This window comes from Kurthia sp. FSL E2-0154 (assembly GCF_038003625.1).
GTDB classification, from domain to species: Bacteria; Bacillota; Bacilli; order Bacillales_A; family Planococcaceae; genus Kurthia; species Kurthia gibsonii.
The window spans coordinates 2,695,001-2,752,671 of record NZ_JBBOPO010000001.1; the positions used below are offsets into that span (position 1 = coordinate 2,695,001).

A 57,671-nucleotide genomic window follows, 5' to 3' on the forward strand; every position below is an offset into this window, starting at 1 on the left:
GAAAATAGTTTTATGTATCCATTCAATAACGGAAGAATTGAAGGCATCCACAATAAAATCAAAGTCTTAAATCGTGTTGCCTATGGGTATCGTAATTTCACGAACTACCGTCAGCGGATCTTCATTCATTTCAAATTGAAAAGAGCGAGCTGCGTTTCATAAATGAAACACAACTCGCTCGAAAAAATCGACTCTTTTATTCCATTAGATATTCTCACCAACGTCATTTGACAAAGAGCCACAAAGACTCCGACATTTTATATGCCAGAGTCTTTGTTTAGTTTGTATTTAGTTTATGCTTTCTATTTTCTAGAAGAGTCGGTAACGTCATCCCAACTAATACAAGAATAATCCCGACAATTTGTAAAGCAGATAAGTTCTCATTTAAAACAATAACAGAAGCCATAATCGCTACAGGTAGTTCGGTTGCACTTAGTATAGATGCAGTCCCACCACCGACTTTTGGTACAGCAATTGTAAATAGAATAATCGGTAAGATAATCCCGAAAAATCCAAGTGCTAATCCAAAATATAATAAGCTCGATGTGAATAATGTGCCACTCCACATAACTTCCGGTGCTTGGAAAAATGATACGACAATCAACGCAATTAAAGACATAATCGTCATACGTGAAATGGTTGTAACACCTTCTACATGTTTGGAATTGAATTGCATAAAGCAAGCAAAGCTAAATGCAGCTGCAAAACCAAATAGCCAACCTTTCCAACTAAGTCCAGATAAATCAACATCTAAAACACCAGCTGCTAATATTGTGCCTCCAATTAAAAAGACTAGACTAAATAATTCAATGCGCTTTGGTAAACGCTTATGAATTAGACAATCTAAAAATAAGCCAATCCATGTAAATTGGAATAACATAACTACAGCAAGGGAAGCAGGTAGATAATGAATGGATTTACCATATACAATCCCTGTAACCCCTGTGAAAAGACCTGCACAGCATATAATGAGCAATCCCTTTGCGGATAGCTTAGGGAGAGAACGTTGCGTTATAATAAAGAGAATAAACGCTAATAAAAAACCGATCGCATATTGACTCTGTACAGCTTCTGCTGTTGTGAATCCATGTGCCATCGCGACCTTAATAATTGTAGATAAAATACCATAACTGCTAGAAGCAATTACAATTAGTAAGGGGAATAATAACTTCTTATTCATCATGCCAACTCCTATTTAATTCTTTTAATAGTGTATCAAGAGAAAAAATAATAATATAGGACATATGTCCAGAAAAAGAGGTTTTGTATGAAATTAATTGAAGACCCTCAAATTTTAGAACAATATATTCGATTACATCGATTTGAACAAATATTTACGAACATCGAGAGTATACCATTTAAAATATTTGAAGTAGCAGAAGGGGAAAGTTTAATGAGTGAAGGAGAGGAATTAACCTCTTTGTATTATCTTGTAGCAGGACGCGTAAAGGTTACTTCTAGTTTACATACGGGGAAGTTTCTTTTACTTCGTTTTAACCATCCTTTGACCGTTTTAGGTGACTTAGAATTAATTCGTCAGGTTCCAGTACAGTCACAAGTCACAGCTGTTATTGACAGTATTATTATGACATTGCCTTTTGACTATATAAAACAGTATGAAATGCAAAACCCTTTATTTTTACAACAGTTATTACAGCATATTAGTTATAAGTTACAAACGAATACAGTTGCGACACGTGTGAATTTATTAGAGTCTGTAGAAAGTCGTTTTGCAAGCTTTCTATTATCGACTGTTAGCTCAGATCCGGATAATAACTTCGGACAGGAACTACAGACCATGCGGATTGCAGAGATTGCAGATTTATTAGGTACTTCACACCGACATTTGAATCGAGTTGTTAAAAAATTGGTTGAAGAAGGTGTTATTAAACGTGAAAAACGACATCTTATTATTTTAGATGAGCGTCGATTAAGTGATTTATCACAAGGTATTCGATTTGAATAAATAAAAAGAGGAAACACATATCAGTGTCTCCTCTTTTAAAATTATTGAACTACTTTTACCATATGGTCGAACTCTTCACCAATAATCATCCAAGGTCCTGAATACACATAACCTATTTTTTCATATAAGTGACGTGCACGTTTTTTCTGTAACTCGACACTTAATGATAATTTTGGGTAACCCTGTTCTTTACATAACGTTTCCGCATATTTTAATAAGATTGTGCCAATTCCTTGACCTCTAAACTGAGGATCGACACAAACAGTATCAATATAAAATTCATCTGGGTTTGCTTCTACTTCGATTGTCTGAACAGATGCATTTTTAGCAGCTAACCACTTTTCAAGTTGCGCATCGAGTGATACGGCTTGATCACCACCATAAACGACCATCACACCTGCCACTTCACCATTACACTCGGCAACGTATGTGTTGAGGTAAGAGTTTCGGTTATCCTCACGCTCAAACAGTTCAATCAGCCCTTCAATGACTGCTTCAGGTGTCTCCTCTCCTGTGATACGATTAGCAATCTCGCCAATAGCATCTACAATAAGTGGCGCAACCTTTGAACCATCTTTTATCTGGGCTTGTCTAACTTGGATCTCCATTGTTATCAAACTCCTTTGTACACTCGCCATTATAACAGATTTGTTTCATAAAGTATAAAATAAGGGTATTTCGAAATAAATAAGTCTCAAAAGATACTTTTGTGTTGTCAGACTTCATGGTACGATAGAAGGAAGATATTTTATGAAGGAGCTTAATACATGTTACAACCAACTAGAGATTTCGTCTTGATTTATGGGGATGCTTTTGTAGACTATATTGCAAATGATATAACGAATACAACGTTTACAAAATATTTGGGGGGTACAACAATTAATGTCGCAGCTGGAGTTAGTCGAATTGGTGCACCTTCTGCAATTATTACAGTAACAGGAGACGATGAAACTTCTCAATTTGTACGCAATGAGTTAAAAAATGAAGGGGTTAACACAGAGTATGCGCAAATTATTCCAGAAAAGCGTGTAACAGGTGTAGAAGTACATCTGACAGAAGATTATGATCGCATTTTTACGAATTATTCAGATGAGACACCAGACATTCAAGTCGATTCAACTCATTTAGATGACCGTGCTTTTGAACGTGCTTCAGTTTTTAGTTTTTGCTCAAATACGATGTTTCAAGAGACAGCGCTTGAAACGACACGTGTAGCAGTAAAAAAAGCAATCGAGAAAAATTGTTTAATTGCGATGGATGCGAATATTCGTCCATTACGTTGGGAAAGTCCTGAAAAGTGTTTACAAACGATTAGTGAGTTTTTACCGTATGTAAATGTAATGAAATTAGCGGATGAAGAACTATTTTTCATTACACAAACTAAAACGATTGAAGACGGAATTAAAGCATTAGCAAAATATGATTTAAAAATGTTAATGATTACAGTTGGCGAAAAAGGAACATATGTTGTATTCAACGGAAATGTACAACATGTACCTTCAATTGAGATAAATTGTGTGGATACGACTGGTGCAGGTGATGCCTTCATGTCAGGTATTTTACGTTCGATTCACTTATATGGTTTACCGAAAACGGAAAAAGAAGCATATGATTATGTTTTCTTTTCAAATCAATTAGGTGCTTTAACTGCTACAAGAGCAGGTGCAATTACTGCAATTCCGCACTTAAATGAAATTGATCGATTAATTAAGCCATAAATAATGGAGGAGGGAGCTCAATATGGGCTTCCTCCTTTATTACTTATATATTTAATTCTTTAATAATACGTTCATCATGTATATAACCATCATCTACTTCAATTTCATACGTTTTACCTTTGTACATAAATTTAAAGCGACCGTTATCAAAATCTGTACTTAGCTCTTTATAAAAAAGCCCTTCACAGATGAACTTATCAGGTAAATCGAAATAAATACGATAGACACCTTCATCGTCTACTAGATAAGCCCGAATCGCTTTCTCATAAAGGTGATCTTCTACGTGAATTTGTCGATCAACAGATATAACATGGATGTCAACGAAAGGTAATGCTTTTAGCAATTGATTAATAAATGAGCCTTTCGTAATTTCTTCCCAGCGACTTTGCGCAGTTTGTCCGATAATTACTTGGGTAATATTGAGATCATTACAAACTTCTGCAATAACTTGTTGAATAGGGCGATCTTCATTTGTTTTTAAAATTAAATCATCAATCTCAAATTCTACAGCTAGATTTTGCCAATGTAAAAGGTCAGCTTCTTGTGAGGAGTCAAATTCTTCGCGAGATTGACGACTAATGTTCAGTACATATAAAGGGCAATCAAGCATTGTAGCAATTTTATGTCCACGACGAATTAAACGTTCGCCATTTGGTCCGTAATATACACATACTAGTATGCTTTCGTCCATACGTCCATGGAATTTCAAATAAAATCACCTGTCCTTTTAAGTCATAAATTTTTAGTAGTAGATAACGCTTCATACATGAAAGAAATGCTTACTTCATGTATAATTTACATATAAATGTGTTTAAAATAGAATTTTTCCTTACTATTTCATTTATAACACATTATACAGTTAATTCCAAAAAGACGAAACGTTTTTTTATTTGCTGATTCAACTCCTTATTATGGTGAATCTGCAACCAATAATCAAGTAATTCAAAAAAAACAGTATACATTAGCGATGGAGGGATTTTTATTTGATTACAAAATGGGCTATTTTATTACCCTTCTTCATGGCAATCCTCATTCCTATTTTCCACACAAGAATTCGTAAGTTTCATTTAGGTTGGGTTGCTTTAGTAGTACCTTTTATACTTTTTATTGCGTTACTACGCTTTCTTCCACAAATCGCATCAGGCGATACAATCTCTCATTCATGGCGATGGATTCCGTCTTACAATTTGACGTTTACTACATATTTAGACGGTTTGAGTATGCTTTTTGCATTACTCATCACAGGGATTGGTGCACTCGTTATTTTATACTCCATATTTTATCTTTCAAAAAAAGAAGCATTACACAAGTTTTATTGCTACTTACTATTATTTATGACCGCCATGTTAGGCGTTGTCTTTTCAGATCATCTTATTATGTTGTACTTCTTTTGGGAGCTTACAAGCATTGCCTCATTCTTACTAATCGCTTTTTGGCATCATCGAAAAGCTTCACGTCGTGGCGCACAAAAATCTATGTTGATTACAGTCACAGGCGGCATCATCATGCTGATGGGTTTTTTAATTCTCGCACATGAAATGGACAGCTATAGTATCCGCACAATCATCTCTACGATTTCAATCGAAAATTTAAATAGATCACTATACTTAGCTATGCTTTTTGTATTACTTGGCGCATTTACAAAATCTGCTCAGTTTCCATTCCACATTTGGTTACCTGATGCGATGGAAGCACCTACGCCTGTCAGTGCTTATCTACATTCAGCTACGATGGTGAAAGCCGGTATTTATATTGTGGCGCGCTTTACGCCAATTTTTGCATACAATCTTTCATGGTTTTGGATTGTGAGTATTGTTGGACTTATTACATTATTCTGGGGTTCTTTTAATGCAATTAAACAGAACGATTTAAAAGCACTTCTCGCTTTTTCAACGGTTAGCCAACTGGGGTTAATTATGAGTTTGCTTGGAATGGGTTCCGTTGTATATGCCACAACAGGAGAAATAACGGACGTTATTTATACACAAGCAACGTTTGCTGCACTCTTTCATCTAGTCAATCATTCCACATTTAAGGGTGCTTTATTTATGATGGTTGGTATTTTAGATCATGAGGTCGGAACACGTGATTTACGACGATTAGGTGGTCTCATAACGATTATGCCCATTACGTTTTCAATTGCTTTAATTGGTGGGTTCTCAATGGCAGGTTTACCATTATTTAATGGTTTCCTCAGTAAAGAGATGTTTTTTGAAGCGACACTTGCTATTCAAGAGATGAATGTGCATAGTTGGATTGTTTTATTCCCTGTAATCGCTTGGGTTGCAAGTGTTTTCACATTCGTTTATTGCTTTATTTTAGTCTTTAAAACATTCTTCGGTTCAGCAGACAAGCTACCGACAGATCGTAAAATTCATGAAGCGCCGATTGGCATGCTGATGTCACCTGTTATTTTAGCCGTATCGATTATCTTTATTTTCTTCTTCCCAAATATCCTTGGGAAATTCGTAATTGGTAGTGCGATGCAAAGTGTTTACCCAACAGTACAGCCATTTGAGCAGATGACGCCTACAATTGCTGCATGGCATGGATTCAATACAGCGCTCTTTATGACGATAGGTGTTATCGTATTCGGGATTATCCTGTATTTGTCATGGCCAAAATGGAATCGCATTTATAATCGTCTTCCTGAAAAATGGACGCTTAATTATTTATATAATCAGTTGCTTGAAGAAGCAGAGATTGTCGGAAAATTCGTAACAGATTTATATATGACGGGGTCAGTTCGTCATTATTTAATGTATATTTACGTATTTTTTATTTTCATTGTGGGTGGTTACTTTATTCAAAGTCACATTTTCGCAATTGATTTAGAAGACCAAGCACCTGTGGAATGGTTTGAGATTTTATTGATGTTTGTTATGGCAGGAGCCGCCATCTTCTTGCTCTTCGCGAAATCAAGACTGACAGCAGTTGTGTCAAATGGTGTCCTTGGTTTAGGTGTCGCGATGTTATTTGTTGTCTTTAGAGCACCTGATTTGGCACTTACACAACTTGTTGTTGAATCAGTGACAACGGTATTGTTTTTATTAAGTTTTGCTTATTTACCTGAATGGTCGAAGGAACAAAAGTCAAAAGCAACAAAGTCGATGAATTTGCTGATTTCTCTTACAGCTGGTGCGCTTGTTATGGTCATCTCATTTACTGTATTGAATTATAGTGAGTTCAAAACCATTTCAGGATTTTTTGAAAATGCCTATGAATTAGCTGGTGGTGCAAATATTGTTAATACAATTTTAGGTGATTTCCGAGCATTTGATACGATGTTAGAGGTTGTCGTGCTTCTCGTTGCAGGCTTAGGTGTGTATACACTTATTAAGTTTAGAGCAAGAAAGGGGCAGAAGAAATATGAAGATTAATGATGTTATTTTAAAAACGGTTGTACAATTTGTTGTCTTTATTATTTTAACGATTGCTATCTATCTATTCTTTGCAGGTCACTATACACCAGGCGGCGGCTTTGTAGCAGGTTTAGTGTTAGCTTCTGCTGCCATACTACTGTATATCACGTATGATACTGAAAAAGTTAAAAATGGGTTGCCGATTGATTTTAAAGTCGTTGCAGCAATTGGTGTGGTATTAGCTATAACAACAGGAGTTGTCCCAACCTTATTCGGTAAACCATTTTTAGATATGAGCTCTACGTCTGTACACTTCCCTTTAATTGGAGAAAAGGAAATTGCGACAGTCATGTTGTTTGAACTCGGTGTTGCACTAACAGTCGTAGGTGTTGTAATGACAATTATTTTAAGTATTAGTGAGGGGAGAGATGATTAATTTATGGAGACACTCATGGTTTGTTTAATCGGTATTTTTGTAGTAGTAGCTACCTATCTTCTCCTTTCAAAAAATCTAATTCGTATTATTTTAGGAACTGCTTTATTATCACATGCTGTTCATTTATTAATTTTAACAATTGGGGAAGTGAAGAAGGGTGATGTCCCTTTATTAAAAGAAACACCAGGGCCTTATACAGATGCGCTACCCCAAGCATTAATTCTAACCGCAATTGTGATTAGCTTTGCTGTAACTGCATTCTTATTAGTACTAGCTTACCGTGTTTATGCGACGAATAAGACGGATAATGTAGAAAAGTTAAGGGGCGATGAATATGAATAATTTAGTTGTCATGCCCATGCTTATTCCGTTATGTGTAGCAGTCATTTTAATTTTTTTCCGTACGTATATTAAATTACAAAAAATTGGTGTCTTACTTGCGATGCTGTTGCTCATTGTTACGAATATTTTTCTTCTCGTGACGGTAAAAGAACAAGGTATTCAAACATTATACTTTGGTGGTTGGGAAGCACCCTTTGGTATCACATTCGTGGCGGATTCATTTGCGATGTTGCTCGTTTTAACCGCAAGTATTGTGGCATTATGTTGCTTTCTATATGCTTTTTCAACTTTAACAGAGGATTATGCGAAAAACTTTGCCTATCCATTAATGCTGTTCATGATTGCCGGAGTGAATGGTTCATTTTTAACAGGAGATTTATTTAACTTATTTGTCTGTTTTGAAGTAATGTTATTAGCTTCATATGTATTGATTACACTTGGTGGTGGGAAAGAGCGTTTAAGAGAGTCCTTAAAGTATGTCATCATTAATATTTTTGCTTCATGGCTCTTTTTAGTAGGACTTGCGATGATCTACGGTACGCTTGGTACATTGAATATGGCACATCTAGCTGAGCGTGTACATCAAATCCATCAAGGACCTGTTTTAACAACGGTTGCACTTATTTTCTTAATTGTATTTGCATTAAAAGCAGGACTCTTCCTATTTTATTGGTTACCAGGATCGTATCGTGTTCCTGAAACAGCCATTGCAGCATTGTTCGGTGCCTTATTAACGAAGGTAGGCATCTACGCATTATTCCGCACATTCACATTAATTTTTACTGTTCAAGAAAATATCACGCATACATTAATCGGTATATTAGCTTGTGCAACCATTATACTTGGAAGCTTTGGTGCGATAGGTTACCGCGATTTACGTCAAATTGTTGGCTATAACGTGGTCATCGGTGTAGGCTTTGTCTTACTCGGTTTGTATGCGAATCAAACAGAGGCACTTGAGGGCGCAATTTATTATTTTATGCATGATTTTATTGTGAAAGCTCTCTTATTTTTAATGATTGGTACGATGATTTATATAACAGGACGTATTCGTTTTGATGAAATTAAAGGATTGATTCATCACTTTCCACTCTTTGGTTGGCTTTTTTTCCTGATGATGTTATCACTTGCTGGAATTCCTCCATTTAGTGGTTTTATCGGTAAGATGCTACTGGGTATTGGATTAGTTGACGAAGGTATGTACGTTACTTTATTACTCGGTTTTTTATCAAGTATTGTGGTGTTGTATTCACTACTACGCGTCTTTTTAAAATCAATTTTTGGTGAGTCTATGGCAAGTCATCAAATGAAAAAGCGTATTCCATTTAGTATGATGTTGGCGATGATTTTGCTTATGATTTGCACCATTGGTTTAGGGGTAGGTGCAGAAGTAGCAGCACCATTTGTGAAAGATGCTGCACATGTATTAACAAATCCATCGGTTTATATTCAAGCCGTCTTATATCCAGAGGGGGGCTAACGTGTTATTTCAATTATTTTTAAACATGGTGATAGCGGTCCTATGGATGCTTTTAAAAGATGAGGATCGCGTGAATTTGACGACATTTTTTACAGGGTATTTGATTGGAATACTCGTAATGTATTTAATGCATCGATTTTTTGGACAGCCTTTTTACATAAAAAAAGTCTGGTCTATTATAAAATTATTATTCTTATTTTTAAAAGAACTGATTGTTTCAAGTGCGGTTGTTTTAAAGCAAATTTGCAGTCCTAAAATGAATATTACACCGGGGATTTTCACTTATGAAACAGCACTTCAAAGCGATTTAGAGATTACAGCACTTGCTTTGTTATTAACACTAACACCTGGCTCTGTCGTCATGGAAATTACAGAAGATGGACATACTTTTTATATTCATGCGATGGATATAGAACAATCAAAAGTAGATGTACTTCGTTCTATGAGTCGATTTGAACAGGCAATTATGGAGGTGACACGTACGTGATTACACTCATTTTGAAAGTGGCGCTCGTCTTTTTTGCGCTAACCATCGTTATTTCGTTTTATCGTGTAGTAAAAGGACCTTCGATGCCAGATCGCATTGTTGCCTTAGATACAATTGGGGTTAATCTGCTATCAATGATAGCTATCGTCTCCATTGTATTTGAAACAAAAGCTTATTTAGAAGTAATCTTAATCTTAGGAATTCTTTCTTTCATTGGTACGATTGCTTTTAGTAAGTTTTTAGAGAGGGGAGTCATCATTGAACATAAATCAGATCGGTGAATGGATTGCTGCTTTCGTCCTTTTATTTGCTAGTATGATGAGCTTGGTGAGTGCTTTTGGTTTACTTCGAATGCCTGATGTTTATACACGTTCACATGCGGCAACAAAGAGTTCAACACTTGCCGTTATGTTAGCTCTGGTAGGAGCCTTCCTTTACTTTTTTGCACATGAAGGTGAAGTGAGCGTTCGTTTATTACTTGGAATTGTCTTTGTCTTTTTAACAGCACCTGTAGCAGGACATCTCATTTGTCGTGCTGCTTATCGATCAGGTGTACCGCTTGCAGAACAGTCAGGTGAAGATGCTTTAAAAGAACTCATACCAAAACAGCAGGAGGAGAAAAAATGAAAATAGCTATATTCGGTGCGACAGGGCGAGTAGGTTCTATTTTTATGCAACATGCCTTAGATGAAGGATATGAAGTACAAGCACTCATTCGTAAAGGGCGAGATGTAACACCTCATGAGAATTTAACAATTATACGTGGGGATGTAACAAATATAGAGGATGTAAATCAAACAATTGATGGGTGTGACGCGGTATTCTCGGGCTTAAATACAGATGGTACAACAACGCTTTCACAATCAATTGCACATATTATTGAGGTAATGGAGAACAAAATGATTGATCGTATCGTCACTATAGGGACGGCTGGTATTGTAGAAAGTCGAGTGGAACCAGGGAAGCTACGCTATTTATCAAGTGAATCACGCCAGCGAGTTAAGTTCGCTGCAGGTGAACATGAGAAAGTGTATCGTGCTTTGGCAGAAAGTGGGCTTGATTGGACGATTATTTGTCCGACTGCATTAGTGAGTGAACCGCGTGTAGGCGTATATCGATATGAAAAAGATTATTTGCCGCTCGATGGACGCCGAATTTCTATTTATGACACAGCAGACTTAGCTTTTGAAGCTTTACGTGAACATTTATTCACATATAAACGAGTAGGAATTGCTTATTAGTAAGGGGGCGTGATGCAAATGGGTAAGCAAGGATTTGTATCATTTATTAAACAGTCAATTAGTGGTGCTTTTATGAGTGCAAGTGCAAAAGAACCGCAGCCAGAAACAGAAAAAGAACGTTGGTTTCGTGCAGTACAAGAAAGTGACATCTATGCATTAAAGCACTTATTGAAATTAGAGTTCCCAATTAATCAAGTGAATGAACGTGGGCGTACAGCGCTCATGATTGCCACATACAATCGAGATGAAAAAACAACTGCTTTTTTAATTGAACAGGGGGCAGATGTGAACAAACGAGACAATCGTTTAAATTCACCTTTTCTTTACGCCGCGGCAGAAGGCTATTTAGAAATTTTAAAGCTGATGGGTTCAAAAGGCGATGTGAAAGTCGTGAATCGTGATGGTGGTATTGGGATTATTCTTGCGAGTGAGAGAGCACACTTGGAAACATTGGAATGGTTATTAAAAAATACATCGAGTGATGTGAACCATGTGAATAATCTTGGTTGGACAGCTCTTTTAGAAGCGATTATTTTAGGGGATGGCACAGATAAATATGTCAAAACGGTACAATTGCTTTTACGTTACGGTGCAAGTCCGGATATCGCAGATCGTGATGGTGTAACCCCGATTGAACATGCTGAAAAATTAGGTTACACGAAAATTTTAAAACTGTTAGAGGCATAAAAACATCCTATACAAGGGGAAAGGGGATACCTTTTGTATAGGGTGTTTTTTGCATCATGCTATAATTTTAGACGAAGATGAAAAAGAAGGGTGATACGATGAAAAAAAGAAAATTCGGTTCATGCACAACGATGCTAGTTGGGAAAAAAGCGAGTATGGATGGTTCTACAATGATTGCACGTAATGAGGATAGTGGGACAGCTAATAAAAATCCACAACGATTTATTGTCATGAATCCAGAGGACCAACCGACGTACTATACATCGGTTCAAAGTGCGTTTGAAATGCAATTACCAGAAAACCCATTACGTTATACTGCAACACCTGATGCGATGGAAGGGTTCGGTATTTGGGGAGAGTCAGGTATTAATAGCGAGAATGTTGCGATGACAGCAACCGAAACCATTACAACGAATTCACGTGTATTAGGAGCCGATCCACTCGTAGAAGATGGAATTGGTGAAGAAGATATGCTGACAATCGTATTGCCTTATATTTATTCTGCAAGAGAAGGTGTCGAACGTTTAGGTGCTATTTTAGAAGAATATGGCACATATGAATCGAATGGAATTGCTTTTTCAGATGCAGATGAGATTTGGTATATGGAGACAATTGGGGGACATCACTGGGCGGCTATTCGTATTCCAGATGATGCCTATGTTATCGCTCCAAACCGTTTTAATATTACGCATTTTGACTTTGCGTCAGATGATACACTTTGTTCAACAGGATTGAAGGAATTCATTGAAAAACATCATTTGAATCCTGATTTTGAAGGAACGAATTTACGTCATATTTTTGGAAGTGCGACGGTAAAAGATACGCGCTACAATAATCCGCGCGCTTGGTATATTCAAAAATATTTTAATCCTGAACTAGAATATGAACCAACGGAACAAAATTTACCGTTTATCTGTTATGCAAATCGTAAAATTTCAGTAGAAGATGTGAAGTGGGCACTAAGTTCGCATTTTGAAAATACACCGTATGATCCGTATGGTGAAGGCGAAACGAAAGACCGCGAATTGTTCCGTACAATTGGTTTGAATCGTAATCAAGAGAGCCATATTCTTCAAATTCGCAATGATGTACCAGCGCATATCGCAGGAATTCATTGGCTTGCATTTGGTCCAAATACATTCAATGCGATGGTGCCGTTCTATGCGAATGTGACGGGTACACCTTCCTGTTATCGTGATACAGAGGAAGATTTTGATATTACAAAGATGCACTGGTTAAGTCATACAATCGCGTTACTTGGTGATACGAATTTCGGATTGTACCATGACATGCACAGTGCATATGAACAAAAGGTCGTTGCTGCTTGTCGTAATTTACAACAAAATGCAGATGAAGAAGTGGAATTACAAGATGATTTACACAGCTATTTAGAAGCAGTGAATGAGCGCTATGCAAAAATCGCTTTTGATGAGACGAATAAATTACTTGGTAATATGGTGCTAGCAGGAACGAAGAAGATGAAATTGAGCTATAGTTTATCTGATTAACACGATCATAAAATAGAAAAGAGACTAAGACAAGCGTATTTTCAACAGAGCAAATCCCGTATGGTTTAGACATCATACGGGATTATTCATTTGCACCCATTCCCGCTTCGAAAAACGAATAGAGGTAGGCAAGAAAAGACCGCAACGTCCTGTTACAAATCTTGCCCCATTACTTAAAATAATTTATGATTTAATCTTTGAATAAAAAATCGAGTCTTTTTAATAATAAGGCTGAAGGGATGAATGGGAATACAGCATCACGACTTTTCGTAAGTAATGGATTCCCCCATTGAGCTGCCCAGCCAATCTTACGAGATAAAGTTGTTACTTTTTTTGTTTTAGCGTGTCGTTTTTGATTGTAGTACGTCGCGGCTTGTTGAAAGTCCTTAAAGTCATGTAGTGCTTGTGAGAATACGAGTGCATCTTCAATCGCCTGTCCAGCGCCTTGTCCCATATTTGGCGTAGTCGCATGTGCAGCATCTCCAAGCAAAATACAGCGATTAAAATGATAGGTCTGAAGCGGTTTTAAATCATATAGATCATGCGTTAAAATGAGCTCTTGGTCCGTTTGACGAATGAGTTCAGCTACACGCTGTGGAAAGTCTTTGAATAAATAAGCAATCTGTTCTTTTTCGAGATGGTGTAAAAAAGGATCTTGTTCACGTGCATTGACGCACGCAAACCAATACACCTGTCCATCTTTAATTGGTGCATAGCCAAATCGTCCGATTCGATCCCATATCTCCACAGATGTATGTGGTTGTACAAGCTCATCTGCTTTTGCGACACCACGCCAGCACATGTAACCAGCATAGCGTGGTTTACTATTTGGTACATATTGTTGACGAATGGACGAATGAAGTCCATCTGCTGCAATGACATAATCACATGTAGCGGTTGTTCCATCTTCAAAATGAACGTTACAACCATCTTCTAGCTGCTCTACTTGGATGCAGCGCTTGTGCAGATGAAGTGTATGTGGAAGCAATTGATTATAGAGTGCTTGATGTAAGTCGGCACGTTGAATTGTGATATTCGATTGTCCAAAACGTTTTTGGAATGAACTAAAGTCGATGGAATTTAAAATGGTTCCTTTTTTATTTAAAAATAATTGTGTTTTTAAAATCGTTCCATTTTGTTGAATGGCTTCACCAATACCTAATTTAACAAGAGCTTGCATCGCATTTGAACCAATCCCAATTCCAGCACCAATCGGTTTAAAAGATGAAGCTGCATCATATACGTGAACATCTAAGCCTTGTTGTTGAAGTGCGTAGGCAGTACATAAACCACCAATTCCTCCACCAATAACGATGAGATTCATAGAAAAAGCCACCTTTTTAAAGTAATATAGTTAGTATAAAGGGAAAAATAGAAACTTGCTTGTACGATGCTTTAGTTTCTTTATGGGAGGAAGGACAATGATATGGAAGATCAACATGCACAAGTTTGTCAGATAAAAAGTGAAAAGATTGAACAGATGAAAGCGCACTACATACAAGATGCAAAGAATCGATTACCACAGTATTTCTCACCTGAAAAAAGAATGTCTACGAGTCAAGGTTCGATTGAACAGCTCCAACAAAATGGCTTACCAAAAGAAATCTTTTGGAAGATGGTTGAATACAATGTGAGTGCAAAAGAAGGATTATCTTTATCAAATTTGGATGAAATTTCAGAATATATTGATTTTCTAGCTTCTGAATATGTTGTGTATCATGAACGTGTGAAGCGTGATTATGTAGGTGAAGAACGCACACAGCAAATTGAAGAACTAGAAACGATTTTTAGACGTTGTTTTGAGCGTATGGCAGCGGTTTATACGCGCTCAGTTGGTAAATTTTTTGAACGTAACGATATACCAGATGAATCACAAGTCATGCAAAAATCGATTGCAGAATTATTTTTACGTAAAGTACATCAATATAATGAGTTTATTCAAATGGAACCAGATTACGCAGAAATTCAAGGTACAAATGAAGAATGGTTATTACGCGATTCCTATTTTATGGGGGATGTTCTTCGGTTAATGGTGTCTAAGCTTTATACACAGTGTACAATCATGCCAACTGATTTATACAGTGAAGCAGATTTGCGGGTAGCAGCGACGATTTATCAATCTGCTCAAAAATGGCTCATTCCACAAAAATCAACAGCTGTTAGTGAAGAACAGTTAGGAATAGAACTCGGTTTATTTGCGATTAAATTTCAAGTGGCATTGACAAAAGAAGATTTATCGCTTCATTTTAAAGAAAAGCTCGCAACAATTTTCGATTCTTTTTATGCGTACAAAATAGAAGATTTAAATCAACGACATAAAGAAGCACAAGAGCATCTATATAATCGTGAACATGCACGGTATGCACCGTTAGATGAAGAAGTTGTGCGCTATTGGACGCGTACGATGTGTGAAACGCTCGATCATAAAGGCATTTCAGCTATTTTTGAAGAAGTGATTCCATATGCTTTTGAAGAATTTAAAAAGAAAGTTCAACAAGGAAGTAAATTAGAACGTTATCAAAAAAATAATGAATGGGATCATTTTTACGCAGGTTCAGAACAAGTAAACTACCGACAATCAGCCGCATTCACTTATAAATTACGTTTAAATGACTGGCATTATTTTTTGGATAAAATGAATATGGATTTTAATTGGTATTATTTAAAATAATATGTAAATATAATGTCGAAAGAGGTTTAAAACATTATAATGTGGGTAATTGTATAAATGGCTGTTAATAAATGTAAAAATTAGTTTATTACTTGGAGAGACGTCAAAAAGTAATGCATTTGTTAATGGGGAAATCACTGCTTATGTAACTCCAATGCTGTGTGCGGTGATCGTTCGAATATATTGAGAGCACCCTCCCATAATATTGGTCTTGTTCAGCCAATTGGTGTTTTCAAACTCTATATATTGTTTGTTAGAGTCATACCTAAAAAATGCTTGGCTATTTATTAACTGAGCATTAGTAGGAATCGTTTCATTGAGCGATTCCTACTTTTCTTTAGCGCGTGACTTTACTAATTGAAAAATTACGCTATCATTAACATAGATGAAACATTGAAGGAGCGAACTAGATTGAATATTTTATCTTATATGATGGAAGAAATTTTAGACCCAACCAATATTATTGAAGGTGAACGTTACGAATTTCTATTAGAATTAGATATTGATGAAGAAGATGAATTATTCCAAGAAGGCGGAATTGATGCGCGCGTCATCGTTTCTAAAAAAGAGGATGCATATGCGATTGTGACGTATTTTTTAATTGCTAAACGTGATCAAAGCTACTTAGAGTTTGCGCTTGAAGAAGATGAAGAAGAAGAAATTCTAGCATTTTGTAAAGAGCATATTCTAGCGGGAGAATAATAAATTAGATTATATGAGAAACAGTAGAATGTGGCTGTTTCTCATTTTTATTCGAAGAGATTTGATTTTTTCTAAATAAAAAAGGGAAAGCAACTTCAGAGAAGAAGAAAGCGTTTGAAAGAAAGGGGAGGGATGTCAAATGATGGCATATTCTATGCCCATCTTAACAGCAGTGATTGTTTTTGGGATTGTAGCAGTAGCAATCTGGATTCCGTGGTTAATCTATACGTATCGAAAATATGGATATTTACCACTATCTGTTCTAGTTATTTCGTTCTCATTTATATTTTATAGTTTAGCCGCATTTTTTTTAGTGATTTTACCACTACCAGCAACACGCGATACATGTGCGATGCAAGCACCTAATACACAGCACTATTCATTAATTCCTTTTAAATTTATAGAGGATACACTAAAAGGGAATTGGTTAGATATTAAAAATCCAGCAACGTATGTCTTATTATTTAAACAGCCGGCATTTTATCAAACCTTCTTCAATTTCTTATTGTTGTTACCTTTAGGTGTGTATTTACGCTATTACTTAGTTGAAAAAGCATACTGGTGGAAAGCAACAATCGTATTATTTTGTACAACATTATTCTTTGAAATCACGCAATTAACAGGTATTTATGGTATTTATAATTGTGCGTATCGTTTATTCGATGTGGATGATTTAATGATGAATACATTTGGTGGTGTGATTGGTTACTTTATCGCGCCAGCTGTTCTTGCTGTATTCCCATCTAAGAAAACAATTGAGGAAAGAGCCGCTTATTTAGTCAAAAAAGATGAAGTGAAGCCGATGTCTGTATTACTTGCCATTTTGATTGATTTATTCTTAGTAGATTTATCACGCCAATGGATTATGGTGTTCACAAAGCATAATGAAGTAACAAGTTTTATCGTGACGACCATATTACTGATTGTCTTTCTCGTATTGATTCCAATCATTTGGAACGGTCGAACACTGGGGACGGCTGTTATGCGCTTCCGTTATTCAAGTAAGTTATCGAAAAAGACGACGATTTCACGCTTAATTAAGCGTTTTATTGCCATCTATGTTGCTTATTTTGTAGGAGTTATTGCGGGAACACTTGATAATATTCATGTGACGATGAACTCGCCATACTATGAGGCATCTGTGCTTTTAGCACTTGGTTCCACAATAATCTTCTTCATTTTGACGATTGTAATCTTCATTCATATCATGCTTGTGATTTTTGGAAAAGGAAAACGTCGTTTCTTCTTTGATGAAGCAGCGAATCTATTTACGACAAGAAAATAAGGAGAAAGCAGTTGGTTTTATACCAGCTGTTTTTTTATTGTAAGGATTTCGTAAGGTTGTGCTTCATTTATTGTAAGGATGGGAAGGTATAGTGAAAGTAACAAAAAGAAAGAGGTGTAAGACATGAATCCAATCTTACAAATCCAAGATGTACAAAAGATATTTGGAAAGGGAGTAAATCAGTTTACAGCACTTCGTGATATTAATTTTACAATCCAACGAGGTGAAATGGTTGGTATTATGGGACCAAGTGGTGCGGGTAAATCAACTCTTTTAAATATATTAGCAACAATTGATACACCAACGAATGGCAAAATATTTATGAATAATCAAAAGTTACATGAGTTAAAAGAGAAACAATTAGCTGATTTTCGTCGTGAAAATTTAGGCTTTATTTTTCAAGACTATAACTTACTTGATTCTCTAACAGTTCGTGAAAATATTTTATTACCTTTAGCCATTTCAAAAGTGCCTGCAGCAGATATTCGTAAACGTGTGGATGAGATTGCGCGCTTGTTTGGTATTGAAACTTTATTTGAGAAGTATCCGTATCAAATATCAGGTGGGCAAAAGCAACGTACAGCAGCAGCTCGTGCATTAATTACACAACCAGCACTGATTTTGGCAGATGAACCAACGGGTGCGCTTGATTCGAAATCAGCAATCGATTTACTTGAAAGTTTAAGTCGTTTGAACGAAGAGAAAGGTTCGACGATTATGATGGTGACACATGATGCATTTGCAGCGAGTTTTTGTCAGCGTATTCTCTTTATTAAAGATGGTCGATTATCGCATGAGTTACATCGTGAACAACAGACGCGTAAACAATTTTTCCAGCAGATTTTAGCATCTGTTGGCAGTATGGGCGGTGAGATGGATGACATTATTTAGTCTCGCACGTAAAAATATTCGTCGTAATCTATCGCAATATAGTTTATATATTGCTTCTATGGTTTTTAGTATTGCCATTTACTTTACGTTTGTGACGATGAAGTATAACGAGACCATTACAGGAGAAGTAGAAGCTTCTAAGAAAATTGCATCCATCATGTCAAGTTCGTCTGTCGTACTACTCGTATTTGTGACGATTTTTATATTCTATTCAAATGCTTTTTTCATGAAAAAAAGAAAAAAAGAAGTAGGATTATACGCACTACTGGGTGTGCGTAAAAGACAAATTGGCTTTTTACTCTTTTTCGAAAATTTATTATTAGGAATCATATCCCTTATTTTCGGTATTTTCTTTGGTTTTTTAGCTTCTAAATTATTTTTATGGATGTTATTAAAAATGATGGATTATCAAGCTATAGCGCATTTTACCTTATCAATAGACGCCGTTATCAATACAGTTTGTGTTTTTCTTATCTTATTTTTAATCACATCTATTCAAGGCTATCGTGTGGTATATCGATTCCAATTGATTGAATTATTTCATGCAGAAAAACAGGGAGAAAAAGTACCTAAGCCGAATGTTTGGTTGGCATTACTTGGAGCTAGTTTAGTAGGTATTGGTTATTATATCGCACTAGCTAATATGATCACATCACCAGTGTGGAAGTATCTGAGTGCTGCAGCACCGCTTATTATTTTAGCTTGCGTTATTATTGGGACATATTTAATCTTCCATTCTTTCATTGGGTACTGTTTAAAGATGATTAAAAAATCAGAAGGATTCATCTGGCAAAATTTAAGACTTTTAACTGTTTCGCAGCTACTCTATCGTATTCGAGGTAATGCACAAACCTTAACTGTTATTGCAGTATTAAGTGCTACAACGATTACAGCAGGGGGCGCTGTTTTCGGTCTATACTACAATACAAAATCGACAGTTCAACAAGCAGATCCCTTCACGTATATGTATGTTGAAACAAAAGACACACCAAAACTCAATCAAAAAAGCGAGTCATTTCATATTCTTTATACAGAATTTGATGCGAAAGAGTTATCAGATGCTTTTGGTCCTTATGGAAAAAGAAATTATACAGTGATGGCAGTAGATACGTACAATCAATTGGCGCGTTTATTAGATAAGCCAACTATTGAAGTGGTAGGAAAAGAAGCAGTTATCATTGATCCAAGTTACGATGAGCGCTATTCACCTGACTATAAAGAGAAACAATTAGATGCTATGAAAGTGAAGCAATCATTACGTTTAAAAGATGTTACAAAAGAAAATGTATTAAACAGTTCTATTGCCTATACGACATTAATTGTGACACCAGACGTATTTAAACAGTTGCAAAATACAAGTGAGAAAATGACAGTTCATGCAGTAATTGAACCGAATTTGACAGTAGTAGAGGCAAAGAAAATTCAAGATAAAATGCCAGAAGATGCACGTTTTTCTAGCTATCCGATTGATGTGAAACAGAACATGGAGAGTGTCGGCATTATCTTATTTGTAGGTAGTTTCTTAGGTTTTGTATTTTTACTTGCAACAGGCAGTATTATCTACTTTAAGATTTTAACAGAGGCAGAAGCAGATAAAGGTCAGTTTATGATTCTTCATAAGATGGGTATCAGTATGAAGAGCATGAAACATTCGATTGCCGCACAAGTGGGTGTGATTTTCTGTGTCCCATTACTTGTAGGTATGATTCATAGTGCGGTTGCTTTAAAAGCGATTTCAAGTGTGCTTAATATGAATATTTTTGTACCTGTATGTATTTGGATAGGTATTTATAGTGCGATTTATGCCGTTTATTATGCATTCACTGTGAGAGCCTATACCACTATCATGAAAAGAACAATTCGAAACGAGGGATGAATGTGAAAAAAGGTTGGTTTATTTTTTTAGTGATTGTCGTGGTCTTAGCAGGGGCAAGTTATGCCGTCTTAACACTTGATTTTAACCGTTTTAATAAAGAGCGTTACTATATTCAAATTACACAAGATGGTGAAAAAATAGAGGACCGTCTAGATAATGGCGAAACAATGATTCGCTACGGTTATAAAGGTGATGCGGTAAATGATGAAGGAAAGCATAAAGAGCTTGAGTTTTCAGCGAATAAACAATTAAGAAAAGGTGCCTATTTAATGCTCTATGTAAATAAAGAGGGCGAAGTGACCTCTTATGATGAAGTGAGTAAAAAAGATATGCCAAAAGAAGCTTCTTAATTTTAGTACTACCATTCCATAAGAAATGAGGGAGATTTATGTTAATTACAGCTGTGATTTTTATTACATCCGCCTTAGTTTTTTACACAATTGGTGTATGGTCTGAAAAAATTCAAAAAATCTTAAAGCCTTGGCATGTAGTTGTTTTCTGGTTGGGGTTAGTGTGTGATACAGTCGGAACTACTTTAATGGGGCGTATGGCATCAAGTGGCTTCATCTTTAGCTTCCATGGTATTACAGGTACAATTGCGATTTTGTTAATGTTATTCCATGCGATTTGGGCAACAGTCGTTCTTGTTAAGAAAAATGAAGACATGATGGCGAAATTCCATAAATTTAGTATCGTTGTGTGGGTTATTTGGTTAATCCCTTATATTTCAGGTATGATTTATGGAATGACAACAGAATTATAAGAAGAAGAGTGAGGATATAGTATGGTACCTGTAGTTAGGACACTCGATAAAAAGAGTGTTTTAATCACAGGTATTTTTTTATATACTTTACATTCAAGCTATAGGAAGAAGGCGACGTCATGAGTAAAATCATATTTACAAAGCAAGAGATCGAAACACTTCAAAATAATACGAATGTAGCACGTGTTAGTGAGCGTGCTATCACTTATACAGATGCTTTTAAACATACATTTTTAGATGCTTATTTAGCGGGGAAACTGCCACGTCATATCTTTGAAGAAAATGGTTTTGATGTAGAGGTAATCGGAATGAAGCGTATTGAACAATCTGCTTATAGATGGAAGAAAGCTTATGAAAAGGATGGGTCAATCGGACTTACAGATTCAAGGAAAAGTAATTCGGGTCGACCTTTAATCCGTGAACTGACATCAACTGAAATCATTGAAAGACAAGAGGCTCGAATTAAACTATTAGAAGGTCAAGTAGCGTTATTAAAAAAGCTCGAAGTGACCGAAAGGAGGCTGCTAAACGCCAGAGAAAGCCTAAATCCAAGTAGTATCTATCTATTGATTTATGAAACGGTGGAACAGAATCAATTGAAGCGAATGACGGCTTATTTCTGTGCCCTTTTAGACGTCTCACGCTCTGGATATTACAGTTACCTAAAAGCCCGTTCTAGCCGTCAAGCCAGAGAGCAACGCGACGTAGAAGCGAAAGAAATCATATTAAAAGCCTTTGAGCGACGTGGTTATAAGAAAGGGTCTCGTTCCATTAAAATGATTCTGGAGAATGACTTTCATCTTATCTTTAGTCGTAAAAAAATCCAAAGAATTATGAAGAAATACGGCATCATTTGCCCTCATCGAAAGCCGAATCCTTATAAAAAAATGGCGAAAGCTACACAGGAACATCAAGTGGTTTCAAACCAATTAAACCGAAAATTTAAGCAAGGTGTTCCCGGAAAAGTATTATTAACCGACATTACTTACTTGCCATATAACGGTAATTGTATGGCGTATTTGTCGACCGTAAAAGATGCCTCTACCAATGAAATTCTAGCCTATCATGTTTCAGATCGAATCACTTTAGACATCGCAACGCAAACCATCCATAAGTTAGTCAACAACAAGAAAGTCACTCTCCATAAAGATGCCTTCATCCACTCAGATCAAGGAAGCCATTATACAAGTCCTCGATATCAAAAGTTATTAAAGCAATATGGTTTAGGTCAATCGATGTCTAGAAGAGGTAACTGTTGGGATAATGCGCCTCAAGAATCGTTCTTTGGACATTTAAAGGACGAAGTAGATTATCAATCGAGTAAAACATTACAAGAATTAAAGACAAAAATAAATCATTACATGGTTTATTACAACAACTATCGTTATCAGTGGAACTTAAAAAAGATGACTCCTATTCAATATAGGAATCACCTTCAAGTTGCTTAATCTCTTTTTTTATTGTGTCCTTGACATAGGTGCCAGTTTAGATACCAATTCTCACTCTTTTTTATATGGAGGTATTTTTATGGATGAAAAAACATGGCTAGAAGTACAACAAGCAATTGATGAAGGACAGGAATTGAGTTTTGATTATAGAGGAGAGGAATGGTGGATTAGTCGAATAGATGATGAAAGAAGTTTTCTATTAACACGTTCTTCAGATGGTCTTACGCAATATTTCAAAACTGCAGAAGAACTATATGAAAAAGGAATGATTGATGGAAGACCATTCATTGAACGCATTGCAGAATTATAAAGAGGAATTAAAAAACACCGAAGCATAAGTTTCGGTGTTTTTTATGTTATTGAAGCGGGAGGATAATTGAAATCGTCGTACCTTCGCCTTCTTTACTCTTAATATAGACGACACCATCATGTGCTTGAATAATATCTTGAGCAATTGCCATGCCGAGACCAGAACCTTGTGTATCTTTTGTGTTCGTTCCACGATAATAGCGATTGAATAAAAATGGCTGCTCATCTACAGGAATACCTTTTCCAAAATCAATAATCTGAATTGTTGCAAAATCTGTGGATAACCTTTCAGAAAAATAGTTTTCGTGTTCTTGTGGATAACCTGTGGATAAGTTGATTTGGATATCTGTATTTTCTGAATTGTGGATAAGTGCATTGTAGATGAAATTTAATAGTGCACGTTTAAATAAATTCCAATCCAAGGTTGCAGATAATGTTTCAGATTCAGCTTCAAATGTAATAGAACGTGTTTGATAAATCGGATCGTTTAAGACATCAATTACACATTCGCGAACGAAAGAAGAAAGTAATACTTTTTCTTTTTGAAGTGGGAATGTACCGCTCTGTAGCTTAGTTGTGAGGTTTAAATCATTTAGTAAATCGCGCATGTAAAGTGATTTTTGCTCAATAATTTGTGTATAGATCAGGCGTTCCTCATCTGTTACATCTTCCTGTAATAATTCTGCGTAACCTTGAATCGAAGCGAGCGGTGTTTTTAAATCATGTGATACATTTCCAATCCATTCATTTCGCATTTGATCGAGCTTTTTTCGTTCTGTTTCAACACTCTTTAACGTTGTGGATAAATCATTCATATTCTCAAAAACTTCTCGATAAGGTCCACCCTTAACGGAAATTTTTTCATAGTCTTGATGTTTTAAACGATGAATTCCTTCAATGAGTGTATACATCGGCTTCGTTAAGCGACTTCCGAATAAGAAACCGACTAGTGTAGCGATTAATAAATCCACAACTAGGAATACTAAAAATAGTTTTGTAAAAATATACGAGATTTGATCAAAATTAAAGTTGTAAACAACACGCGTTAATCTAGGATCTTCAACCCCAAAAAAATAACTCAAATTTTCGGCTTCGCCGACAAAAACAGTTGTCTGCCCATTCACTTCTTTATACTTATACATCTGAACAATTTCCACAGGACTATAACTTGTAGGTAAGGAAGCAGGTGTTTGATAGGCAGCAACCTCTTTTCCTTCCTTATTTAAAATTTGGACCCATGCATGATTTTCTTCTAATATTTTTTGCCCGCGATTCGTAATGGTGGGTTTCCCATTCTTCACGATAATTTCATCTGAAAAACGTGTTGCAGTCACCTCTACAGCTTCAGGTGAAGTCGCAGTTTTTTTATAAGATTGAATAAATAAAAGTGCAATCAGTAAAAGTGTGTTCATTACAACAATCAAACCGACAATTAATACGATGGATACAAGAAAACGTCTAGTTAAACGCCATTTCATGATTGCACCAACTTATAACCTAAACCTTTAACTGTTATTAAGTAAGTTGGCTTGGAAGGTGTATCCTCAATTTTTTCACGTAGGCGGCGAATATGAACCATAACGGTATTGTCTGAACCGTAAAAATCTTCACCCCAAACGCGTTTAAAAAGTGTCTCTTTACTTAAAATTTGGTTCGGATGGTGCATAAATTCACGCATTAACCTAACCTCTTTTGCAGTAAGCGGAAGTACTTCGCCATTTTTAGCAATCTCGGATTCCTCAGATTGAAATGAAAAAGGACCTACTTGTATTTTAGGAAGCTGTTGCTCTGCATAACTTGATCTTCTAAGTTGCGCTTTGACGCGGTAGGCTACTTCTTTTGGTGAAAAAGGTTTTGTAATATAGTCATCTCCACCAATTGCGAGCCCAAGTAATTTATCAATTTCTTCATCTTTTGCTGAAACAAATAAAATTGGAATGGTTGAAACCTCTCTAATTTTTTTACAAAAATCATACCCGTCACCGTCCGGTAACATAAGATCTAATAAAATTAAATCGGGCTGGAATTCTTGAAAAACCGTCCAAGCATCTTGTAAAGTATGTGCTTTTTGAATTGCTGAAAACCCTTCTTTTACGAGGACATGCTCTATTAATTGTGCTAAATCTTCTTCATCATCAACAATTAAAATTTTATCGTGCGCCATTTGGACACCTCCACTCAATATAATAGCAGTAAAAAAAGTATAAAAATAAAATTGTTTCAAAGGAAATTTTGCGTTAAAGTATTCAATAGTAAATTTAGGAGGAAGGAAATGAATTATTTTAAAAAAATGAAGGGCGACGCAAAAAGCCCACTACAAGTAAATGTAAAAGACTTATTTACAGCATTCGTCGGGAGCTTCTTAACTATTATTTTATTATTAGAATTAACAGAGATGACGGATACACCGTGGTTTATGGCATCATTCGGTTCAAGCTGTATTTTAGTATTTGCGAGTTGGAATGCACCACTGGCACAACCAAGAAATATCGTCGGTGGACATGTCATATCTGGTTTTGTCGGTTGGGCAGTAGCAGGATTAGTTGGCACAACACCTATGACGCTTGCACTAGCAGTAGCGGTTGCAGTTGTCTTTACCATGGCATTACGTGTAACACATCCACCAGCGATTGCGAATGCACTCATTGTTATGATTAGTGGTTATCACTTTGAATATCTCTTTACCCCAATTCTACTCGGTTCATCTCTTGTGGTAGTAATGGGTTTACTCATTAATAATATGCGTAGAACACGCAGATATCCTGTATTTTGGTAACTATTCTACAACCATTGCATTAATATGTGTAAAGTTCAGTACCAGTATTTGATGTAGGGCATAGACTTGTTGTTTCATATTTTGAAGCGTAGAATCATCTAAACTTATAGACTCCATTCTAAGTAAGTCATAGAGATAACGTTCATAAGCATGGAAAAAGCTATGTGCAAAATCATCTATTGGACAAGAGATGATTAAATCTTGCTCATCTAAAATGATGAGTGTTTTTTGTATAATTACACAATAATAGGCTGTTTGTTCTGTAGATATGTCAAAGTGGTGTACATCATTTTTGTAATGGTTTAATAAACCATCACCCAGTGATAGTAAAAGAGAATGGCCATTTTTTGCATGTAAAATAATTTTATGTTGACCATCTTGTAGATATGAAATCGCAAAATTACTGTGTAAATCATTAAATAAATGGAATTCTAATCGTAATTTCATCTAAAAACTCCTTTACTGAAAATTGTTACGTATAACAATAACAGGTGTTGGTAAAAAGTAACATCGTACTTTGTCACTAGATGACATGAATTTCGCATATGTTATGCTACGAAGTAAGAAACTTTTATGTAAGTCATACGTTTAAAATTAGACTTTAAAATTAAGGAGAGGAATATGAATTTAGTTAAACAAAGAAAATCTTCTAAATCAATTCAAAAGGGAGCTTTGGTTGTATTACTTATATTGTCAGTAATCAGTTCGCTATTTTTTGTGAATCATAATGCTTCATTCTATGACGAAACAATTGCAGAAGTGACACAGACGAAACTCCTGCAAAAAGAACAAGTAACAGATGAGTTTCAAAATCGAGATACTATTTATCATCAAGAACTGACAGCGAAAATTTTAAATGGTAATGAAAAAGGAAGAATCATTCAGTTACAACATACATATACTGCTTCAGGTGGCTTCGATGATGCCTACCATGAAGGAAATAAGCTTTTCGTGAAGAAGAATGCAGAAAACCAATTTGATATTACAGGTATGAAACGCGACCATCTCCTTCTAGGAGTGGTCTGGTTACTCATCTTGATACTCATCTTTGTTGGACGAAAACAGGGTGTTCTTTCATTGCTTAGTTTAGTCATTAATATGGGGATCATCGCATGGGTTATTCAAAGCTATACAAATTGGGACGATTATTTAATCCCACTTTGCATGCTTGGTTGTGTTCTATTTACAGTGATTTCATTAACGCTCGTCAATGGATGGAATGAGAAGACATTTACAGCGATTCTCGCTACGCTCGTCGGTACATTTATATCCTTTGGTATTGCCGTATTCGTATTATGGCTCACAAAAGAAAATGGCATGCGTTATGAGGAACTACAATTCATTACAAGACCTTATAAAACATTGTTCTTTGCAGGACTTCTTGTCGCATCACTCGGTGCAGTCATGGATATTGCGATTACGATGTCATCTTCTTTATTTGGACTATACGAAAAAAATCCGCATATCTCAATCAAACAGTTAGCAAAATCAGGACGAGAGATTGGGAAAGATATTATGGGACCTATGACGAATATTCTATTCTTTGTCTATGTGAGCGGTTCTATTCCAATGATGATGTTGTTCTTTAAAAATCATGCAACATTTACCTATACACTTTCAACCAACCTCACATTGGAGATTGTTCGAGCACTTGTGGGCGGCCTCGGGATTGTTTTAACGATTCCCATCTCTTTATTCATCGTTCTATTCTTCATTAAGAGAAAGCAGGTGAAGCAATGAACAGTTTAGTCGTCCTCGCGATGTTACTCGCGATTCTAATGATTGGGCTTGGGGGTAAAAAAGGACTGCGCTCATTCATCACGCTGTTTATAAATTTTGCTTTGTTCATTGTCTTACTATTCTTTATGAATATTCCAGAAGTGAATCCTGTCATTTTAACGATGATTATCTGTATCATCATTAGTTTTATTAATTTATTTTATATTAACGGAACGAATACAATGACAAAAACAGCATTTGCTTCAACGGTTTTCACGACACTCCTTTTATCTGGGCTCATTCTTTACTTTGCCAATGCCACATTCATTCAAGGGTTTGGTAAAGAGGAGACGGAAGAGTTAAGCATGGCTTCTTTACGAATTGGTATTGATTTTTCAAAAGTAGCTGTCGCAGTTATTATGATGAGTACGATTGGAGCGATTACAGACGCTTCGATTGCTATTGCTTCACCAATGAAAGAGATGCATCAACTTAAGCCTGATATTGATCGTAAAAACCTCTTTATTTTTGGTTTATCCATCGGTAAAGATATTATTGGTACAAGTATGAATACATTATTTTTTGCTTTTGTTGGAAGCTACTTAGCACTACTGATCCTGTTTAGTGATTTATCGTATTCATGGAGTGAGATGATTAATTCAAAAATATTTAGTGGGGAAGTTGTAACGATTGCTTGTTCAGCGATTGGTTTAATTGCGGTCATTCCAATCACTGCTTTTTGTACGTCGTATGTACTAACGAAAAAAACGCCACCTTCTCACCAAGAGAATTAGCGTTTTAAAGCATCTTTGAGTTCACGAATACCATAGAAAAGCATGAAAAGAGATGCAGGTATAAAGCCGATTAAAAAAATGACATCGGATAGCTGATTCATGAAAAATAATATGAACCAGATGAATGTGAACAATATAATATAAGAAACGGTATTCATATTTTTCCTCCTGTATCATCATTTCTTTAAAAAGGACTTCGATTTTTAGATCGAGGTCCTTTTAGTATGAGCAAAATCTAGTTAATCATTTTTAGGTTCTTCAATAATCGTTGTTGTCGTCAGTGCAGAAGTAGTTAAATAGATGACTGCGACGGTAATGCCTGAACCGAGCCAAGTAAATTCAATTCGATTGAATAAGTTGACTAAATTTTGATGGAAAATAAATAAACAGATGCCATATTGAACTAATGTACTAATAATACTAACGCCCGTATTGTAGTCCATATTCATCGATGCCATCGTAAATAAACCGAGCAAGTCAATGACGAAAACAACTACTAAGACTAGTAACAAAAACCAGCCGAAATATAGTGCGTTGCGATACCAATGATCATATAAATCTAAATGTGCAAGTTCGTATTTGGCAAGTAGAATCGATAAACCAAAGAATCCGAATAGTGGCACAGTTAGTAATAAGGCAATGATACATAAAAGCAATAAACCAAGAAAAATAAAACCTGAACAACCTGATACTTTAATTTTAAATTGACGATTTTTAAACATAGAATCCCTTCTCTACCACAAAGGTTTGTAAATGATATTACAGTGCGTATTGTCCCATTATAATGCACTTTTTCCCACAATGCACCTGAACTGCAAATTTGGAAAAAAAAGCTTATTATTGGTTAAATATTAAAAAAATGAGTAAAATATATGTATTCGGGTAACTAAATGGAACTTACAGAAGGAAGGAGAAGTTGTATTATGTTAAAACTAGAAAACCTTTCGAAAGTCTATCGAGGAGGAAAAAAAGCCGTAGATGATTTGAATATTGAAATCAAAAAAGGCGAATTTGTCGCATTTATCGGTACATCTGGTAGTGGTAAGACGACCGCTCTTCGCATGATTAATCGAATGATTGAACCAACTAGCGGTAAAATTCTTATTAATGACGAAGATGTCCGAAAGAAAAACCCTGTTACATTAAGACGTAGTATTGGTTATGTAATTCAACAAATTGGCTTAATGCCACATATGACTATTCGAGAAAATATCACTTTAGTACCTAGATTACTAAAGTGGGATAAAGAAAAAAAGGAAAAAGCAGCAGAAGAACTGATTAAACTTGTGAATCTACCCGAAAGTTACTTAGATTTATATCCAACACAGTTATCTGGAGGTCAGCAACAACGTATCGGTGTATTACGTGCGTTAGCAGCGAACCAAGATTTAATTTTAATGGATGAACCATTTGGCGCGTTAGACCCGATTACGCGTGATACGCTACAAGATTTAATGAAAGATTTACAACAACGTTTAGGCAAAACCGTCGTTTTTGTAACACATGATATGGATGAAGCAATCAAACTAGCAGACCGAATCTGTATTATGCATGACGGAAAAGTCGTTCAATATGATACCCCAGATAATATTTTATCCAATCCCGCAAATCAATTCGTAAAAGATTTCATTGGCTCACACCGCCTTGTACAAGAAAAACCAAGTGTAAAAGTCGTGGATGATGTCATGATTACACCAATTACAATCTCACTAGAAAAAAGCTTAGACGACGCGATTCACAAGATGGTGAAAAGTCGTGTAGATACACTATTTGTCGTTGACGGCAATAACATTTTAAAAGGCTATTTAAGCGTTGAAAATATTACATCTGAAAGACACCGAACATCGAGTGTGGCAGATGCAATGGATAAGGATGTCTTTTTTGTATATAACAATTCACGTTTGCAAGATTCTGTACGTCGAATTTTACGTCGAAATTTAAAAAATATTCCTGTTGTAGATAGTGACCATCGATTAGTTGGTCTAATTACACGTGCGCATATTGTAGATATTGTATATGACACAATTTGGGGCGATGAGGCCGCTGAAGAAGTCCGTAATGAAGCATCAAATGAATGATGAAATAAAGGATGTGAAACAGATATGGGTGAATTTTTTACAGCAGCAGGAGATTTTTTAGTAAATAATAAGCAAGAAATTTTAGTTAAAACATGGGAACAATTTTATATCTCTATGTCAGCATTATTATTAGGTATTATCGTCGCTGTTCCAGTAGGCGTTCTATTATCTAAAACTGAAAAAGTCGCAAAAGTGGTCATGGGAATTACAAGTGTGCTTCAAACTTTACCATCTCTAGCGATTTTAGCACTGATGATTCCAATTTTAGGAGTTGGGAAAATTCCAGCGATTGTTGCGTTATTTATTTATACACTATTACCAATTTTAAATAACACATTTATTGGCATGCAGTCAGTCAATAAAGATTTACGTGGTGCTGGTATGAGTATGGGAATGACCAAGTTCCAAAGTATTTATTTAGTAGAGTTCCCTCTTGCAATTCCTGTTATTATGGCAGGTATTCGTCTATCTGCAGTTTATGCAGTATCATGGGCAACTTTAGCTTCGTACATAGGAGCTGGAGGTCTTGGGGATTTCATCTTTAACGGATTGAATTTATATCAACCTGAATTCATTATTGGCGGTGCTGTATTTGTAACGATTTTAGCATTATTAATTGATTTTATTTTATCGAAAGTAGAAAAAATAGCGACGCCAAAAGGCTTACGAGTAGAACGATAGGAGGGGTAATTTATGCGGAGACTGAAATGGATTGTTTTCATTTGTAGCATAATGCTCATCTTATCTGCTTGTTCATCTGGAAAAGATGAAACGATTAAGATTGCTACAGTGACTACAACAGAGAGTGCTATTATGGGGAATATGGTTAAACTCATGATTGAGCATTATACAGATGAAAATGTACAAATGATTAATAACTTAGGTTCGAGTGTTGTCGTACATCAAGCTATGTTAAATGGTGATGCAAATATTTCAGCGACACGTTATACAGGAACAGATTTAACAGGTGCTTTAGGGCAAGAAGCAATTAAAGACCCAGAAGAAGCAATGAAAAAAGTACAGGAATTATTCCAAAAAGATTATGATCAAACGTTTTTCGACTCATATGGCTTCGCAAATACCTATGCATTCATGGTAAGTAAGGAGACAGCGAAAAAATATAATTTGAAAAAAGTAAGTGACTTACGAAAAGTTGCAGACAAAATGCAAGCTGGTGTGGATACATCGTGGATGAATCGTCCAGGAGATGGTTACAAAGCATTTGTAAAGGAATATGGTTTTGACTTTAACAAAGTCTACCCAATGCAAATTGGTCTTGTATATGATGCAGTTGAAGCTGGAAAGATGGACGTTGTATTAGGTTATACGACAGATGGACGTATTTCGAGTTATGATCTTGTTGTATTAGAAGATGATTTGAATTTCTTCCCACCATATGATTGTAGTCCACTTGCAACGAATGAATTACTAAAAACACATCCAGAAGTGAAGAAAATTTTAGAAAAACTTGTCGACAAAGTATCTACAGAAGAAATGCAGAAATTAAATTATGAATCAGATAATAATTTATTAGAACCAGCCGTTGTCGCACAACATTTTTTAGAAAAACATAATTACTTTGATGATAAAGGGGGAGAATAGGCATGGAAAATATGAATACCTTCCAGCAATTCTTTTACTACTTTGATGAAAACGGTAGTTATGTATTTATGCAATTTGTTCAACACTTTTTAATCTCAATCTATGGTGTATTAATTGCAGCCGTTGTCGGTATTCCTATCGGCATTCTGATTTCAAAATATGGTCGACTTTCAACATATGTCATTACTATTGCAAATATTATTCAAACGATTCCTGGTTTAGCGATGTTAGCCATTTTAATGTTAGCTATCGGTTTAGGTCAAACAACCGTTGTTGTAGCAGTATTCTTATACTCGCTATTACCGATTATTAAAAATACCTATACAGGAATCAATAATATTAATAAAGATCTTACTGATTCAGGTAAAGGAATGGGTATGACAAAGCTACAAGTCCTGTATATGATTGAGTTACCACTGTCACTGTCCGTTATTATTGCAGGTATTCGCATTGCGCTTGTTGTCGCAATTGGAATTACAGCGATTGGTGCATTCATCGGAGCAGGCGGTTTAGGAGATATTATTATTCGAGGTACGAATGCTACAGATGGTACAGCAATTATTTTAGCAGGTGCAATTCCAACAGCTCTAATGGCAGTTTTAGTAGACTTAATTTTAAGTTTTATTGAACGAAAGATTGACCCTGTGAAAAAGAATCGTAAATTAGTTGAACCGAAAATTGAATCATTAGAAGAGTAACAAAAGGAGAAATCGTCAAATGGCGGTTTCTCTTTTTAAATACATTGAAATCTATGTAGAAAGGAGATAGCATACAAAAGAGAAGTTAAAAAGGAGAGACAGAGATGACGGAACATAGAGAAGAACGCATCCCAATTGTCGGTATGCGTAAAAAAATCTATAAAAATTTAGTGCAATCTGCTTTTACGATTCCACATGCAACAGGTATGGAAGAAGTGCAAGTAGATGCGCTTATTACGTATAAGAAAAAGCTAGCTGAGCAATCAAATGTACATATCACCTATTTACCAATCATCATGAAAATAGTGGCACAAATGCTTCAAAAGTATCCAATTTTTAATGCGACCATTGATGAAAAAGCAAATGAGATTGTATTGAAAAAAGAGATCAATTTAGGTGTAGCAATTGCAACACCTGAAGGGTTAATCGTTCCTGTTATTAAAGAAACGGATGAGAAAACAATAGAAGAAATCGCTATAGAACTACAAGATGTGACAGAACGTGCACGACAAGGGACGTTGAAAATTACCGATATTGCTGGCGGCACATTTACGATTTCAAACACAGGAGCAAAAGGCGGCACATATGCTACGCCGATTATTAATTTCCCCCAAGTCGCAATTTTAGGAGTTCATGCAATGAAAGAGCGCCCTGTGATTCTACTAGACCGCACGATTGGTATTGGTACGATGATGGGTATGAGTCTATCGTTCGATCATCGAATCATTGATGGAGACCTTGTTGGGTTGTTTATGAATGATTTAAAAGAAGCTATTGAGAATATACATTAGATAAAAAAACGCACCGACCCGTTAAGTCAGTGCGTTTTTATTAGTTTAATTTTTGAATGAAGCAAACTTTTAAGTAGTTGAATTCAGGGAAGTCGCGGTTTGCGCGGAAATCTTTTGGTAATCCGAATTGCTCTACAATTTTATATTTTGTATTTGTTTCTTTACATGCTTGGTCGATAAATGTTTTGAATTTTTTCATACCGAAGCTTGCATTGTTTGTTGAAGCAACGATGATTCCTTTTTTCGCTGTAATCGAAAGTGCATCCGCCAATAATTTTGGATAATCTTTTGCTGTTGAGAAGGTCATCTTCTTCGTACGTGCAAAACTTGGCGGGTCTAATACAACTAAATCAAATTTTAATTGATGGCGTTGTGCATATTTAAAGTAGTGGAATACATCCATTACTTTGATGTCCTGTGCTTCAAAATCAATGCCGTTCACACTGAATTGTTCAATTGTTTTTGAAAGTGAGCGTTTTGCTAAATCGACAGAAGTTGTTTCTCTAGCGCCACCAAGAGCAGCAGCTACAGAGAATGCACCTGTATAAGAGAATGTATTTAACATATTTGTACCTTCTGCATATTGATCGCGAATTGTGCGACGTACATCACGTTGGTCAAGGAAGATACCTGTCATAGCACCATCATTTAAATCAATCGCAAAGTTCATGCCATTCTCTTTAATGATAATCGGGAACTCACCCGGTGTACCTTTCACAAAGTCATCTTCTTGTTCGATATACATTCCTTTTGTATCGAAGCGTTTTTTCTCATAAATGGCTTTGTAATTTGTTAATTCATCAAGTGCTTGAATAACAAAGTCTTGATAACGATAAATACCATCGCTATACCAATTGATTAAGAAGTAACCATCATAATAATCAATTGAGATTCCACCAATACCGTCACCTTCGCCATTAAAGACGCGGAAAGCAGTTGTGTCTGCATCATTGAAGAAGTTTTCACGTAGTTGTAGTGCGGCACTGATTTTCTTTGTAAAGAAAGCTTGGTCGATTTCTTCGTGTTCTTTCATCGTTAACACCCAACCAATTCCTTTATTTTGAATACCGTAATAAGCCTTTCCTAAAAAACGATTATGGACATCCACTAATTCAAAAAGTTCGCCTTCATTTTCTAAAAGGTCTTTATTCGATACAGCATCGCGATGGACAAGTGAGTAGCCTCTTTTTAAGTCAGCGATAAAATCTGGTTTTACGCGTAATGTTTTCATAAATAGTATAGTTCATCCTTTATTTTCATAGTTTCTTCTATTATCGCACTTTTCTCTCAGAAAAGCGAAATCGTTCTTTTATTACATACCGTAATAATCTTTAATATTTTTGTAATCGAAATGTCGTTGTTTATATTTAAGTATTTCTATAGACTAGGTTACGTGTGAATGATAAAAAAATGTGATTTTTGAAGATAAAACGTTTATATATATTAATTTGATGAAAAAAACGGGGGAAAATGTACAATGAAGAAGCAATTAATCGCAGTAACAACAGCAAGTGCCATCGCATTATCAGCAGGTTTAACAACGACACCAATGACAGAAGTATCAGCAAAAAGTAGTGTATCTGTTACTAAAAAAGCATCTGGAACATACGTTGTAAAAACAAAAAAGAATGTATATTACCAAGCGAATAAGAAAAAAATTGGTACTGTATCAAAAAATACAGTTGTTACATTAACACATAAACGTGTAGTAAACGGTAAAACATGGTACAAAATTAAATATGGTAAGAAGACAGGTTGGGTATTATCAACAAACTTATCAAAATTAACACTTTCAAAAACATCAAAAGTATCAAAGAGCTTTAAAACATCTGCAAAAAAGAATATATATTCAGCAGCAGGTGGTCACAATAAAAAAGTTGGTACTGTGAAGAAAAATACAGTTGTAAAAGCAACTTATAAGCGTACAGTAAACGGAAAAACATGGTATAAAATTAGCTATGGTAAGAAAACAGGTTGGGTTGTCGGCTCAAACTTAAAAACATATGTAAAGAAAATTTCTACAAGCGGTAGTAAATTAATCTCAACAGGTTCGCAATACTTAGGTGTACCATATGTGTGGGGTGGAACTTCTCCAAGAGGATTTGACTGCTCTGGTTTTACACAATATGTTTATAAAAAAGCAAATGGTAAGTCAATTCCACGTACAAGTGGGGCACAATATGCAGCTTCTAAGAAAGTATCAAAATCACAATTAAAACAAGGTGATTTAGTATTCTTCTCAGTAGGAAGTAGCCGTATTACCCATGTTGCAATGTATGCAGGTAATGGTAAATTGTTACATGCAGCTGGAAATAAAGTTCAATATCAATCGTTAGTAGGTTACTGGGATCGTTATGTAGTAGGCTACGGTACATTCTACTAAAATATATAAAAGATATGAATTCTGTAAATGGTTCATATCTTTTTTGTTCAAAAAAGACAAAATTTTCTAAAATTTCAAATGAAATCACATGATTTTCATGTTTTTTTGAAAACTCCTTGTAAATGCGACCTTATTAGTGGGAATTTTACGTATTTATTTCTAAAATAAGAGTATAAAGTAAAAAGAGGAGAATTTGATGAAAAGAGAAGCAAAGAAAAGAAAAATACAAAGAATTTTATGGCGAGTATTCGCTGTTATGTTTGGTGCGTTAATTGCAGCATATGGATTAGAAGCAATTTTAATTCCAAACAGTGTATCAGATGGAGGAGTAACAGGTATTAGTATCGTCTTATCAGAATTAATTGGCCTACCTTTAGGGGTATGGATTGCGATTTTAAATATTCCATTTGTTTGGCTAGGGTATAAACAGATTGGTAAAAGTTTTGCAATGTATTCGACGTTAGGGATTGCGACATTGGCAGCAGGTACTGTCGCAATGCATGATGTTCGAACAATTATTGAAGGTGACACATTACTGATTACGGTAGTAGGTGGGATTATTATCGGTTTTGGTATGGGTCTTGCGCTACGTAATGGTGGTGCCTTAGATGGAATTGATATGTTTGCTGTGTTACTATCACGTAAATTACCATTTGGTACAAGTGATTTGATTTTATTCTTGAATATGTTCGTTTTCATTTTAGTATCATTCGTGTTTGGATTCAAAGGAGCGATTTTATCGGGTCTTGCTTACTTTATCGCTTCAAAAGTAATTCATATTGTTGAAGAAGGCTTAAGTGGTGCGAAAACATTTAAAATTATTACGAAAGATCCGGATACATTGGTTGAAACAATTCGTGATCGTTTAGGTCGTAGTGCTACATTAACAGATGTGTATGGTGGCTATTCACATGAAAAATTCAAAGAAGTTACATGTGTGATTAACCGATTAGAAGACACAAAAATTAAATCAATTATTTTTGAAATTGACCCAGAAGCTTTTGTTACGGTGTATGACATGGCAGAAGTAAAGGGCGGAAACTTCAAAAAACGTAATATTCACTAATCTAGGTGGATACATATATGAAAATCCTATATGATTTCTAAATTATACGGGATTTTCTGTGCTTTAAATAGTATTATCCCTTTTAGCCTCCATTTACGAAGGATAAAAGAGATAAAGTAGCTTGTATTTTATGCTTCTGTTGATGTCACGATTTCTGAAATGACAATTTGGCTACCTAACATTGGCGATTCTTTTGGTGCTTCGCCTTCTTTTGGTTCAGGGCGTTTGTGAGATTCTTTAAATGCATCGCTATTACGCCATTCGTGGAAGCCATCCAATGATTCCCAAAACATATTGACACTCATTTCATCATAATCTTCAAAGTCGCGTGCAATCGCCACTTCTGTTTTGATGAAGCCCGGGAATTGTTTTAACGTGTCGCCACCCTTTGTAAAGTTTGGAGCCATTTTTTCAGCAAAGCCTTTTTTTACTTTAATACGGTTTGTTACAATAAACATATGCAAAACTCCTCTATTCGATAATGTATAACTTACTAAAAGAGTACTCCACTTATTAAAAAGAATGCAAATGGTAAGAATATAAAAATAAAAAAGACTACCTCATGCAGATAGTCTTTTTCCATAATATTAAGGAGAGTTCTACATAGTCGTGCGATATTTAGAAGGATTACAGCACTACTTGGGGAATAGTTCTGATCTAAATACGTAGAACATGCACTTGAAAACTAGCAACTAGATAATGCTAGTCTGTTGAATAGAATAAAAGGGGGACTAAATCCTAGTATTCTACTCCATATTTGAATTATAGGATGAAAAAGGAAATTCTTCAACATAAATTTACTAAAAATAATAAAAATGAACATAAATTACAATATAATAGTATAAATAAGTTTTAAAGTGTTTTCAATTATAATTGGAATATTTTATAATTAAAGGAAATAGTAAAAAAGAAGTGAGACGATGAAATGAAAAATAATAAAATAAAACTACAGTATCTTATCATCAGCGTGACTTTACTATCATTTATTTTGACAAGTATCGTATCAATTTGGAGCGGTTATAAATTGAATAAAGCGAACTTGGGTGAAAGTGCGATGGTTACAAATCGAGTATATGCTCAAAAAGTAGCAGAGACGGCTAATAATTATTTAGCAGAGCAACAGAAAATTTTAAAGGTTAATGCGAAGTATATTGCAGAACGTATAGATGACCAATCATATTTAGAAAAACATGCAGATTTTATACGAAATCAGACGAGTGCATTCAACTCGATTGCAATTGTTAATAAGAAAGCAGTTGTTCTCGCAACGTCTCCACAATCGTTAGATTTAGTTGGTGTAAAATTAACAGCTGAAGCAACGAAAAAAGCGATTAAAGAACAAAAGCCCATGATTTCTCAACCTTATACGAGTGTGAGTGGTCGGTTGATCGTTTTTGTAACGACACCTATCTTTTCAGAGAAAAATGAATATCTTGGTTTAATTGGTGGCACGATTTATTTAAAAGAAAAAAATATTTTGTATAAATTATTAGGTGCACATCCATATGATGGTCAATCAACGGTCTATGTTGTCGATCGAGATGGTACAATTATTTATGATGAGCGAAAGAAAAATATTGCGCGTGATTTACCTGATAATGACATTATAAATATGGCGATTCACAAAAAAACAACAGGTGTTGTTAAAGGAGAGAATACAGAGAATCAAATTGCTTTTGCAGGTTATGCACATGTTGAAAATACAGACTGGATGGTTATCGCACAACGACCTGCTTCTGCAGTTGAAGCGCCGGCTAAACAATTATTCAAGCAGATGTTTTTAATTGCACTACCGTTCTTAGCTATTTCTTTAATTATTGTTATTTTCCTATCATACCGAATTGCAAAACCGCTTCAACGGTTAGCTCAGTTGACAGAGAGCAGTAAATTGAATGATGAGGAAAATAATTTCCGTTCTGTTCAGGCTTGGTACTATGAAGTGATTCAATTGAAAGAAGCGCTTATTCAAAGTTTTAGTCATTTACATGAACAAGTATTGGAGTTAACAGGTAAGTCAGAACGCGATGGATTAACAGGTTTATATAATAGACGAACACTGGATGATCGTTTAATGTCTTGGACGAAGGAACAAAAAAGTTATGCAGTCATTATGTTTGATGTCGATCATTTTAAAAATGTAAATGACACATATGGACATGATGTGGGCGACGAAGTTCTTCGTTTTATCGCAGCAGCTATGTTACAACATGTAAGAACGACCGATTCATGCTATCGTTTCGGTGGTGAAGAGTTTGTTATTTTATTACCGGGTGCTTCGGTTGATGTGGCCTATGAACGAGCAGAAGAATTACGACAGTACTTTGAACAAACAAATAGCCCGACCTCACTACCAATTCATATTTCAGCAGGTGTGGCAGAATGTCTAGGTGATGGAGTAGAAGGAAATGGTGTCTTAAAGAAAGCAGATCAACTTTTATATGAAGCGAAACAAAATGGACGTAATCAAGTAAGGAAATCGAACTAAGACAATAGCAATGAACAAGGGGAAAAAATTAGATGAAGTATATAAAATAGGTGTCTTTTCTGCTTTTCTTATACGAAGGATTGGACTTTCAAAAAACAGTTCGATAAAATGATGTTTCAGTGTAAAGTTACACACTATAGAAAAGGTGAGAGTATGAAACGTGAAGAAATGATTACGATTGTTTCCCAAAAGATGAAATTAATTCGAACAGAATACAATTACACCCAAGAGCAGATGGCAGATATTTTAGGAATCTCTAAAAAAACACTGGTTCAAATTGAAAAACAACGCATTGAATGTGGTTGGACAGTAGCTGTCGCTGTATGTACACTTTTTCGAAACAGCATGATTTTACAAACAGCGCTAGGTGGCAACCCACTTATGTTTATTTCATTAATTGCGAATGAAGGATTGATTCACGCAGATAAAAATGAAGTGAATGATAAGTTATGGTGGCGTACAATTGAGAATAAGACGAATTGGCGCATCCAACAAAACCTTGTGCACACGTGTTTTCGCATTTTAAATTCAGAGGGCCGTATTATTTTTTATACATTCTCTAAAGATATCGCATTAGAAGAATTCCAAAAGCATATTTTTTAAATTTAAGCCTTTCTTTTTCAAACATCAGTTGAAAAAGAGAGGTTTTTATTTATTTAATGGGTAAAGAATTGAAAGGGGGACAAATAAAATGAAGAAAAGGATCATCATAACGATTCGTGTGATATTAATAGTGGGTATATCAATTTATTTTTTGGACTCCTTTTTAGAACATAAAAATAAACAGCAACAACCAGTTCAAAAGGAAACAAAAGAAATCGACTATGAACACATGATAAAAAATCCAAAAAACTATGTCGGTCATTCAATTGAAGCTGAGGGTTTAGTAGATGATTCAAAATATATTAATGGAAAAGGTGTTTACTCAGTCATTTTATTAAAAAAGGGTGAATATACAATAAGTGTAGTTATTGTTGAGACAGATAAAAAAGAAGCATTAGCGGAACAGTCCTACATTCGTTTTGAAGGAGAAATTACAGGTATCTATAAAGAAAATCAGGATTTAAGTGTACAAGGGGGGGAGAGATTCGGACGAAAGAAGTCATTATCGAAGAAAGTGAAAAGAGTCCGAATATGGTCAATGTTGAAATAAATGAACAAGGTAATTTTGGGAATGTACATGTTGAAGTAGATAAGGTGCGCATGTATCCAAAAAGTACACGCATTTATTTATTTTTATACAATAAAAATGATGTACGTATTTATTTGAATGACTCGTCTATTAAACTCTATGCAGATGGGAAAGAAATACCATCTAAGTATGAAGTACTCGATCAATCTATTCGCCTTGCTCGTTCACTAGAACCAAATAAAGGAACGAGAGGCGTGATGGCATTTGAAGTAGTCCCGAAGGATACAAAAAAACTCGATTTAACTTTTGAAATGACGATGGTCAATCAGAAAAAACCAATTCAGTTCTCACATGAGATGAATATGGAGGTTATAAAAAAATAATAAGCTAAAAGTCTATGTGATTTTTTATCAGATAGGCTTTTTTCTTTTCTTAAGAAAATCTTCATTTTTATCCTCCTTAATTATTAAGATTTATTTCCTATACTGAAGATAACAAAGAAAAGAAGGAGCTATGAACATGATTACATTAACGAATATATGCCATACATTTTCGATTGGTAAAAAAGGTCAAGAGCGACAAGTACCTGTTTTAAAAGATGTAAATCTTCAAGTCGAATCGGGTGAAATCGTCGCAATTATCGGAAAGAGTGGTTCAGGGAAGTCGACTTTATTAAATACGATTGCTGGATTTTTAAAACCAGATGAAGGCAAGATAGTTTTAAATCATAAAGATACAACGCATTTATCAGAAGCAGAGCATGCAAAATTTCGCTTGAAAAATGTAGGTTTCATCTTTCAAAATTTTCAATTGATGCCAGGGTTAACGGCTTTTGAAAATATTGAATTACCTCTTAAAATTCAAGGGATGGGAAAGAACACTCGTTTTCAAACTGTACGAAAAATAATGGAGCGCGTGGGTTTGAATGAAGTACTTGATCACTACCCCAATGAATTATCTGGTGGACAGCAACAACGTGTATGTATTGCGCGTGCACTCGTAACGAATCCATCGATTATTTTGGCAGATGAACCAACAGGGAGTTTAGATTCAGAAACAGAAAAAGAGATTCTAGAGCTTATTCAATCATTGAATCAATCATTCGATTTAACTTTTGTCATCATTACACATGATGAAGAAGTAGCGAATAGTGCACATAAAAAATACCGTATGCATGACGGGCAATTACAGGAGGCGATTTACAGTGCAGTTTAAAGATCAATTAGATTTTGTGAGACAACATGTAAAAAAGAATCGTATGCGTATTTTCACGACAATTTTAGCGACTACAATGGGCTGTGCGTTCTTAATCGTACTTGCTTCCGTCGCATTTGGTTTACAAAATTCATTGAAAAAAGAAGTATTATCAGATGATACACTAACACGCATCGAAGTATATAATAATGGCAATAAGGAAATTGAACCAACTGAAATTAAAAAGATGAAAAATGTGAATGCGGTGACGATGAACACGCTCATTCAAACGGGTAATTTAGAAGCAAATATTGATGCGTATAAAGGAAGTCCGGAAGTCATCTTAACGGATTTTAAAGAAAATGAAAAAGCCAATTTAAAATTATCAAAAGGTACATATCCAGAAAAAGCAGATGGTGTAGTCGTGGGTTATAATGTTGCACAAATCTTGCTGTCAAAAGAAGATGAGAAAAAGTTAGAGAAAGAGAAAGATGCATCAAAAATTAATATAGGGATTCAAGAAAGTATGATTGGAAAGAAAATCACACTTAATTGGAAAAATGAAGAAACGAAGAAAAAAGTAACACGCACATTTACAATTGAAGGTGTGGGACCAAAGCCTAAAAAAGAATGGGAACAAGATGGAACAATCCGAATTAGTAAAGAAAACGAAGAAGCACTTGTACAAGATTTAAAAACACTTTATGGTAAAAAGCTTAAAGCGGAAGAGATGATTTATCGTACAACGGCTGTTTATGCGACGGATCTTGAAGCGGTGACGGCGATTAATAAAGCCTTGCAAGACGAAGGTTACGCAACCTATACAGTTTCACAACAATTAGAAGAAATGAACTTATTATTCTTAGCGCTAAAAGCAGGGTTAATCTTTGTTGGAACGATTGCAATTTTGATTGCATCTATTGGGATTTTTAATACGATGACGATGGCTGTGACAGAACGAACACGTGAGATTGGTGTTATGAAGGCGATTGGTGCTAGTCCAAAGCTAATTCAGCGTCTGTTCGTGATGGAGAGTGCTTACATTGGTGTGATTGGAACAGTCATTGCGGTTATTATTTCATATATTGTAAGTTTTACAGCGAACTATGCGATTCCGAAAATCTTGTATATGGCAACAAATGAAAAAGAATTCTTAACAACAGAGATTCAATTTTCAGCGATTCCATGGCAGTTAGTCGTGATTGCGGCTGCAATTAGTATTGGTGTAGCTATTCTATCTGGTTGGAGACCTGCAAGAAAAGCAACAAAAATTGATGTTATTCAAGCTTTACGTCAAGATTAAAAATGAAGAGACTTGACACATAAGCATAAGAAAAATCAGAATCGCGCTGTAGCGTGGTTCTGGCTTTTTTGTTGTGAACTTTAAAAAGAAAAATAAAATATTTAGTCCTAGCCTCGAGATGTTCTCTGTTGAAAATACTTCCGTCTCAATCGTTTACTTCCTTTATAAGGAAACTATGATTTTAAATTCAAGCTTTTTTATTGCTAAAAGGGTAGAATATTTATTATGAGGTAATCCATATGTTCAGGTCAAATTACTAGACAAATGATGGCGCCTTATTTAAATTAAATCACAGACAATGATTAAAAAAATAAAATTGTAATGAGGGAATTCATGTGACAATCAACAATAAAATTTTAAATAAAATCCAATTTACAGAACGTAACGAAAATGAAAAATTAAACGTTGTAGGTCCTATTCGCTTACCAATCAAACAGGGTGATTTTGAAGCAACATTTCAGTGGTATTGTTGGAAAAATATTCCGTCATCTGTATCAAAAGAAGAAATGATTGAACTACTACCATCTATGAATCTAGCTTTCGGACAACAGTCATCTGTACTCGTATATGGTGATTTTGCGAATTCTGAAGATGCAATTATTCGTATGCATAGTATTTGTCATACTGGGGACATCTTTGGTAGTCAACGTTGTGACTGTGGCTATCAATTACATGAATCGATGAAAATGATTGTCGAACATGGTTGTGGTGCGATTTTCTATTTAGCTGACCATGAAGGGCGTGGAATCGGTCTATTCTCTAAATCCCTTGCTTATTTATTACAAGATGATGGTCTTGATACGGTAGAGGCGAATCATGAACTAGGTTTTGAAGATGATATACGTTCTTATGAGGATGCGATTAAAGTACTTGAAGTGTTACGTCAAAAACCTGTAACACTGATTACGAATAATCCGAAAAAGTTAGAAGCGTTAAAATCACATGGTTTATCTGCAAAAGGGCATATTCCTTTATGGGGTGGAGCAACAGATAGCAACCGTTACTATTTAGAAACAAAAGTGAAAAAAGCAGGCCATATCTTAGGTGAGGGTGGTGTCGATAATGCAGAACGATCAGTATTACATGAATCTCGCGATTGAGCTGGCAGCGAGCGCAAAAGGTAACACAAACCCGAACCCACTTGTTGGGGCTGTTATTGTAAAAGATGGTGTCATCGTTGGTACAGGGTTACATCGAAAAGCAGGAGAACCACATGCAGAGGTACATGCTTTTCGTATGGCAGGAGATCATGCGAAAGGCGCAACATTGTATGTAACACTTGAACCTTGTTCGCATTACGGTAAAACACCTCCTTGCGCAAATTTAGTAAAAGAATCAGGCGTGAAACGTGTTGTTGTAGCGATGCAAGATCCGAATCCAGAAGTAGCTGGTCGGGGTATTCGCTTACTTCGTGATGCCGGAATCGAAGTGGAAGTCGGTTTACTAGAAGAAGAATCCCGTCGTTTAAATGAACGTTTTATTCATAATATGCTGACAGGGCTTCCTTTTGTGCGTTCAAAATTTGCGATGACATTAGATGGAAAAATCGCGACTTATAATGGACATTCACAGTGGATTACGGGCGAAGCAGCACGTGCTAATGTGCACGAATTGCGTCATGAAGTAGATGGAATTCTTGTTGGTAGTCAGACAGTTTTGAATGATAATCCAGCATTAACAACGCGTCTAGCAGACGGATGTGAGGGACGAAACCCTGTACGTGTTGTATTAGATGGTCAATTACGTACACCAACAGATGCACAAATCGTTGATACTACTGTTGCACGTACAATTATTGTGACATCTAAAGAAAATGAAGCGCGTACGAAAGAATATCCAGGTGTAGAGTTCATCTATGCATCTATAAAGAATGACAAACTAAACTTACAAGAAGTTTTACTAGTACTTTATGAAAAAGGAATTACAGATTTACTTGTTGAAGGTGGCGGCACGATTAATGCATCATTCTTGCGTGAAGGCTTGATTGACCAAATGATTGTCTATATTGCACCGAAAATATTGGGTGGTCGTCATTCGATTACACCATTTACAGGTGATGATGTTGAGACAATTGATGAAGCGATGCCATTATCATTTGATCAAGTGGAGCAAATTGGAGAAGATTTACGCATTATTGCGTATCCAAAGAAGGATTGAACAACGAATGTATAAAGAAGTAGATATAAGTATTGTAGGCGGTGGACCTGGTGGGATGCTACTCGCCTACTTACTTGCGAAAAAAGGGATTCATGTACTCTTATTAGAGCGTACAAACAAATTAGCCCGTGCTTTTCGTGGTGAACATATTAATGAAGATGGTGAAACAATCTTAAAGTCATTTGAACTTTATGAAGCTGTTGAAAAACGTGGTTTATTAAAGATGGAAGCGGTAGAGTATTGGCAAAAAGGTGAGAAATTTAAAACGATTTTCCCAAATGAAATGGTGGGGCATTTAGGTATTCATGTGCCACAAGCACATCTACTTGAAGCGATTTTAGAGCAAGCAGAGGCTTATCCAACATTTGAATATCAGCTCAATACACGCGTAACAGAATTACTGCAAAATGACGAGGGACGTTATATTGGTGTGAAAGCAAAACAAGGTGATATGGAACTGACGGTCATGAGCCATTTAGTAATTGGAGCGGATGGACGCTATTCGACTGTACGAAAAAAAGCACAGATTCACCCGACAATTCGTAAACATGGTTTTGATTTATTGTGGGCGCGTATTCCAGCACCAATAAATTATGAACCCGTTATAAAAATGGCTCTTGTTGAGGGGATGCAAATTGCGTTATTTGCACAAACGAACGGATATGTACAAATCGGATGGCATATCGAAGAAGGTAGTTACGGGGAACTAAGAAAACAACCGTTTGAACCATTTATTACGAAGTTAGTAGAGGCTTTTCCAGATTTGCGTGAAGCAGTACAGTTGCATATACAGTCTTGGCAGGATTTTGTCGTGCTTGACGTATTTAGTAGTCAAACAGAGTGTTGGGGAGCAGAAGGACTCGCTTTAATGGGTGATGCTGCACATACGATGACACCAACAGGCGCATATGGTCTAAATGAAGCGTTAAAGGATGCTGTGGCATTAGCTGAATTGATTGATGAACAAACAATTCAACGACTCGAGTTACTTACATGTGAGCGTCAACGCAAGGATGAGGTAACAAAATTACAGGCGCTACAAAGAGAGAAAGAACAACAATTTGCAGCGCAGTTTTTAGTACATGTATAAAGGGGGAAGTTCGATGCGATTTGGTTTTGATATTGACGATACATTAATTGATTTACGTCGACATGCCTTTTATTTATATGAAGAAAAGTTAGGGCGAAAAGCTTCGATTGAAGCGTTTGAGCAATTGAAAACCGTAGCGATTCATTCTTTATTTGATTTAACGAATGAAGAAGGTAAGAAGATGTGGCAAGATACAATGGAAGACATCTATTTCACAAACTGTCCCTCTTTTGATATGGCAAAAGAAGTAGTGAATGGTTTAGTAGCTGCCGGACATGAAGTATTTTATGTGACAGCACGTCCAAAACACTATTGTGAAAAAACACGTGAATGGATGAAGGCGCAAGGATTTCCGGTAATAGATGCCAGGTTCTTCTGTGGTATGGAAGACCACGAAAAGATTGATACAATTCGTAATCTACATCTCGACTACTATATTGATGATAAACCAGTTGTACTCGATACATTAGTTGGCATTGATACAATGTTATTAATTAAAGATCAATCATATAATCAAGATGCGACGCGTTATCCACGTTTATATCAGTGGAATGAATTTAAAGATTTGGTGAAATAGTACAAAGTGCTTTAGCATAGGAAAATGCTAAAGCACTTTTTATTTATTAATAAATTGTACCGAACTCGATTTCATCGCTATGTTTTCTAAATAACTCCTCAATGGTTATACCATTAATTTTGGCTATTTGCACAAATTGATGGTTATCATGTGTATAATCGCATATTTCTTCTGAATCTACGATTAATGATCGGCCCTCTTGGAAATTTGAAATAAAGTATTCTTTATTCTTATAAGTAAATTCAATTTCATGACCGATTCAAGCAATTACATGAGTGTCTCAAATGTGGCGTTTTCTAAATGATTATATGGTGTTTCGCTCAATTCATTTCACCCCTTAAAAATTTGTTTCCGTTATTTTATCATTTAAAATAAATAATCCATTAGAAAAAGAGAGCTTGAACATTAATCCAAGCTCTCTTTTTAACTTTATTAGAAGTATTTAATCTCTTTATTCAAGTCAATTTTTGAAATATCCATACCCAATGCTTTGGCTACACCTTCACCATAAGCGGGGTCTGCTTTGTAGCAGTGGATAATATGGCGTTCTTTGATGAAATCTTCAACAGGAGCCATATCTTCAGCAGTATTATTGAATAATTGTTGTTTTTGATCATCATTCATCAGACGGAATAACTTACCTGGTTGCTCGAAGTAGTTATCATCGTCTTCACGGAAGTCATAAATATCTGCTGGTCCATCTAATTCAAGTGCAGGGTCTTTATATTCTGGTTGTGGATGTAACGCACCATAGCTGTTAGGGAAGTACGAGATTGTAGAGCCACGATTACCATCTGCACGACCTTGACCATCACGGTGATACACCATGAATGGGCATTTTGGTGTATTAACAGGGATTTGGTGATGATTTACACCTAAACGATAACGTGCTGCATCTTGATACCCGAATAAACGAGCTTGTAACATACGGTCAGGTGAGAATGAGATACCTGGTACAACATTTGATGGTGCAAATGCTGCTTGCTCTACATCCGCAAAGTAGTTTTCAGGGTTACGATTTAATTCGAATTCTCCAACTTCAATTAATGGATAGTCTGCTTTATACCAGACCTTTGTTAAGTCGAATGGGTTGTCAGGATGATTACGCGCTTGTTCTTCAGTCATCACTTGGATGTACATTTTCCATTTCGGGAAATCACCTTTTTCAATCGCGTTAAATAAGTCACGTTGAGATGATTCACGGTCTTGTCCTACTACTTCAGCAGCCTCTGCATTTGTGTAGTTTTCAATTCCTTGTTGTGTGCGGAAATGGAATTTTACATAAACACGTTCATTATTTGCATTAATCATTGAATACGTATGAGAACCGAAACCATGCATGTTACGGAAACCTTTTGGAATACCACGGTCAGACATAACAATTGTTACTTGGTGTAAAGCTTCAGGCAACATTGTCCAGAAGTCCCAGTTAGAATTCGCATTTTTCATATTTGTCTTTGGATCACGTTTAACAACGTGGTTTAAATCTGGGAAGTGAAGTGGATCACGGAAGAAGAATACAGGTGTATTGTTTCCGACCATATCCCAGTTTCCTTCTTCAGTATAGAATTTCAAAGCGAAACCGCGAATATCACGTTCAGCATCTGCTGCACCACGTTCGCCTGCTACTGTTGAGAAACGAGCGAACATCTCTGTTTGCTTCCCTACTTCTGAGAAAATTTTTGCCTTTGTATATTTTGTAATATCGTTTGTTACAGTGAATGTACCGAATGCACCTGAACCTTTTGCGTGCATTCGACGCTCAGGGATTACTTCACGATTAAAGTTTGCTAGTTTTTCAATTAAAAATACATCTTGTAAAAGAATAGGACCGCGTTTACCGGCAGTCATACTGTTTGAGTGACTTACAACAGGTGTACCTGTCGCAGTTGTTAAGCGTTGATGGTCTGTATTTTTGTTTTCTGTCATAAAATAATACCTCCTGAAAATTTATAAGATTTCTACAGCGAACTGTAGACAATAACAAGCTATAAACATACTGTAACATACATTATAATTAAAAGTAAATAATAATCATTCTATTTAAGGAATTCGTATAAATAAAATATCATCTCGATTAGTATTCCCTATTTACAACATAAATAAACATTTATTTAAAAGAAAAATGTATTTTTGCGAATTATAATATAAGTAGTTTTGTAAATGATTTATTTATTATTCTCAATTAAATGAGAAAAAAGATGTAATTGAAAATATGGACAAATGTTTACAAGTATTTAAAGTACATCTTTCGAATTAGTTAAATTAGTCTTTTATCTCACAGTAGATTATTTTATGATAGGTAAAGTATGAAATGAGGTGTTCTATATGTTGGAAAAAGCACGTGCTTTTATAAAACAATTCGGAAAAGAAATGAAGAAACCAATTGAGCAACGCTTAAAGGAGATAGAAGAAGAAATTATAAGCACAGGTACATATACTCATACAGAAGAAGAACTGGTTTATGGCGCAAAAGTTGCGTGGCGCAACAGCAATAAGTGTATTGGTCGCTTATTTTGGAATAGTCTACATGTGTTCGATCATAGACATTTAGAAGATGAAGAAGAAATTTTTGAAGCGCTAGTCAACCATATTCGCTATGCAACAAATGATGGGAAAATTCGTCCAACGATTTCTATTTTTGCACCTGGACGTGTGCGTATTTGGAACGATCAATTAATTCGATATGCAGGTTATGAAAAAGACGGACAGGTAATTGGTGATACGGTATCACTTGATGTAACTAAAAAGTTTCATAAACTGGGCTTTCCTATGGGAAATCAGCCATATGATGTTCTACCACTTGTTATTCAAGTGGATGATAGACCTCCTAAAATGTTCCCGATTCCGAAAGATGCTATTTTAGAAGTTCCAATCACACATAGTCAGTATCCTAAAGTAGAACAAATTGGTATGCGCTGGTATGCGGTTCCGATTATTTCAAATATGGGATATGAAGTTGGCGGTATTACATATGAAGCGGCACCATTCAATGGTTGGTATATGGGAACAGAAATTGGCGCACGTAATTTAGCAGATGAAGATCGTTATAACTTTTTACCACAAGTAGCAGAAGCGATTGGTATTGAAGCCAAAAGAGCGCATACGCTATGGAAAGACCGCGCGCTAGTTGAGTTGAATTATGCAGTGCTAGAATCTTATAAACAAGCGGGTGTGAGCATTGTTGATCACCACACAGCAGCACAGCAGTTTCAATTATTTGAACAACAAGAAGAAAAAGAAGGTCGTGATGTGACAGGGAACTGGACATGGCTAATTCCACCTTTGTCACCTGCAACTACACACATCTTTCATCGTCCTTATAATAATACAAAAAAATCACCAAAATATGTCTATCAACAGAAGCCATTTCACCTAGAAAAATAGTTTTCGAAAGGAATAGAAACATGATTTACAGTAAAGAACGAATTATTACTTTGATGCGTGGGAGTATTCAAAGAGTAATTCGTTATATTGATTTGTCAGATTATCTACTACGCATACCGATGGAAGTAGATAAGTGGAGTATATTTGAAATAATAGGTCATCTAACTGCTTGGGACCAGTTTATTTTGAAAAAACGATTACCGCATTTAATCCAGGGTATTCCAGTCTCTCCTATTTATAATATTGATGTACACATTGAAAAGTATATGAAGGATATTTGTCAAATTCCAACATATGAAATATTACGTTATTTTATTCAAGTAAGAAAAATGTTAATTACACAGATTATGCAGATGTCTGATAAAAGCTGGCGCAGAGTCGTGAAAATTGTTCAAAAAGAACAAACGATGGTGCAATACTTTCAACAATTAATTGAGCACGACGAAAAACATTTTCGACAAATTGATAGATATTTAGAAAAGCATTAAGAGAAATTCAGAGAAATCATTGTAAACAGATGGTTTCTCTTTTTAGTGTTATAAAAGTATTCTTTTATTTTAAATTAAGAAAAATAAATCATTTTATAAAATTTGGATAAAAAGGTTGTTTTTATTTATTCTTTATATTATGATACGAATTATATTAAAACCTAGTAAATTGATAAGTATAATAATTAAAAGGGGATTTCATATGAATGAAGCGATTCAAAAAGTGCAATTTCAGCTTGAGGAGCAGTTACCAGAAGTAATTGAGTGGAGAAGGTATTTACATCAGCACCCCGAATTATCTTTTAAAGAGAAAAAAACATCACAATTTATCCTAAATGAATTAAAAAAGTTACCTTTAGATATAAAAGAAAATATAGGTGGTCATGGTATTGTCGCTACATTAAGAGGGAAGTCAGTTGGTCCAGTCGTTGCGTTTCGAGCAGATTTTGATGCATTACCGATTCAAGATTTAAAAGATGTAGCATATAAATCAAAAAATGACGGTGTTTCTCACGCTTGTGGACATGATGGACATAGTGCTGCTCTCTTAGGATTTGCAAAAGTACTTTCTAAATGTAAAGAACAGCTACATGGCGCAATCGTATTTATTTTTCAACCGGCAGAAGAATTACCACCAGGCGGTGCGAAATTTATGATTGAAGAAGGAGCACTTGAAGGTGTGGATGTCATTTTCGGTGCACACCTTGATACTTCTGAACCTACAGGAACTATTTCAATTGGAGCAGGCTATCAAATGGCTGCAGTTGATCGGTTTAAGATTACATTACAGGGATTAGGAGGTCACGGTGCAAGACCACATGAAACAAAAGATGCAATTGTACTCGGTTCTAAAATAATTAGTGACTTGCAGCAAATTGTATCGAGAAGAATCGATCCTTTCTCACCAGCGGTTGTTACTGTGGGAATTTTTCAGTCAGGGAGTGCATTTAATATTATTGCAGATTCTGCTGTAATCGAAGGTACAGTACGTACAATGACAAATGATGTACGCACCAAAATCCAAGAAGAGATTGAGTTAATTGTGTCAAAAGCAGCTGAAGGAGCGCATGCAACGTACGATTTAGAATACATAAATGGTTATCCAGCACTGTATAATCATCCAGTAGAATCTGAATTAGTTACACAGCTTGCTTCAGATTTACAAGTAAAAGCGCTTCAACCAGTTATGGGAGCTGAAGATTTTTCTTATTATTTATTAGAAAGACCAGGAACATACTTTAGAGTAGGTGCTCACAATGAGCAGGAGAGTACACAATTTTCGCATCATCACCCTAAATTCGACTTTGATGAAAAAGCATTACTAAATATGCAACAAACATTTTTAAAAATTGCAGCACATTATGTACTAAAGGAGGAAGAAGTTCATGCCGAAATTTGAATTTGACCATATTGTACACTTTTTGAATCAACCAGAAGCGTTTATCCATGAACTAAATGAACAAAATATTCATGCAGTTGAAGGAGGAAGACATGAAGGGCGAGGGACGTATAATGCATTAAGCTATTTTGATTTAAGTTACATTGAATATCTTGGTGTATATGACGAAGAACTTGTACGTAAGAGTAATCCAGCACGTCATAGTATGATGGAAACAATTATTGAGCAAGATTTTGAAGAAAGTCTTGTAAGATTCGCAATTCGTACGGATGATATTCAAAAAGCAGCAGCACATTTTAAAGAAGCAGGTCTAACCGTTACAGGGCCAGATGCAATGTTTCGAAAAAGACCAGATGGTAGCGAAATTCATTGGCAATTACTTTATATAGGTGAAGAAAATAATAAGTTGCCACTTCCTTTTGTTATTCAATGGAATCAATCAAATGAGGAACGCCGTAATGAACAAATTCAGCAGGGAGTAATTGGTCAGCAACTACCGAATACAGCATTAGAAGGCGTCGTATTTGTAGTGGAAAATGCAGAAGAAACAGCTAAACGCTGGGGTGGTTATTTCAAACAACCAGTTGGTAAAACATATGTAGACCAGACACTTCAAGCCAAGATTGTAACGATTCCTCTAAATGGAGGAGAATTGTATTTCGCAGAACCTGTAGGTGAAGGTGTCATTAAAAATACATTGCTAACAAAAGGTGAAGTACCTTTTCAAATTAATTTAAAAGGATTCAATGAAGAAAAATTATTTGAAGCACATAATGGCCGTTATTTATTAAAAAAGTAGATATTAAAACCAAGTATTTTTATAAGAAAAGGGGATTTTTATGAAGAAAACAAAATTAACTTTATTAACAGTCATTACACTTGTATTACTTGTTCTCACAGCATGTGGTTCAAAATCTAAAGATACGGATGCTGCAGCAGATAGCGATAAAGTTGTGAAAATAGGTTATCAAAAGGGAAATACAATTAACATTTTAAAAGAGAGTGGCTATTTAGAAAAGAACTTGAAAGAGAAAGGTTACAAAGTAGAATGGCGTGAATTTTCACATGGTGGAACTTTACTGGAAGGGTTATTTACAGGGAATATCGATTTTGGTCATGCTGCTGATGGTTCAGGTATTACAGCGCAAGCGGGTAACAAACCTTTCGTATATGTAGGAGCAGATAAACCAAATCCAGAGGGTATTGGATTACTGGTTTTAAAAGATTCAGGCATTAAAAATATTAAAGAATTAAAAGGTAAAAAAGTAGGTGTATTAAAAGGTGGAAATCATCACTATCTAGCAATGTTAGCAGTGGAAGATGCTGGGTTAAAAGTCGATGATATTGAATGGGTTTATCTACAAGATGCTTCTCAATTAAGAACAGCTTTTGAAACGAAAGCAATTGATGCGCTTGGCACGTATGATCCTTTCTTTGCAGGAGCTGAAACAGATTTAGATACTGTTAATTTAACAGAAGGGAAAGACTATGACTACCCGAATCGTACATTCTATTATGCAAACGAAAAATTTAATCAGCAACACCCAGAATTAGTTGAAGTGATTTTAGATTCGATTGCTGAATCAGATGAGTGGGCAAATAAAAATAAGCCTGAAGTTGTTAAGTTAGTTTCAAAAGCTTTAGGAATTAATGAAAAAGTGATTAAGCGTGCGATTGATCGCCGTACTTATGGTTTAGATCGTTTAGATGAAAAAATTATTAAAACACAACAGGCGCAAGCAGACTACTATACAAAAGTAGGATTAATTCCACAAAAAATTAATGTTTCTGAACGTGTCAAAGATACCAAATAAGGAGTGAGGCAAATGAAAGAAAAGAAGTGGAGCATTATACCTTGGCTAATCCCTATCGCATTTGTTGGGGCATGGCAATTAGTAACACAGTTTCAAATTGTCTCGACACAACTGGTTCCTGCTCCTTTAACAGTACTGAAAAGCTTTTATCAATTAGTTATTTCAGGAGACTTACTATATCACTTAGAAGGAAGTCTTGGTAGAGCATTTATTGGTTTACTGATTGGCGGGGGAGTTGGTTTTATTTTAGGTATTACCAATGGACTTTCAAAATTTTCCTTTCTTTTTACAGATACATCGTTGCAAATGGTTCGAAATGTACCGAATCTAGCACTTGTACCACTTGTTATTATTTGGTTTGGTATTGATGAAGGAGCAAAAATTTTCTTGGTAGCTATCGGTGTGATGTTCCCAATCTATATTAATACATTACATGGTATCCGAAATATTGATCCTGGTTATATTGAGATGGGAAGAATGTATGGATTAAAAGGCTTTAAATTATTTAAAGAGATATTACTGCCAGGTGCATTACCATCTATTTTCGTTGGTTTACGTTATTCATTAGGTGTGATGTGGATGACATTGATTGTAGCTGAAACAATTGCAACGACAAGAGGAGTTGGCTATCTAGCAACAACAGCTCAACAATTTATGCAATCAGATATAATCATTATTACGATTATTTTATATGCGTTATTTGGTAAATTAGCAGATTTATTAGCAAGATTTGGCGAAAAAAAGGCTTTGCGTTGGCATAAGGCTTATTAAAAAGGAGGAAGATACATGGTCGTCACAGCTCGTCCAATAACACCTGTTAAATCAAAAAGTGGTGTAGAAATCACACTACAACAAGTCGTGAAAAAATTTGGTGAAAAAACCGTCTTAAAAGAAATTTCTCTCACAATTGAAAGAGGCGAATTTCTAGTAATTGTCGGTAAAAGTGGTAGTGGTAAAAGTACATTATTACGTTTGACAGCTGGATTGGATCAACCTAGTTCTGGCACAATTCAATTTGATGGCCTATCTCCTAAAGAAGCAAAAACGAATGTTCGAATGATGTATCAAGATTCGCGTTTATTACCTTGGAAAAAAGTAATTCAAAATGTAGGGATTGGCTTAGCAGGAGACTGGGAAACAAAAGCAGCGCATACATTAGAACAAGTAGGTTTAAGTGATTTTAAAGATCAATGGCCTTCTAATCTTTCAGGTGGTCAACAACAGCGTGTGGCATTAGCACGAGCTTTAGTAAATAACCCAGACTTATTATTGTTTGATGAACCGTTAAGTGCACTAGATGCATTAACACGTTTAGATATGCAAAATTTAATTGAACAATTGTGGTTAGAAAAAGGCTTTACAGCAATGTTGGTGACACATGATGTACAAGAAGCTGTAAAATTAGGCGATCGCATTATTCTCATAGAAGATGGTGTTGTTGCATTAGATATTCGTAACGATGCTAAAAGACCACGTGGTTTTGATGATGAACAATTAACAAAGCTAGAAAAACAAATTTTAGCACGTATTATGCAAAATCATGAATAAATAAAAAGTCCGATAAGTAGGCAATTTCTACTTCGGGCTTTTTATTTTCACGTAGAAATATTTTGTCAGTCGAAATAATGATAGATTTTCATTTTATTCCTTTATATACTATTGAAATAATAGAGGAGGGGATATTTTGAAAGTCATACAATATTTTCACCCCGTCGTTTGGAATATCTTATTAGGAACAATCTTCACCCGTATCGCAAGTTTTATGACAATTCCATTTCTTGCGCTTTACTTACATAGTGAGTTACATGCAGAACCTGTGACAATTGGTATAATCATCGGTCTTGCGCCATTACTTGCAACGGTTGGAGGTTTTTTTGGAGGTTATTTAACCGATCGATTTGGTCGAAAACTTATTATTTTATTATCTGTTTTTTGCTGGACACTTGTTTTTTTAGGCTTTGCACTTTCAACATCTATCGTGATTTTTGGATTTTTGAGTGCATTGAATGGACTTTGTCGTTCATTTTTTGAACCTGCAACACAGGCATTGATGGTGGATTATACGACGCCTGAAAAACGCCGTCGCTTATTTTCTGTACGTTATACAGCGATTAATATCGCAGCAGTAATCGGACCATTAGTAGGTGTTTGGTTAGCAGCGCTATCCAACCCACAAATTCCATTCATTATTACAGCGGCTATGTACGCGTTGTATGGTTTTGCACTAGTATTTATTTTGAAGAAATATGCGACACAAGCGACAATCAAAACAACGAAAAGTATTACGGCTGTATTTCAAGTGGTTTTCACCGATCGAAAATTATTATTATTACTTGCAGGAGGCATTTTAGTTTCTGTAGGTTACTCACAGTTTGATTCGACACTTCCACAGTTTGTCAATGCGACATTAGATGATGGTGTAAAACTGTATTCTGTACTAATTGCGGTTAATGCGATTGCGGTACTCATTCTACAGTTACCGCTGAGTATGATTAGCGAAAGAATTTCAACGATTCGAACATTAATTTTAGGGATTGTATTTTTTGCGATCGGTTTTGTATTATTTAATATTTCAGAGAGCTGGACGATGTTTATTATTGCGATGATTCTCTTTACAATAGGTGAGATTTTCGCATTCCCGATGATGAATGCCGTCATTGAGGAGATTGCACCAGAGGACCGGAAAGCGACGTATCTCGGTGCGTCACAGCTTAAAAATATTGGTAGCTTTGTAGGACCAATTCTCGGTGGATGGCTATTAATTCAATTTCAAATGGGTGTATTTCATATTATTGCGGCGATTACGCTATGTAGCATTCCATTCTATTACTGGACGTTTGTTAAAAAAGAAGCTTAAATATAAAAAGGCTAGGAGCTATGTATATTTCATACATAAATCCTAGCTTTTTTTAGTTAGTCATTTGTCACGTAACGATCTTTCGCTGCAATGAAGCTTGCAGTTAAAGAGATTGCGACAACGAAAATATACATAATATTTGCTGCATCGTAACTGTGGTAAACATCGTGAATGAAACCATAGAGTACAGGCCCAACAGCGGCGATTAAGTAGCCAAGTGATTGAGCGAAACCAGATAAGTCTGCTGCTTCGAATGAGTCGCGTGAACGAAGTGAGAAGAACATCATACACATACTAAATGAAGCACCGCCTGCAGCGCCTAATAGAATCATCCAGACAACAGAATAATCTGTCCAGCCCATGATTAATCCAGCAAATCCAATGATGTAAAAGACTGCAAATAGCGCAACAACAGGACGTTGGTCTTTTAGACGACCGGCTAAAATCGGTGTGATAAAGGTCATTGGAATTTGGGATACTTGCATGATGGAGAACATTAATCCAGCTTGAGCAGCTGTCATACCTTGTTCTTTAAACATTTCTGGTACCCATGCCGCAGTTGTATAGAAAATCATCGATTGGAAACCCATCGAAATCATAATGACCCATGCGAGTGGATAGCGCCACATTTGTTTCTTTTCTTTTTGAGCAGTAGTCGGTGCAATTTCTTCTTTAGAGATATTTCGTGTTTGTGGAAACCAGATGAAAA

At 35.6% G+C, this 57,671-nt stretch carries 63 protein-coding genes (2 of these 63 running past the window's edge); 50 read left to right on the forward strand and 13 right to left on the reverse strand.

Going from position 1 to position 57,671, the window contains the following annotated elements:
• Positions 1-162: the 3' portion of an ISL3 family transposase gene (locus MHB75_RS13470; protein WP_340998649.1), read on the forward strand. The gene continues 1,062 nt to the left of window position 1, outside the view; the window shows 162 of its 1,224 coding nt (coding positions 1,063-1,224); its start codon lies beyond the left edge, outside the window; its stop codon occupies positions 160-162.
• 115 nt (positions 163-277) lie between these two features.
• Here the strand turns inward: MHB75_RS13470 and MHB75_RS13475 are convergent, their stop codons facing one another.
• On the reverse strand, positions 278-1,180 hold the full coding sequence (locus MHB75_RS13475; protein ID WP_340998236.1) for a DMT family transporter: 903 nt from the start codon (positions 1,178-1,180) through the stop codon (positions 278-280).
• 87 nt (positions 1,181-1,267) lie between these two features.
• On the opposite strand from MHB75_RS13475, the gene MHB75_RS13480 reads away from it, so the two are divergent.
• The gene (locus MHB75_RS13480; RefSeq protein WP_340998239.1) at positions 1,268-1,966 is read left to right on the forward strand and encodes a Crp/Fnr family transcriptional regulator; all 699 of its coding nucleotides are present in this window, start codon (positions 1,268-1,270) and stop codon (positions 1,964-1,966) included.
• A gap of 41 nt (positions 1,967-2,007) precedes the next feature.
• Here MHB75_RS13480 and MHB75_RS13485 read toward each other — a convergent pair whose 3' ends face one another.
• Positions 2,008-2,574, reverse strand: a complete 567-nt coding sequence (locus MHB75_RS13485; RefSeq protein ID WP_340998241.1) for a GNAT family N-acetyltransferase — start codon at positions 2,572-2,574, stop codon at positions 2,008-2,010.
• Between the two features lie 159 nt (positions 2,575-2,733).
• Between MHB75_RS13485 and MHB75_RS13490 the strand changes: the two genes are divergently transcribed.
• Complete coding sequence (locus tag MHB75_RS13490) at positions 2,734-3,684, forward strand: carbohydrate kinase family protein (RefSeq protein ID WP_340998242.1); 951 nt, start codon at positions 2,734-2,736, stop codon at positions 3,682-3,684.
• Between the two features lie 43 nt (positions 3,685-3,727).
• Here the strand turns inward: MHB75_RS13490 and MHB75_RS13495 are convergent, their stop codons facing one another.
• Complete coding sequence (locus MHB75_RS13495; protein ID WP_141274822.1) at positions 3,728-4,375, reverse strand: histidine kinase; 648 nt, start codon at positions 4,373-4,375, stop codon at positions 3,728-3,730.
• Positions 4,376-4,667: 292 nt separating this feature from the next.
• Here MHB75_RS13495 and MHB75_RS13500 point away from each other — a divergent pair, with 292 nt between their 5' ends.
• From MHB75_RS13500 to MHB75_RS13545, 10 genes are all read left to right on the forward strand, one after another.
• Positions 4,668-7,064 (forward strand): Na+/H+ antiporter subunit A, encoded by a 2,397-nt coding sequence (locus tag MHB75_RS13500; RefSeq protein ID WP_340998244.1) that lies wholly within the window; start codon positions 4,668-4,670, stop codon positions 7,062-7,064.
• Complete coding sequence (locus MHB75_RS13505) at positions 7,054-7,482, forward strand: Na(+)/H(+) antiporter subunit B (protein WP_340998245.1); 429 nt, start codon at positions 7,054-7,056, stop codon at positions 7,480-7,482. The genes MHB75_RS13500 and MHB75_RS13505 overlap by 11 nt, the downstream gene beginning before the upstream one ends.
• A 3-nt stretch (positions 7,483-7,485) precedes the next feature.
• Positions 7,486-7,824 (forward strand): Na(+)/H(+) antiporter subunit C, encoded by a 339-nt coding sequence (locus MHB75_RS13510; RefSeq protein WP_141274817.1) that lies wholly within the window; start codon positions 7,486-7,488, stop codon positions 7,822-7,824.
• A complete protein-coding gene (locus MHB75_RS13515) occupies positions 7,817-9,304 on the forward strand; it encodes a Na+/H+ antiporter subunit D (RefSeq protein WP_340998247.1) in 1,488 nt (495 codons plus the stop codon). Before MHB75_RS13510 ends, MHB75_RS13515 begins: the two co-directional genes overlap by 8 nt.
• A 1-nt stretch (position 9,305) precedes the next feature.
• Positions 9,306-9,791, forward strand: a complete 486-nt coding sequence (locus tag MHB75_RS13520) for a Na+/H+ antiporter subunit E (RefSeq protein ID WP_087680985.1) — start codon at positions 9,306-9,308, stop codon at positions 9,789-9,791.
• On the forward strand, positions 9,788-10,072 hold the full coding sequence (locus MHB75_RS13525; RefSeq protein ID WP_325943513.1) for a Na(+)/H(+) antiporter subunit F1: 285 nt from the start codon (positions 9,788-9,790) through the stop codon (positions 10,070-10,072). Before MHB75_RS13520 ends, MHB75_RS13525 begins: the two co-directional genes overlap by 4 nt.
• Positions 10,050-10,418, forward strand: a complete 369-nt coding sequence (locus tag MHB75_RS13530) for a Na+/H+ antiporter subunit G (RefSeq protein ID WP_340998253.1) — start codon at positions 10,050-10,052, stop codon at positions 10,416-10,418. Before MHB75_RS13525 ends, MHB75_RS13530 begins: the two co-directional genes overlap by 23 nt.
• Positions 10,415-11,032, forward strand: a complete 618-nt coding sequence (locus MHB75_RS13535) for an NAD(P)-dependent oxidoreductase (protein ID WP_340998255.1) — start codon at positions 10,415-10,417, stop codon at positions 11,030-11,032. The genes MHB75_RS13530 and MHB75_RS13535 overlap by 4 nt, the downstream gene beginning before the upstream one ends.
• A gap of 18 nt (positions 11,033-11,050) precedes the next feature.
• Positions 11,051-11,719 carry an ankyrin repeat domain-containing protein gene (locus tag MHB75_RS13540; RefSeq protein WP_340998256.1) on the forward strand — a complete coding sequence of 223 codons (669 nt, stop codon included), beginning with the start codon at positions 11,051-11,053 and terminating at the stop codon, positions 11,717-11,719.
• 98 nt (positions 11,720-11,817) lie between these two features.
• On the forward strand, positions 11,818-13,227 hold the full coding sequence (locus MHB75_RS13545) for a C69 family dipeptidase (RefSeq protein WP_340998258.1): 1,410 nt from the start codon (positions 11,818-11,820) through the stop codon (positions 13,225-13,227).
• 190 nt (positions 13,228-13,417) lie between these two features.
• On the opposite strand, the gene MHB75_RS13550 is transcribed toward MHB75_RS13545, so the two are convergent.
• Positions 13,418-14,551 (reverse strand): FAD-dependent oxidoreductase, encoded by a 1,134-nt coding sequence (locus MHB75_RS13550; protein WP_340998260.1) that lies wholly within the window; start codon positions 14,549-14,551, stop codon positions 13,418-13,420.
• A 102-nt stretch (positions 14,552-14,653) separates the two neighbouring features.
• Here MHB75_RS13550 and MHB75_RS13555 point away from each other — a divergent pair, with 102 nt between their 5' ends.
• The 9 genes from MHB75_RS13555 to MHB75_RS13595 all read left to right on the forward strand — a co-directional run bounded on the left by MHB75_RS13555 (position 14,654) and on the right by MHB75_RS13595 (position 23,173).
• Positions 14,654-15,898: a hypothetical protein gene (locus MHB75_RS13555; protein ID WP_141274812.1), complete on the forward strand. Its 1,245-nt coding sequence runs from the start codon at positions 14,654-14,656 to the stop codon at positions 15,896-15,898.
• A gap of 411 nt (positions 15,899-16,309) precedes the next feature.
• On the forward strand, positions 16,310-16,600 hold the full coding sequence (locus tag MHB75_RS13560; protein ID WP_068456613.1) for a DUF6509 family protein: 291 nt from the start codon (positions 16,310-16,312) through the stop codon (positions 16,598-16,600).
• A gap of 139 nt (positions 16,601-16,739) precedes the next feature.
• Entirely contained in the window at positions 16,740-17,885 is a 1,146-nt protein-coding gene (locus MHB75_RS13565) for a VanZ family protein (RefSeq protein ID WP_141274810.1), read from the forward strand.
• Between the two features lie 123 nt (positions 17,886-18,008).
• Positions 18,009-18,776: an ABC transporter ATP-binding protein gene (locus MHB75_RS13570; RefSeq protein WP_340998265.1), complete on the forward strand. Its 768-nt coding sequence runs from the start codon at positions 18,009-18,011 to the stop codon at positions 18,774-18,776.
• Complete coding sequence (locus tag MHB75_RS13575) at positions 18,763-20,652, forward strand: ABC transporter permease (protein ID WP_340998266.1); 1,890 nt, start codon at positions 18,763-18,765, stop codon at positions 20,650-20,652. The genes MHB75_RS13570 and MHB75_RS13575 overlap by 14 nt, the downstream gene beginning before the upstream one ends.
• Before the next feature lie 2 nt (positions 20,653-20,654).
• On the forward strand, positions 20,655-21,002 hold the full coding sequence (locus tag MHB75_RS13580; protein ID WP_340998267.1) for a YxeA family protein: 348 nt from the start codon (positions 20,655-20,657) through the stop codon (positions 21,000-21,002).
• Between the two features lie 38 nt (positions 21,003-21,040).
• Positions 21,041-21,415, forward strand: a complete 375-nt coding sequence (locus MHB75_RS13585) for an HsmA family protein (protein ID WP_340998268.1) — start codon at positions 21,041-21,043, stop codon at positions 21,413-21,415.
• 119 nt (positions 21,416-21,534) lie between these two features.
• The gene (locus tag MHB75_RS13590) at positions 21,535-22,863 is read left to right on the forward strand and encodes an IS3 family transposase (RefSeq protein WP_340998270.1); all 1,329 of its coding nucleotides are present in this window, start codon (positions 21,535-21,537) and stop codon (positions 22,861-22,863) included.
• A 79-nt stretch (positions 22,864-22,942) separates the two neighbouring features.
• The gene (locus MHB75_RS13595; protein ID WP_141273867.1) at positions 22,943-23,173 is read left to right on the forward strand and encodes a hypothetical protein; all 231 of its coding nucleotides are present in this window, start codon (positions 22,943-22,945) and stop codon (positions 23,171-23,173) included.
• 46 nt (positions 23,174-23,219) lie between these two features.
• On the opposite strand, the gene MHB75_RS13600 is transcribed toward MHB75_RS13595, so the two are convergent.
• Positions 23,220-24,650: a HAMP domain-containing sensor histidine kinase gene (locus tag MHB75_RS13600; RefSeq protein WP_340998274.1), complete on the reverse strand. Its 1,431-nt coding sequence runs from the start codon at positions 24,648-24,650 to the stop codon at positions 23,220-23,222.
• Positions 24,647-25,336 (reverse strand): response regulator transcription factor, encoded by a 690-nt coding sequence (locus MHB75_RS13605; protein ID WP_141273862.1) that lies wholly within the window; start codon positions 25,334-25,336, stop codon positions 24,647-24,649. Before MHB75_RS13605 ends, MHB75_RS13600 begins: the two co-directional genes overlap by 4 nt.
• 108 nt (positions 25,337-25,444) lie before the next feature.
• On the opposite strand from MHB75_RS13605, the gene MHB75_RS13610 reads away from it, so the two are divergent.
• On the forward strand, positions 25,445-25,948 hold the full coding sequence (locus MHB75_RS13610) for an HPP family protein (RefSeq protein ID WP_141273861.1): 504 nt from the start codon (positions 25,445-25,447) through the stop codon (positions 25,946-25,948).
• On the opposite strand, the gene MHB75_RS13615 is transcribed toward MHB75_RS13610, so the two are convergent.
• Positions 25,949-26,395, reverse strand: coding sequence for a hypothetical protein (locus MHB75_RS13615; protein ID WP_340998276.1), 447 nt, complete (start codon positions 26,393-26,395; stop codon positions 25,949-25,951).
• A 174-nt stretch (positions 26,396-26,569) separates the two neighbouring features.
• Between MHB75_RS13615 and MHB75_RS13620 the strand changes: the two genes are divergently transcribed.
• Both MHB75_RS13620 and MHB75_RS13625 read left to right on the forward strand, forming a co-directional pair.
• Positions 26,570-27,688 carry a YibE/F family protein gene (locus MHB75_RS13620; RefSeq protein WP_340998277.1) on the forward strand — a complete coding sequence of 373 codons (1,119 nt, stop codon included), beginning with the start codon at positions 26,570-26,572 and terminating at the stop codon, positions 27,686-27,688.
• Positions 27,685-28,461, forward strand: a complete 777-nt coding sequence (locus MHB75_RS13625) for a YibE/F family protein (RefSeq protein ID WP_340998278.1) — start codon at positions 27,685-27,687, stop codon at positions 28,459-28,461. The genes MHB75_RS13620 and MHB75_RS13625 overlap by 4 nt, the downstream gene beginning before the upstream one ends.
• Here the strand turns inward: MHB75_RS13625 and MHB75_RS13630 are convergent.
• Positions 28,458-28,619: a hypothetical protein gene (locus tag MHB75_RS13630; RefSeq protein ID WP_340998280.1), complete on the reverse strand. Its 162-nt coding sequence runs from the start codon at positions 28,617-28,619 to the stop codon at positions 28,458-28,460. The genes MHB75_RS13625 and MHB75_RS13630 overlap by 4 nt on opposite strands.
• An 81-nt stretch (positions 28,620-28,700) precedes the next feature.
• Positions 28,701-29,183, reverse strand: a complete 483-nt coding sequence (locus MHB75_RS13635) for a hypothetical protein (RefSeq protein WP_141273858.1) — start codon at positions 29,181-29,183, stop codon at positions 28,701-28,703.
• Positions 29,184-29,384: 201 nt separating this feature from the next.
• Here MHB75_RS13635 and MHB75_RS13640 point away from each other — a divergent pair, with 201 nt between their 5' ends.
• From MHB75_RS13640 to MHB75_RS13660, 5 genes are all read left to right on the forward strand, one after another.
• Positions 29,385-30,539, forward strand: coding sequence for a betaine/proline/choline family ABC transporter ATP-binding protein (locus MHB75_RS13640; RefSeq protein ID WP_340998282.1), 1,155 nt, complete (start codon positions 29,385-29,387; stop codon positions 30,537-30,539).
• A gap of 24 nt (positions 30,540-30,563) precedes the next feature.
• The gene (locus tag MHB75_RS13645) at positions 30,564-31,220 is read left to right on the forward strand and encodes an ABC transporter permease (RefSeq protein ID WP_068456566.1); all 657 of its coding nucleotides are present in this window, start codon (positions 30,564-30,566) and stop codon (positions 31,218-31,220) included.
• Between the two features lie 12 nt (positions 31,221-31,232).
• Complete coding sequence (locus MHB75_RS13650; protein WP_340998284.1) at positions 31,233-32,141, forward strand: osmoprotectant ABC transporter substrate-binding protein; 909 nt, start codon at positions 31,233-31,235, stop codon at positions 32,139-32,141.
• 2 nt (positions 32,142-32,143) lie between these two features.
• Entirely contained in the window at positions 32,144-32,839 is a 696-nt protein-coding gene (locus tag MHB75_RS13655; protein WP_340998285.1) for an ABC transporter permease, read from the forward strand.
• A gap of 104 nt (positions 32,840-32,943) precedes the next feature.
• Positions 32,944-33,630, forward strand: a complete 687-nt coding sequence (locus tag MHB75_RS13660) for a dihydrolipoamide acetyltransferase family protein (protein WP_340998286.1) — start codon at positions 32,944-32,946, stop codon at positions 33,628-33,630.
• Between the two features lie 40 nt (positions 33,631-33,670).
• Here the strand turns inward: MHB75_RS13660 and MHB75_RS13665 are convergent, their stop codons facing one another.
• A complete protein-coding gene (locus MHB75_RS13665; RefSeq protein WP_141273854.1) occupies positions 33,671-34,861 on the reverse strand; it encodes a class I SAM-dependent rRNA methyltransferase in 1,191 nt (396 codons plus the stop codon).
• 246 nt (positions 34,862-35,107) lie between these two features.
• Here MHB75_RS13665 and MHB75_RS13670 point away from each other — a divergent pair, with 246 nt between their 5' ends.
• Positions 35,108-36,013 (forward strand): NlpC/P60 family protein, encoded by a 906-nt coding sequence (locus MHB75_RS13670; RefSeq protein ID WP_340998289.1) that lies wholly within the window; start codon positions 35,108-35,110, stop codon positions 36,011-36,013.
• 256 nt (positions 36,014-36,269) lie between these two features.
• Positions 36,270-37,079 carry a YitT family protein gene (locus tag MHB75_RS13675; RefSeq protein WP_445667026.1) on the forward strand — a complete coding sequence of 270 codons (810 nt, stop codon included), beginning with the start codon at positions 36,270-36,272 and terminating at the stop codon, positions 37,077-37,079.
• Between the two features lie 128 nt (positions 37,080-37,207).
• On the opposite strand, the gene MHB75_RS13680 is transcribed toward MHB75_RS13675, so the two are convergent.
• Entirely contained in the window at positions 37,208-37,537 is a 330-nt protein-coding gene (locus tag MHB75_RS13680) for a heme oxygenase (RefSeq protein WP_068456545.1), read from the reverse strand.
• Between the two features lie 467 nt (positions 37,538-38,004).
• Between MHB75_RS13680 and MHB75_RS13685 the strand changes: the two genes are divergently transcribed.
• From MHB75_RS13685 to MHB75_RS13730, 10 genes are all read left to right on the forward strand, one after another.
• Positions 38,005-39,564, forward strand: coding sequence for a sensor domain-containing diguanylate cyclase (locus MHB75_RS13685; protein ID WP_340998295.1), 1,560 nt, complete (start codon positions 38,005-38,007; stop codon positions 39,562-39,564).
• A gap of 153 nt (positions 39,565-39,717) precedes the next feature.
• A complete protein-coding gene (locus tag MHB75_RS13690; RefSeq protein WP_141273850.1) occupies positions 39,718-40,167 on the forward strand; it encodes a helix-turn-helix transcriptional regulator in 450 nt (149 codons plus the stop codon).
• An 88-nt stretch (positions 40,168-40,255) separates the two neighbouring features.
• Positions 40,256-40,717, forward strand: a complete 462-nt coding sequence (locus MHB75_RS13695; protein WP_340998298.1) for a hypothetical protein — start codon at positions 40,256-40,258, stop codon at positions 40,715-40,717.
• Positions 40,699-41,079 (forward strand): DUF4352 domain-containing protein, encoded by a 381-nt coding sequence (locus MHB75_RS13700; protein ID WP_340998299.1) that lies wholly within the window; start codon positions 40,699-40,701, stop codon positions 41,077-41,079. Before MHB75_RS13695 ends, MHB75_RS13700 begins: the two co-directional genes overlap by 19 nt.
• 136 nt (positions 41,080-41,215) lie before the next feature.
• Positions 41,216-41,911, forward strand: a complete 696-nt coding sequence (locus MHB75_RS13705; RefSeq protein ID WP_141273847.1) for an ABC transporter ATP-binding protein — start codon at positions 41,216-41,218, stop codon at positions 41,909-41,911.
• Complete coding sequence (locus MHB75_RS13710; protein ID WP_340998302.1) at positions 41,901-43,193, forward strand: ABC transporter permease; 1,293 nt, start codon at positions 41,901-41,903, stop codon at positions 43,191-43,193. Before MHB75_RS13705 ends, MHB75_RS13710 begins: the two co-directional genes overlap by 11 nt.
• Before the next feature lie 341 nt (positions 43,194-43,534).
• Positions 43,535-44,293, forward strand: a complete 759-nt coding sequence (locus tag MHB75_RS13715) for a GTP cyclohydrolase II (RefSeq protein ID WP_445667027.1) — start codon at positions 43,535-43,537, stop codon at positions 44,291-44,293.
• Complete coding sequence (gene ribD, locus MHB75_RS13720) at positions 44,256-45,350, forward strand: bifunctional diaminohydroxyphosphoribosylaminopyrimidine deaminase/5-amino-6-(5-phosphoribosylamino)uracil reductase RibD (RefSeq protein ID WP_340998307.1); 1,095 nt, start codon at positions 44,256-44,258, stop codon at positions 45,348-45,350. Before MHB75_RS13715 ends, ribD begins: the two co-directional genes overlap by 38 nt.
• 7 nt (positions 45,351-45,357) lie before the next feature.
• Complete coding sequence (locus tag MHB75_RS13725) at positions 45,358-46,440, forward strand: FAD-dependent monooxygenase (protein ID WP_340998651.1); 1,083 nt, start codon at positions 45,358-45,360, stop codon at positions 46,438-46,440.
• A 13-nt stretch (positions 46,441-46,453) separates the two neighbouring features.
• A complete protein-coding gene (locus MHB75_RS13730; protein ID WP_340998308.1) occupies positions 46,454-47,017 on the forward strand; it encodes a 5' nucleotidase, NT5C type in 564 nt (187 codons plus the stop codon).
• Between the two features lie 432 nt (positions 47,018-47,449).
• Here MHB75_RS13730 and MHB75_RS13735 read toward each other — a convergent pair whose 3' ends face one another.
• Complete coding sequence (locus MHB75_RS13735; RefSeq protein WP_340998309.1) at positions 47,450-48,946, reverse strand: catalase; 1,497 nt, start codon at positions 48,944-48,946, stop codon at positions 47,450-47,452.
• 399 nt (positions 48,947-49,345) lie between these two features.
• On the opposite strand from MHB75_RS13735, the gene MHB75_RS13740 reads away from it, so the two are divergent.
• The 8 genes from MHB75_RS13740 (at position 49,346) to MHB75_RS13775 (ending at position 56,962) form a co-directional block, all read left to right on the forward strand.
• Entirely contained in the window at positions 49,346-50,404 is a 1,059-nt protein-coding gene (locus MHB75_RS13740) for a nitric oxide synthase oxygenase (RefSeq protein ID WP_340998311.1), read from the forward strand.
• A gap of 20 nt (positions 50,405-50,424) precedes the next feature.
• A complete protein-coding gene (locus MHB75_RS13745) occupies positions 50,425-50,892 on the forward strand; it encodes a DinB family protein (RefSeq protein WP_340998312.1) in 468 nt (155 codons plus the stop codon).
• Positions 50,893-51,094: 202 nt separating this feature from the next.
• Positions 51,095-52,291 (forward strand): M20 metallopeptidase family protein, encoded by a 1,197-nt coding sequence (locus tag MHB75_RS13750; RefSeq protein WP_340998313.1) that lies wholly within the window; start codon positions 51,095-51,097, stop codon positions 52,289-52,291.
• A complete protein-coding gene (locus MHB75_RS13755; RefSeq protein WP_340998314.1) occupies positions 52,278-53,090 on the forward strand; it encodes a VOC family protein in 813 nt (270 codons plus the stop codon). Before MHB75_RS13750 ends, MHB75_RS13755 begins: the two co-directional genes overlap by 14 nt.
• Before the next feature lie 40 nt (positions 53,091-53,130).
• On the forward strand, positions 53,131-54,105 hold the full coding sequence (locus tag MHB75_RS13760) for an aliphatic sulfonate ABC transporter substrate-binding protein (protein ID WP_141273837.1): 975 nt from the start codon (positions 53,131-53,133) through the stop codon (positions 54,103-54,105).
• 12 nt (positions 54,106-54,117) lie between these two features.
• A complete protein-coding gene (locus MHB75_RS13765) occupies positions 54,118-54,876 on the forward strand; it encodes an ABC transporter permease subunit (RefSeq protein WP_340998317.1) in 759 nt (252 codons plus the stop codon).
• A gap of 15 nt (positions 54,877-54,891) precedes the next feature.
• Positions 54,892-55,653, forward strand: coding sequence for an ATP-binding cassette domain-containing protein (locus MHB75_RS13770; RefSeq protein ID WP_141273835.1), 762 nt, complete (start codon positions 54,892-54,894; stop codon positions 55,651-55,653).
• Positions 55,654-55,789: 136 nt separating this feature from the next.
• A complete protein-coding gene (locus MHB75_RS13775; RefSeq protein ID WP_340998318.1) occupies positions 55,790-56,962 on the forward strand; it encodes an MDR family MFS transporter in 1,173 nt (390 codons plus the stop codon).
• Between the two features lie 56 nt (positions 56,963-57,018).
• Here MHB75_RS13775 and MHB75_RS13780 read toward each other — a convergent pair whose 3' ends face one another.
• Positions 57,019-57,671: the 3' portion of a CynX/NimT family MFS transporter gene (locus MHB75_RS13780; RefSeq protein WP_141273832.1), read on the reverse strand. Its footprint extends 559 nt past the window's final position; the window shows 653 of its 1,212 coding nt (coding positions 560-1,212); its start codon lies off the right edge, out of view — the gene reads right to left on this strand; the stop codon is at positions 57,019-57,021.

What these genes read in the sequence shown, in the direction of transcription:
- MHB75_RS13535 (WP_340998255.1), top strand. Translation starts at nt 10,415, where the DNA reads ATGAAAATAGCTATATTCGGTGCGACAGGGCGAGTAGGTTCTATTTTT.
- MHB75_RS13555 (WP_141274812.1), top strand. Translation starts at nt 14,654, where the DNA reads ATGGAAGATCAACATGCACAAGTTTGTCAGATAAAAAGTGAAAAGATT.
- MHB75_RS13670 (WP_340998289.1), top strand. Translation starts at nt 35,108, where the DNA reads ATGAAGAAGCAATTAATCGCAGTAACAACAGCAAGTGCCATCGCATTA.
- MHB75_RS13515 (WP_340998247.1), top strand. Translation starts at nt 7,817, where the DNA reads ATGAATAATTTAGTTGTCATGCCCATGCTTATTCCGTTATGTGTAGCA.
- MHB75_RS13540 (WP_340998256.1), top strand. Translation starts at nt 11,051, where the DNA reads ATGGGTAAGCAAGGATTTGTATCATTTATTAAACAGTCAATTAGTGGT.
- MHB75_RS13745 (WP_340998312.1), top strand. Translation starts at nt 50,425, where the DNA reads ATGATTTACAGTAAAGAACGAATTATTACTTTGATGCGTGGGAGTATT.
- MHB75_RS13625 (WP_340998278.1), top strand. Translation starts at nt 27,685, where the DNA reads ATGAACAGTTTAGTCGTCCTCGCGATGTTACTCGCGATTCTAATGATT.
- MHB75_RS13755 (WP_340998314.1), top strand. Translation starts at nt 52,278, where the DNA reads ATGCCGAAATTTGAATTTGACCATATTGTACACTTTTTGAATCAACCA.
- MHB75_RS13655 (WP_340998285.1), top strand. Translation starts at nt 32,144, where the DNA reads ATGGAAAATATGAATACCTTCCAGCAATTCTTTTACTACTTTGATGAA.
- MHB75_RS13750 (WP_340998313.1), top strand. Translation starts at nt 51,095, where the DNA reads ATGAATGAAGCGATTCAAAAAGTGCAATTTCAGCTTGAGGAGCAGTTA.
- MHB75_RS13485 (WP_340998241.1), bottom strand. Translation starts at nt 2,574, where the DNA reads ATGGAGATCCAAGTTAGACAAGCCCAGATAAAAGATGGTTCAAAGGTT.
- MHB75_RS13770 (WP_141273835.1), top strand. Translation starts at nt 54,892, where the DNA reads ATGGTCGTCACAGCTCGTCCAATAACACCTGTTAAATCAAAAAGTGGT.
- MHB75_RS13505 (WP_340998245.1), top strand. Translation starts at nt 7,054, where the DNA reads ATGAAGATTAATGATGTTATTTTAAAAACGGTTGTACAATTTGTTGTC.
- MHB75_RS13590 (WP_340998270.1), top strand. Translation starts at nt 21,535, where the DNA reads ATGAGTAAAATCATATTTACAAAGCAAGAGATCGAAACACTTCAAAAT.
- MHB75_RS13600 (WP_340998274.1), bottom strand. Translation starts at nt 24,650, where the DNA reads ATGAAATGGCGTTTAACTAGACGTTTTCTTGTATCCATCGTATTAATT.
- MHB75_RS13480 (WP_340998239.1), top strand. Translation starts at nt 1,268, where the DNA reads ATGAAATTAATTGAAGACCCTCAAATTTTAGAACAATATATTCGATTA.
- ribD (WP_340998307.1), top strand. Translation starts at nt 44,256, where the DNA reads ATGCAGAACGATCAGTATTACATGAATCTCGCGATTGAGCTGGCAGCG.
- MHB75_RS13725 (WP_340998651.1), top strand. Translation starts at nt 45,358, where the DNA reads ATGTATAAAGAAGTAGATATAAGTATTGTAGGCGGTGGACCTGGTGGG.
- MHB75_RS13735 (WP_340998309.1), bottom strand. Translation starts at nt 48,946, where the DNA reads ATGACAGAAAACAAAAATACAGACCATCAACGCTTAACAACTGCGACA.
- MHB75_RS13705 (WP_141273847.1), top strand. Translation starts at nt 41,216, where the DNA reads ATGATTACATTAACGAATATATGCCATACATTTTCGATTGGTAAAAAA.
- MHB75_RS13570 (WP_340998265.1), top strand. Translation starts at nt 18,009, where the DNA reads ATGAATCCAATCTTACAAATCCAAGATGTACAAAAGATATTTGGAAAG.
- MHB75_RS13685 (WP_340998295.1), top strand. Translation starts at nt 38,005, where the DNA reads ATGAAAAATAATAAAATAAAACTACAGTATCTTATCATCAGCGTGACT.
- MHB75_RS13495 (WP_141274822.1), bottom strand. Translation starts at nt 4,375, where the DNA reads ATGGACGAAAGCATACTAGTATGTGTATATTACGGACCAAATGGCGAA.
- MHB75_RS13700 (WP_340998299.1), top strand. Translation starts at nt 40,699, where the DNA reads ATGGTCAATGTTGAAATAAATGAACAAGGTAATTTTGGGAATGTACAT.
- MHB75_RS13730 (WP_340998308.1), top strand. Translation starts at nt 46,454, where the DNA reads ATGCGATTTGGTTTTGATATTGACGATACATTAATTGATTTACGTCGA.
- MHB75_RS13650 (WP_340998284.1), top strand. Translation starts at nt 31,233, where the DNA reads ATGCGGAGACTGAAATGGATTGTTTTCATTTGTAGCATAATGCTCATC.
- MHB75_RS13615 (WP_340998276.1), bottom strand. Translation starts at nt 26,395, where the DNA reads ATGAAATTACGATTAGAATTCCATTTATTTAATGATTTACACAGTAAT.
- MHB75_RS13690 (WP_141273850.1), top strand. Translation starts at nt 39,718, where the DNA reads ATGAAACGTGAAGAAATGATTACGATTGTTTCCCAAAAGATGAAATTA.
- MHB75_RS13545 (WP_340998258.1), top strand. Translation starts at nt 11,818, where the DNA reads ATGAAAAAAAGAAAATTCGGTTCATGCACAACGATGCTAGTTGGGAAA.
- MHB75_RS13565 (WP_141274810.1), top strand. Translation starts at nt 16,740, where the DNA reads ATGATGGCATATTCTATGCCCATCTTAACAGCAGTGATTGTTTTTGGG.
- MHB75_RS13620 (WP_340998277.1), top strand. Translation starts at nt 26,570, where the DNA reads ATGAATTTAGTTAAACAAAGAAAATCTTCTAAATCAATTCAAAAGGGA.
- MHB75_RS13610 (WP_141273861.1), top strand. Translation starts at nt 25,445, where the DNA reads ATGAATTATTTTAAAAAAATGAAGGGCGACGCAAAAAGCCCACTACAA.
- MHB75_RS13490 (WP_340998242.1), top strand. Translation starts at nt 2,734, where the DNA reads ATGTTACAACCAACTAGAGATTTCGTCTTGATTTATGGGGATGCTTTT.
- MHB75_RS13695 (WP_340998298.1), top strand. Translation starts at nt 40,256, where the DNA reads ATGAAGAAAAGGATCATCATAACGATTCGTGTGATATTAATAGTGGGT.
- MHB75_RS13475 (WP_340998236.1), bottom strand. Translation starts at nt 1,180, where the DNA reads ATGAATAAGAAGTTATTATTCCCCTTACTAATTGTAATTGCTTCTAGC.
- MHB75_RS13550 (WP_340998260.1), bottom strand. Translation starts at nt 14,551, where the DNA reads ATGAATCTCATCGTTATTGGTGGAGGAATTGGTGGTTTATGTACTGCC.
- MHB75_RS13510 (WP_141274817.1), top strand. Translation starts at nt 7,486, where the DNA reads ATGGAGACACTCATGGTTTGTTTAATCGGTATTTTTGTAGTAGTAGCT.
- MHB75_RS13585 (WP_340998268.1), top strand. Translation starts at nt 21,041, where the DNA reads ATGTTAATTACAGCTGTGATTTTTATTACATCCGCCTTAGTTTTTTAC.
- MHB75_RS13680 (WP_068456545.1), bottom strand. Translation starts at nt 37,537, where the DNA reads ATGTTTATTGTAACAAACCGTATTAAAGTAAAAAAAGGCTTTGCTGAA.
- MHB75_RS13595 (WP_141273867.1), top strand. Translation starts at nt 22,943, where the DNA reads ATGGATGAAAAAACATGGCTAGAAGTACAACAAGCAATTGATGAAGGA.
- MHB75_RS13660 (WP_340998286.1), top strand. Translation starts at nt 32,944, where the DNA reads ATGACGGAACATAGAGAAGAACGCATCCCAATTGTCGGTATGCGTAAA.
- MHB75_RS13665 (WP_141273854.1), bottom strand. Translation starts at nt 34,861, where the DNA reads ATGAAAACATTACGCGTAAAACCAGATTTTATCGCTGACTTAAAAAGA.
- MHB75_RS13640 (WP_340998282.1), top strand. Translation starts at nt 29,385, where the DNA reads ATGTTAAAACTAGAAAACCTTTCGAAAGTCTATCGAGGAGGAAAAAAA.
- MHB75_RS13645 (WP_068456566.1), top strand. Translation starts at nt 30,564, where the DNA reads ATGGGTGAATTTTTTACAGCAGCAGGAGATTTTTTAGTAAATAATAAG.
- MHB75_RS13765 (WP_340998317.1), top strand. Translation starts at nt 54,118, where the DNA reads ATGAAAGAAAAGAAGTGGAGCATTATACCTTGGCTAATCCCTATCGCA.
- MHB75_RS13760 (WP_141273837.1), top strand. Translation starts at nt 53,131, where the DNA reads ATGAAGAAAACAAAATTAACTTTATTAACAGTCATTACACTTGTATTA.
- MHB75_RS13740 (WP_340998311.1), top strand. Translation starts at nt 49,346, where the DNA reads ATGTTGGAAAAAGCACGTGCTTTTATAAAACAATTCGGAAAAGAAATG.
- MHB75_RS13575 (WP_340998266.1), top strand. Translation starts at nt 18,763, where the DNA reads ATGACATTATTTAGTCTCGCACGTAAAAATATTCGTCGTAATCTATCG.
- MHB75_RS13635 (WP_141273858.1), bottom strand. Translation starts at nt 29,183, where the DNA reads ATGTTTAAAAATCGTCAATTTAAAATTAAAGTATCAGGTTGTTCAGGT.
- MHB75_RS13605 (WP_141273862.1), bottom strand. Translation starts at nt 25,336, where the DNA reads ATGGCGCACGATAAAATTTTAATTGTTGATGATGAAGAAGATTTAGCA.
- MHB75_RS13630 (WP_340998280.1), bottom strand. Translation starts at nt 28,619, where the DNA reads ATGAATACCGTTTCTTATATTATATTGTTCACATTCATCTGGTTCATA.
- MHB75_RS13675 (WP_445667026.1), top strand. Translation starts at nt 36,270, where the DNA reads ATGTTTGGTGCGTTAATTGCAGCATATGGATTAGAAGCAATTTTAATT.